A 56936-nucleotide genomic window follows, 5' to 3' on the forward strand; every position below is an offset into this window, starting at 1 on the left:
GTCTTGGGGTCCGAGCCGAGGTCGGGACCGCCGGGAAGCGGCAGCGACGCGACGCCGTTGAACGAGCAGCCCGACAGGGCCGTCACGCCCGCGACGGCGGTGACGCCGAACAGCCGTGCGCGGCGGCCGGCGAGACGTCCCGTCCGGCGCACCCGCCGTGTCGTGCTCATCGGCCACCTCCAGGCAGCAGCGCGGTGATGTCCTTGGGCTTGCTCTGCGGCGCGGCGGCGCCGGTCCTGCTGCCGCCCGGCTTCGCCGACTTGGGCGGGCCCTGCGGGCCGTAGGCGTCCGGCGGGATCGGCACCGGGTCGTAGTGCGTGGTCAGCGCCGTGATCCAGGACAAGTCCAGGTGCAGGCCCGTCAGCGCCTTGCCGATGCCGTTGTACGGCTCGACGAAGTCGAGGCACTCCTTGGCGGGCGTGCCGACGGAGTAGGCCAGCGAGCAGATCCAGTCGGCCAGGTCGTGGAACTGGCGGAAGTTGGCGCGGGTGTGGATGGTGCCGCTGATCGGGTCGTACGCGCGGGCCACGTTGTTGACGGCCAGCGGGCCGGCCGTGAGCACCTCGGCCAGCGCGTCCTTCTCCTTCACCAGCACACCCGTGATCTGGGCGAGCTGCCGGACGTTCACGGCCAGCTCGCTGCGGTTGTCCTTGACGAACCGCTGCACGTTCCGCAGCGTCGGGCCGAGGGTGTTGAGGGCCGCGCTCAGCTCCTCCTTCTCCCCCGCGAGCTGCGCCGACACCTGGTTGAGGTGCCCGCCGAACGACTTGATCTGCTGGTCGTTCGCCTTCATCGCCTCGGTGATGATCCGCAGGTTCTTGATCGTCGCGGCGATGTCGCCCCGGTCGGTGCTCAGCGTGCTGAGCGCCTTGGACGTGTCCTCGATCGTCGCCCTGATGTCGTCGCCCTGCCCCTCCAGGTTGTCGGCGCCGACCTTCAGCAGCCGCGACAGCGACCCGGTGCCGTCCGCGCCCGGCGCGTTGGCGCCCTCCGGGCCGAGGGCCTTGCTGAGGTCGTTCAGGCTGCCGCCGATCTCGTCGACCTCGACGGGCACCGCGGTGCGGCTCGTGGTCAGCGTCGCGCCGTCGGCCAGGACCGCGCCGCTCTTGTAGACGGGAGTGAGCTGGATGTAGCGGTCGGCGACGAGCGTCTGGTTGATGATGACCGCCTGCGCGTTGGCGGGCACCTTGTACTTGGCGTCGTACTTCAGCTCGACCTTCACCGAGTCGCCGACCGGCTCGACGCTGGTGACCTCGCCGACCGGGATGCCGAGGATGCGGACGTCGGCGCCCGGGTACAGGCCGACGGTCTTGGTGAAGTACGCCGTCATGTGACGCTGCTTCTCCCCCTGGAACACCAGCAGGAGCGCCGCGACCAGCGCGGCGACGGCGAGGATCACGCCGCCGAGCCGAAGGACGGCTGCTCCGCCGCGGGGGTGGGAGTTACTCGTGCGCACGGAAACCTGCCTGCTCACGGGAGGAACGGCAACGGGTTGTCGCCGGTGACACCGGTCTGGCCGCCGCCGGACCGGCCGCCCTGCTTGTTGGTCGTGGTCCCGCCGCCGGCCGGGGCGTCCTCGATCGAGGCGGGGATCGGAATGAGGTTCTGGATCCAGGAGTCGAACCAGCGTCCGGTGCCGGCGACGTTGGCGAACTGCCGGGCGAACGGCGCGAGCAGCTGGAGGGTCCGGTCCAGGTTCTTCTGGTTCTTCAGCAGGACCCTGCTGACCTTCTCCAGGTTGTCCAGCATCGGCCGGAGCTGCTTCTCGTTCTCCTTGATGAGGGCGTTCACCTGCTGGGACAGGGTCACGGTCCGGATCAGCAGCTGGTGGATGACCTGGCGCCGCGCCTGCACGGCCTGCAGCACCTTGTCACCGTCCTGGACGAGCTTGGCGAAGTCCTGGTTGCGGTCCGCGAGCAGCTCCGACACGTTCTTGGCCTTGCCGGACAGCTCGTGCAGCTCCTCGTCACGGGACGCGATCGTGTCCGACAGCCGCCGCAGGCCCTGCAGCGACGCCCGGATCTCCTCGGGGGAGTTCTCGAACGTCTGCGACAGCACGTCGAACGACTTGGCGACCTGCTGCACGTCGATCGCGCCGACCCGCCGGCTCAGCTCGCTGATCGCCGGCACGACCTCGAACGGGACGTGGGTCCGCTCGACCGGGATGGTGCGGCCGAGCTCGCCCTTGCCGCGCGGGATGAGCTCCAGGTAGTGCGAGCCCAGCACCGTCTTGATCTTGATGCTGGCCTCGGTGCGGTCGCCGAGCTCCACCCCGTCGTCGGTCCGGAACGTGACCTTGACGCGGTCGCCGTCCAGTTCCAGTCCGGTGACCTTGCCGACCTTGACGCCCGCGATGCGGACCTCCTCGTCGGCCCTCAGCCCCGCCGCCTCCTTGAACGAGGCGGTGCGGGTGGTGCCGCCGGAGACGAACGGGATGTTCTGAAGGTTCATCGCCACCAGCACCAGCACGATGATGATCGCGAAGCCGGCGAGGCCGATCGGAACCGGGTTGCGTTCGCGGAACGAGACCCTCATCTACTTGCACCTCGCGTTCTCGTTCACGATCGCCGGGGTCTGGTAGACCGGTCCGCCCGGCAGCCGCACCCGCGCGTCGAGACCGCAGATGTACATGTTGAACCAGGACCCGTAGGAGGAGATGTTCACCAGCCCCTCCAGCCGCTCCGGGCTCCGCTTCAGGCCCTTGTCGATGTGGCCCTTGTTCGCGTTGAGCGTCCCGGCGAGCTTGCGCAGGCCGGCGATGTCGTTGCGGATGCCGGGACGGGCGTCGGCGAGCAGGTCCTGTGTGGTGCCGGTCAGATCGTTGATCGCCGCGACCGAGTCGAAGATCGCCGCGCGGTCGGCGGACACCCCGCTGACGAACCCGCGCAGGTCCAGGATCAGCTGGTTCACCTCGGTGTGCCGCTCGTCGATGGTGCCGAGGACGGCGTTCAGATTGTCGATCACCCGGCCGATGACCTTGTCGCGGTCGGCGAGAGTGTTGGTCAGCGACGCGACGTGCGCCAGCAGGCTGTTGATCGTGCCGCCCTCGCCCTGCAGCACCTTGATGATCTGCAGCGCGAGCGTGTTGACGTCCTTGGGCTCCAGCGCGCTGAACAGCGGCCGGAAGCCGTTGAACAGGGTCGTCAGGTCGAGTGCGGGTTTGGTCTGCGCGATCGGGATCGTGTCGCCGGGGTCCAGGTAGTTGTTGGCCTGGCCGGCGCCGTCGGCCAGCGCGAGGTACCGCTGGCCCATCAGGTTGCGGTAGCGGATGTGCGCCTGCGTGGAGGACGGCAGCCCCGCCTTGAAGGCGCCGCCCTCCTCGACGCTGAACGTCACCTCGGCCTGGTGCCCCTTGTACAGCTTGATGTCCTCGATCTGGCCGACGCGGACACCGGCGACGCGGACGTCGTCGTTCTCCAGCAGCCCGGTCACGTCCGAGAAGATCGCCTTGTAGCTGTCGGTGTTCTTGAAGCGCACGTTCGCGATCGTCATCGCCAGCACACCGGTCGCCACCGAGGTGATGACCACGAAGGTCAGCAGCTTGATCGCCGCGCTCGTCGTCTTCACTTGATCGTCACCACCGATCCGTTGCCGAGCAGCGGTCCGAACATCAGCGACGACACATCGGAGACCTGGTCGGCGGGGGTCCGCGTCATCGGCCCGACGACATTCTTGATCTTTTCCTTCTCGCTCATCGAACCCGGGTCGACGAAGACGTTCGACAGGGCCCGGCCGCGGCCGCCGCCGGCGTTCGCGGGGTCGGGGTCCTTCCACCACAGGTCGTCCTGCGTGCCGTCGAGCGCCAGGTAGTCCGGGAACGGAACCTTCGGGTTCGGCAGGTTGTAGCAGCGCGGGTTGCGCTGGTCCTTCACCTCGGGGAGGTCCAGCGGATGCTTGAAGCCCGGACGCGGCTTGACGATCTCGACCGTCAGGTTGAAGGTCTTGGACCCGTTGCCGCCGGCCACCCGCTCGGCCTCCGGCGCGAGCTTCATCAGGCCGGCCAGCACGCACGGCATCGTCGGCGAGTACCGGGCGACCACGCTCAGCACGTCGCGGTTCGCGATGTTGAAACCGATGATCTTCGGCCCGTTGTGCCGCATGAACACGTCGCCGTCCTGCGCCAGCGCGGTCGTCGCCGGGATCAGCCGCTCGATCGTCGCCGTCTTGTCGGTGATCGTCCGGCTGGTCACGTTGAGGTTCCGCAGTGTCTGCAGCAGGTCCGGCGCCGCGGCGTTGTAGATGTCGGACACGTCCGCGAGGCCGTGCAGGTCGTGCACCAGCGTGCCGAGCTGCGGGTTGATCTTCCGCAGCAGCTCATCCGCCTGCTCCAGGTTCTGCCCGATCTGGTCGCCGCGGCCCTGCAGCGCCGTGGCGAGGGCGTTCAGCGTCGCGTTCAGCTCCGCCGGCTTCACCGCCTGCAGCAGCGGCAGCAGGTCGTTCAGCAGCTTGTCGATCTCGACGGCCGCCCGCGAGCGGTCCTGCGGGATGACGGCTCCCTCGGCCAGCCCCAGCGGGCCCGCCTGCGCCGGGATGTGCAGGTCCACGTACTTCTCGCCGAACAGCGTCTTCGGCAGCAGCCGCGCCTGCACGTTCCGCGGGATCAGCTCCGCCTTGTCCGGGTCGAGCGCGAGGTGCAGCGTCGCGCCCTCCGCCGTGGCGTCGGCGCCGCGCACCTCCCCGACGATCAGGCCGCGCACCTTCACGTCCGAGTGCGACAGCAGCTGCAGCCCCGCGCGCTCGGTCTTCACCGTCACCTCGGTCACCGGGGTGAACGACTTGTTGAACAGCGCCACGGTGAGGGCCAGCAGCAGGACGATCACCAGGAGCATCGTCATCCCGAGGACCCGGAACCGAATACGTTCGCTCATGGCGCCGTCACCCCGCGATCCGGACGGTCGTATCGGTGCCCCAGATCGCCATGCCGAGCATCAGGTCCGCCACGTTGATCACGACGATGCTGGTGCGCACGGCGCGGCCCACCGCGACGCCGACGCCCGCGGGGCCGCCGCTCGCGTGGTAGCCGTAGTAGCAGTGGATCAGCATCACCAGCACCGAGAATATGATCACTTTGCCGAACGACCACAAGATGTCGTTCGGTGGTAGGAACAGATGGAAATAGTGGTCGTAGGTGCCGGTCGACTGCCCGTAGAACACGGTCACGATCACCCGCGTCGCGCCGTACGAGGCGAGCAGGCCCACGATGTACAGCGGGATGACCGCGATCATCCCGGCCAGCATCCGGGTCGTCACCAGGAACGGCATCGACGGGACGGCCATGACCTCCAGCGCGTCGATCTCGTCGGAGATCCGCATCGCGCCGAGCTGGGCGGTGAACCCGCAGCCGACCGTCGCCGACAGCGCCAGCGCCGACACCAGCGGCGCGATCTCGCGGGTGTTGAAGTAGGACGCGACGAACCCGGTGAACGCGGCCGTGCCGATCTGGTTCAGCGACTCGTAGCCCTGCAGGCCGACCTGGCTGCCGGTGAAGAACGTCATGAAGCCGACGATCACCACCGAGCCGCCGATCACGGCGAGGCCGCCGGTGCCGAGGCTCACCTCGGCCAGCAGCCGCAGCACCTCGGTGCGGTACCGGCGCAGCACCCGGAACGTCCACGCGAACGCGCGGGCGTAGAAGGACATCTGGTGCCCGAAGTCGTCCAGCCGCTGCAGGGGGGCGTTCACCACCCGGGTGACGGTCTTTCCCGTCTTTCCTGGGGCCGCCATCACATGCCCTTCGACGGGACGAACTGGAAGTACAGCGCGGAGATCAGGAAGTTCTCCAGGAAGAGCAGCATGAAGGTGATGACGACGGTCTGGTTGACCGCATCACCCACGCCCTTCGGGCCGCCCTTGGCGTTCAACCCCTTGTAGGCGGCGACCAGGCCGGCGGTGATGCCGAACACGAACGCCTTGAACTCGGCCTGCAGCAGGTCGGGCAGCTGCGCGATCGCGTTGAAGGACGCCAGGTAGGCGCCGGGGGTGCCGTCCTGCAGCATGACGTTGAAGAAGTAGCCGCCCATCAGGCCGACCACCGAGACCAGCCCGTTCAGGAACAGCGCGACGAAGGCGCAGGCGAGCATCCGCGGCACGACGAGGCGGTGCAGGGGGTTGATGCCCAGGACCTCCATCGCGTCGATCTCCTCGCGGATCTTGCGGGAGCCGATGTCGGCGCACATCGCCGACCCGGCGGCGCCCGCGACCAGCAGCGAGGTGACCAGCGGGCTGGCCTCCCGGACGATCGCGACGACCGCGGTCGCACCGGTGTAGGACTGCGCGCCGAGCTGCCGGATGAGCCCGCCGACCTGCAGCGACAGGATTCCGCCGAACGGGATGGCGACCAGCATGGTGGGAACAACGGTGACGCTGACGATGAACCAGGCCTGCTGGACGAACTCGCGCCACTGGAAGGGCCACTTGAACATCGCGCGGAACGTGTCCAGGCACAGGGCGAAGAACCGGCCCGGTTCCTTGATCGCGATGTTGGCGGCGCCGTCCCCGATCTTCCGGAGCGTCACGGAAGAGCCTCCGCCCTTCCCCTCCCCTCCCTGGTCCGCGCCGATACCAGGAGTGGACATCAGTACCCTGCACCCGCCCCATGCTGTCCAGGCGGCGGGTTGCCCGGGAAGTGACCGCCGGGGCCACCGGGGGGCATGCCGCCCTGCGGCCCGGGCGGGGGGCCGCCCGCGGGCGCCATCGACGCCACGTACCGCGGCCACTCCTGCACCCAGTTGCGGCCCAGGTCGTCGATGAACGAGCCGGGCGGCGGGGTGACGCCGTGCGCGGCGCACCAGGCGCCGGGGGCGTGCTGCCCCACGCGGACCCGGCCGTCGCTGGTCATCAGCTGCGGCGGGATCGGCGGCAGCTTGCCGGGGTCGTGGCCCTGTTTGGCCTCGGCCTCCAGCTCGGAGACGTCCTTCTCCTCCGACATCCCGATCGGGCCGATCTTGCGCGCGTTGAGGAACTGCCGGACGACCGGCTCCTCGCTGGACAGCAGCATCTCGCGCGGACCGAACATCACCAGCTCGCGGCGGAACAGCAGGCCGATGTTGTCCGGAACGGTCCGGGCGGTGTTGATGTCGTGGGTGACGATCAGGAACGTCGCGCCGATCTCGGCGTTCAGGTCGACGATCGTCTGGTTCAGGTAGGACGTGCGGACCGGGTCCAGGCCGGAGTCCGGCTCGTCCACCAGGAGGATCTCGGGGTCGAGGACGAGTGCGCGGGCCAGGCCGGCGCGCTTCTTCATCCCGCCGGAGATCTCCCCGGGCAGCTTCTTCTCCGCGCCGAGCAGCCCGACCAGGTCGAGCTTCTCCATCACGATCCGCTTGATCTCGGACTCGGACTTCTTGGTGTGCTCGCGCAGCGGGAAGGCGACGTTGTCGTAGATGTTCATCGACCCGAAGAGGGCGCCGTCCTGGAACAGCACACCGAACAGCTTGCGGGTGTCGTAGAGCTGCGCTTCAGGAAGGTAGGGCAGGTCCCGGTCGCCGACCCAGATGTGGCCGCGGTCCGGCTTGAGCAGGCCGACCAGCGACTTCAGGAAGACCGACTTACCGGTGCCGGAGGGGCCCAGGAGAACGGAGATCTCTCCTGCGGGCAGTGTCAGGGATACGTCCTGCCAGATGGTCTGACGGCCGAAGGACTTGGTCAGGCCCTCGACTCTGATCTCGACGCCCACTCGTCACCTTTCGTCCAGGCCGGGGGAATCCCGAACCAATGAGCGAGTAGCACTCAGGCTCTTTCTCTCGTCACACCGTGTGTCCGCCCTCTTACTACCGCCGGGTAGCCGTGACGGGTGCCACTACCGTAGCGGCACCCCGTCCAAATGGAAGGGGTTCCGCCCCAGATCAGCGGCTAAATGCGACGTCGTAAGACAATCGTTACTTACAACGCCTATGAGACTAGTGGTCCAAGAACCAGAGCCTCAAGCGGGGCATGCTGTTCGCCGGTGACCGGACGTCTCCGTCGCGACCACCGGGACAAGGCGGCCCTGTGGGGCCACAGCGTCAGGACGGGACGCTACGCCGCGCTCCGAGAACCACACAACCCGCACGGGCACACGGTTTCCCACAGGCGTTTATCACTCCTGCACAGGAAACCGGCGGCCTGCGACCCGCCCATTCATCCCGGGCGACAAGAGCCCTTTCGAGGGCCCGGCGACCACGGTGGAGACGCCCGGAGGAACCCGCGCGAACCCCGGAACGCGAAGAGGCGGCCGCCCCACCGAAGGGTGGAACGACCGCCTCCCGAGAGCGGTGGAGCCGCGCGGGCTCCCCGGCTCTGAAGCGACCTACTTGACGGTGACCGTCGCGCCGGCCTTCTCCAGGGCCTCCTTGGCCTTGTCGGCCGTCTCCTTGTTGACCTTCTCCAGCAGCGCCTTCGGCGCGCCGTCGACCAGGTCCTTGGCCTCCTTGAGGCCGAGGCTCGTCAGCGCGCGAACCTCCTTGATGACCTGGATCTTCTTGTCGCCGGCGCCCTCCAGGACGACGTCGAACTCTTCCTGCGCGGCGGCCTCCTCGGCGGCCGGGGCACCCGGGGCCGCGCCCGGGGCGGCGACCGCGACGGGGGCGGCGGCCTTGACGTCGAAGACCTCCTCGAACTGCTTCACGAAGTCCGAGAGCTCAAGAAGGGTCATCTCCTTGAAGGCGTCGAGCAGGTCGTCGGTGCTGAGCTTCGCCATGATCATTCCTCCGCTATGGCTTGAAAACTGGGGATTTACGGAACCGCGGGTGCCTACTCGGCGGATGCCTCGGCAGCCGGCGCCTCGGCGGTCTCGGCGGTCTCGCCACCGGCCTCGCGCTTGGCGCGCAGCGCCTCGGCGAGCTGAGCCGCCTGCGTCGGCAGAGCGTTGAAGAGCGCGGCCGCGTTGGACAGCGAGCCCTTCATCGCGCCGGCGAGCTTCGCGAGGAGCACCTCGCGCGACTCGAGGTCGGCGAGCTTGGTGACCTCCGCGGCGCTCATCGCCCGGCCGTCGATGAACCCGCCCTTGATCACCAGAGGCGGGTTGTTCTTGGCGAAGTCACGCAGGCCCTTGGCGGCCTCGACCACGTCGCCCCGGACGAACGCGATGGCCGACGGGCCTTCGAGCAGATCATGGAACTGCTCGTCGACACCGGCCTCGTTCGCGGCGCGCTTGGTCAGCGTGTTCTTCACGACGCGAAACCGTGCGGTCTCGCCAAGGGTGCCGCGCAGTTCACTGACCTGCGCGACGGTCAGCCCGCGGTACTCGGTCAGCACGGCGCCGTTGGAGCTCTGGAACTCGTCCTTGAGCTCGGCGATCGCCGCGTCCTTATCGGCCCTGGCCATCCGGCCTCCTTCCGATCACCTGGGTGGATACGACCCTCGCCCGTCCGTGGGACGGGTCCCGATCGACCAAAAAACGCCCCGGCGCAGGCGCACGGGGCGTCCAGGCAAGGCACGGAGGCCATGCTGAAGCTCTCGTATCACCTGCGCAGGCCGCCCGAGTGAATCGGGTCCTTCGGTCACCTCGGCATGAGGTGACGACCGGCGGTCTTCGGCACAGAACAGAGTACGTGCATGCGGTTCGACTTAACAAATCGGCGGAACGCACGAGGGACCGCGCCGCCGGTCGCGGCGCGGTCCCTCGTCAGGTTCTCGTCCCGTTGTCGCCCGTCAGCTCCCGCCGCCGCCGAGCGCGTTCAGCATCTCGCTGAAGTCGGTGACCTGGCCCGCCGGCGGCGCCGTGATGTCCACCGGCTTACCGAAGTCGTGGTACGTGATCGTCATGTCCGTGTTCAAGGAGTCGACCCGGCCGGTCTTCTCCGCGGTCTTGTCCAGCACCTGCGCGGCCGACAGCTTCAGGTTCTTGCCGGCCTCGTCCACCTTGGTCCCGGCCTCCCCGAGGCAGCCGGTCAACGAGAGGGCGAGGCCGGTGGCCAGCGCGACGCCCGTGGCGAAACGACGGATCATCGTGGGGGGGGTCTCCTTGGTCTGCTAGTGCCGGCCCCGGCATTGGGTGCTTCCGGGCAGTGGGGCCGATCACCAGATCAGACGCTCAGGAGACCCTTAAGCCGTGTCCGGCGGTGTCCTCCCGCGGCGGTCGTGTCCGGAAGGTCAGGTCCCGCCGAGGAACGAACCGAGCGACAGCTGCCCGACCTGGTCGGACGGCGGCGGGTTCACGGTGAACGACTCGCCGTAGTCGCTGTAGATGACGGTCACCGTGCCGCTCTCACCCTGCGAGCCGGACGCCTTCGACACGAGCTTGCGCGGCAGGTTCTCCCCGTCCGTCCACAGATCGAAGTTGATCTTGCCGTTGGCCTGGTCCTTCGGGAGCCACGTGCTCACCTTCTCCCGGGCCTGCGCGTCGAGACGGCTCAGCGCGTCCTCGATGGTCACCGTGCCGGTGTAGTGCGTCGTCTGCACACCGTTGATCGTCTCGGTGCCGACCCGGCGGGCGTCCTTGGAGCCGGTGAACATCTTCGTCTGCTCGGCCGGAGCCACCTTCTGCACCTGGTCGACCAGGCCCTTGATGTCGAATCCGGTGCGCTGGGACGCCTCGTTCACATCGATCTTCACCCACGGCTTGCCGCCGCTGACGAACTGGGCGAGCTGCGGGACCTTCGCGTACAGCACGTTGTCGGTGAACACCGCCTGGCCCTTGATGCCCGGGACGCTCTGCCCGCCGCGGCTGACCTCGTCCAGCTTCGCGCTGAACTTCAGCGTCGGGCGCACCTGGAACTGGCCGTCGGCGTGAATCTTGCCGCTGCCGTCCGCTTCGGTGGTCGTCACCGTCAGATCGGCCTTGAAGGTGTCGGCCTCACCGGTCTTCTGGGATGTCTTCACCAGCGCCTCAGCGGCGCTCAGCTGCATGTTCTCCGTGCTTGCCGTACCTCCTCCGCCACATCCGGACAGAAGGAGCGCAGCGCTCACGGCGGTGCCGCCGGCCGCCACCACGAGTCGTCGGTTCATGAGGGTTGAGCCTCCCTAATCGCCCTGCTGGTGCTTCCCAGTGTCTCGGGACACTAACGGCGCTACATCCCCCGGTGGTACGAACAAGCCCCCACCCCATACGACCATAGGGGTAGCCGTGTTCATTGCAGTGCGACGGCCTGGTTAACGCGTCCCGTGGTCAACGATAAGAGGTGAAGGCCATAGTGCCGGTGAGTGTGGCGCCCGAGGCTTGGGCGTTCAAGCCGATCGACGTCGGGCGGGCCTTGCTGTCGGCCCACAGGTCGAGCCCGCAGGTGACGTCGTCCGGTACCCACTTGCGGATCACGGCGGCGGCGTCCTGCGGCAGCAGCGAGAACACGCTGCCCATCAGCGCCTGTGCGGCGAAATGCGTCCTGCCGTTCTCGTCCGGCTCACTCGCGGTCGTGCCGGGCAGCGTCCCGATCATGAAGGTGAACTGCCGGGGGTCGGACTGCGACTGCAGCGCGCCCAACTGCGCCGACGTCAGGGTGGACTGGGTCCACTTCTCACCGTCGTAGCCCTTGAGCGTCCGTCCGCTCACGATCACCTTCTGCGTGACCTTGGTGACCTCGCCGCCCTGCACGGTCTGCGTGACGCCGGTCGCGGTCATCGCGAACGTCGGCCATAGCGTGAACGACGCGGTCTCGGTGGCGCGCTGATAGTCGCCGCTCGACCCGGCCGTCACCTTCATGTTCGTCTTGCGGGTGAAGGCGTGCAGGTTGGGGCCGGGCTGGGGCGGCGCCGTGGGGAGCCCGCTCACGCCGCCTCTCGCGGGCGTGCCCGGAGCGGCCGAACCGTTGCCGGCACCCGCGCCGGACCCCGTGCCCGGCGCCGCGGTGCCGCCGGGGGTCACCAGGCCGGTCGCCGTGCCGTTCGGATTCGCCGGGTCCTGCTGGCCCATCGCCGCGGACGCCGGGACGGAACCGCCGTCCTCGGCGGTCCCGCCGCCGACCTTGACCACCATCATGATCGCCGTGGGCACGACGGCGACGGCGGTGACGACGGAGATGGCGATGGCCCGGTCGGTTCTACGCTTCACGGGACGATTCAACACCACATTTCCCACCGGTAACAAAGATCCCGGGCCTCGATTTGTCCGGATCCGGACGGCGATCTATGTATCCATCGCGTTCGGTGCTATGGGGCCGGGGAAACGGCGGCAGGGCGCCCCCGGTTCAGCGGGGACGCCCTGCGCGGTGACGGTCGTGGTGCTCGATCAGGCCTCTTCGAGCTCCGAAGCCAGGTTGCGGACCGCGTTCGGGTCCACCGGGATGCTCGGGCCCATCGACGTCGTCAGCGACGCCTTCTTGACGTAGCGGCCCTTCGCGGCGGACGGCTTCAGCCGCTGGATCTCCTCGACGGCCGCGGCGTAGTTCTCCACCAGCTGGCGCTGGTCGAAGGACGCCTTGCCGATGATGAAGTGCAGGTTCGCGTGCCGGTCGACACGAAACTCGATCTTGCCGCCCTTGATGTCGGTCACGGCCTTGGCCACGTCCATCGTGACGGTGCCGGTCTTCGGGTTCGGCATCAGGCCGCGCGGGCCGAGCACCCGGCCCAGCCGCCCGACCTTGCCCATCTGGTCCGGCGTCGCCACGACCGCGTCGAAGTCCAGGAAACCGCCCTGGATCCGCTCGATCATGTCGTCGGAGCCGACCAGGTCGGCGCCCGCCGCCTCGGCCTCCTGCGCCTTGGCGCCGACGGCGAAGACCAGCACGCGGGCGGTCTTGCCCGTGCCGTGCGGCAGGTTGACCGTGCCGCGCACCATCTGGTCGGCCTTGCGGGGGTCGACACCCAGCCGCATGGCGACCTCCACGGTCGGGTCGAACTTGACGACCGTGGTCTCCTTGACGAGCTTGACGGCCTCGACCGGGCTGTACAGCCGCTCCCGGTCGATCTTCTCCGCTGCGGCGCGGTAGCTCTTGCTGCGCTTCATTCTCGTTCCTCCAATGGAACTCGTGGTACGGGCCAGCGCCGGCCCTTCCACCGGGTGAGACCTACTTGACGTCGATGCCCATCGACCGCGCGGTACCGGCGACGATCTTCGAGGCGGCCTCGACGTCCTTGGCGTTGAGGTCGGGCATCTTGGTCGTGGCGATCTCGCGGACCTGGTCGGCGGTGATCGAGCCGACCTTGGTCTTGTGCGGCTCGCCGCTGCCCTTCTCGACGCCCGCGGCCTTCAGGATGAGCTGCGCGGCCGGCGGCGTCTTGGTGACGAAGGTGAACGACCGGTCCTCGTAGATGGTGATCTCTACGGGGATGACGTTGCCGCGCTGGGACTCCGTGGCGGCGTTGTACTGCTTGCAGAAGTCCATGATGTTGACGCCGTGCGGACCGAGCGCGGTACCGACCGGCGGCGCCGGCGTCGCGGCCCCAGCCTGCAACTGGACCTTCACCAACGCGGCGATCTTCTTCTTGGGAGGCATGCCTCTCCCTCGTTGTTCCGTTCTGCTGTGGTCCCGACTCCCGGATACCGGGCAACACGGTGGCGGAACATGACCGCCGTGTTGGGACCCTGTAGAACCCGTAACCCCGCGTGCGCGGGGACGGGTCAGATCTTGGAGACCTGGTTGAAGGAGAGCTCCACCGGGGTCTCGCGACCGAAGATCGAGACCAGGACCTTGAGCTTCTGCTGCTCGCCGTTGATCTCGTTGACGGTTGCGGGGAGGGTGGCGAACGGGCCGTCCATGACGGTGACCGACTCGCCGACCTCGAAGTCGACGGTGGCGGGCGCCTTGGCCTGCTCCTTGGTCTTGACGGCGCCTTCCTCCGGCTCGGGGGCCAGCAGGTTGGCGACCTCGTCGAGGCTCAGCGGAGACGGCTTGTTCAGCAGGCCGACGAACCCGGTCACGCCCGGCGTGTTGCGGACCGCGGCCCACGACTCGTCGGTGAGCTCCATCCGGACCAGGATGTAGCCCGGCAGGACCTTCTCGTTGACCTTCTGCCGCTTGCCCTGCTTGATCTCGGTCACCTCGTGCTGAGGGACCTCGATCTGGAAGATGAAGTCCTCCATGTTGAGGGTCTGGGTCCGGGTCTCGATGTTGGTCTTGACCCGGTTCTCGTACCCCGCGTAGGAGTGCACGACGTACCAGTCGCCCGGCTGGAGCCGGAGCTGCATCTTGAACTCGGCGTACGGGTCGGCCGGCGGCTCGGCGGGGGCCTCATCGGCCTCGTCGTCCTGCTCGGCCTCCTCCCCCTCCTCGGCCTGCTCCCCGGCGACGGCCTCGGCGAGATCGCCGGCGTCGGCGGCGGCGTCCGGCTCGGGGCCCTCGCCCTTGAGCTTGGTGTCCGCAGGCTCGCCTTCACCGGCGGCGACGGCCGCCTCGGCCGTCTCGTCGGCGGGCTCGGCCGCCTGGTCTGCCGCAGCAGCCGCAGCGGACTGGGCCTCTTCAACGGCCTCGTCGTAGGGCTGTGAGGGCTCGGACACGGTGACTCTTTCTGTCGGTCTGCGGTAATGGACTTGCGATGGTGCGGCGGTGACTCGCCCAGGTGCCGGGTACGCGGCCTCAGCCGAAGATGGCGTAGACGCCCTGCTGCAGCCCGTAGTCGACGCCGGACACGATCCCGACCATGATCAACACAAAGACCAGGGCGGCGACCGTGTAGGTGATGAGCTCCCGCCGCGTGGGCCAGATGACCTTACGGAGCTCAGCGATGATCTGGCGCACGAAAAGCGCCGGAGTCGTCCGCTTCGGGGACTTCTCCTTCTTGCGCTTACCCTTGGCCTCGGGCTCGTCGCGCTCGTCGGTCTCGGTCGCCATTTGCCGCCGTTCACCTCATAGGTCGTGATCCAACCACCATGTGGTTGCCGCACGGTCCCGTGCCGCGGAGTGCCACAGCACCGCCGTGACGCGGCCGGCACGGGTGCGCGCACCGCACCTCGCAGGGCAGGAGGGACTCGAACCCCCAACCGCCGGTTTTGGAGACCGGAGCTCTACCAATTGAGCCACTGCCCTTCATTCCCCGGTCCACGGGGAACACCCGGCCGCAGGACCGGGATGATGACGTGTCTCAGCTTACGGCCTCTTGCGTCCGTGTGCGGACAGGCTCGTAATACCGGTGACACGCCACTAAGACGGTGAGTCTACGTGGCCGAGGCCCCCGCGTCGAACCGGATGGCCGGAGATATGGCTCGGGCCGTGGACCTGCATCTGTAACGATGGGGACATGAGCATCGACCGTCCTCGCATCTCCAAGCGCATCGCCGCGATATCCGAATCCGCCACGCTGGCCGTCGACGCCAAAGCCAAGGCGCTGAAGGCGGCGGGCCGCCCGGTCATCGGGTTCGGCGCGGGCGAGCCCGACTTCCCCACCCCCGACTACATCGTCGAGGCCGCGGTGACCGCGTGCAGGGTGCCGCGGTTCCACAAGTACACGCCGGCGGGCGGGCTGCCCGAGCTGCGCGCCGCCATCGCCGAGAAGACCGAGCGCGACTCCGGTTACACGGTGGAGGCGGCCCAGGTCCTGGTGACCAACGGCGGCAAGCAGGCGGTGTACGAGGCGTTCGCCGCGCTGCTCGACCCGGGCGACGAGGTGATCGTGCCGACGCCGTACTGGACCACCTACCCCGAGTCGATCAAGCTGGCCGGCGGGGTGCCGGTGGACGTGGTCGCCGACGAGACCACCGGCTACAAGGTGAGCGTCGAGCAGCTGGAGGCGGCCCGCACCGGCCGGACGAAGGTCCTGCTGTTCGTGTCGCCGTCCAACCCGACCGGCGCCGTGTACTCCCGCGCCGAGATCGAGGCGATCGGCCGCTGGGCGGACGGGCACGGCCTGTGGGTCATCACGGACGAGATCTACGAGCACCTGGTGTACGGGGACGCCGAGTTCCACTCGATGCCCGTGGTGGTGCCGGAGCTGGCCGACCGCACGCTCGTCCTGAACGGCGTCGCGAAGACGTACGCGATGACGGGCTGGCGGGTGGGCTGGATGGTCGGCCCGGCGGACGTGGTGAAGGCCGCCGCCAACATGCAGTCGCACGCGACGTCCAACGTGGCGAACGTGTCGCAGGCGGCGGCGCTCGCCGCCGTGACCGGTGACCTGTCGGCCGTCGCGCAGATGCGCAAGTCCTTCGACCGGCGCCGCAAGACGATCGTGCGGATGCTGAACGAGATCCCGGGCGTGGTGTGCCCCGAGCCGGAGGGCGCGTTCTACGCCTACCCGTCGGTGAAGGCGCTGCTGGGCAAGGAGATCCGCGGGAAGCGTCCGGGGACGTCGGTGGAGCTCGCGTCGCTGATCCTGGAGGAGGCGGAGGTCGCGCTGGTGCCGGGTGAGGCGTTCGGCACGCCGGGCTACTTCCGTCTCTCGTACGCCCTGGGCGACGACGACCTCGTCGAGGGCGTCTCGCGTGTCGCGAAGCTGCTCGCCGAGGCGGTCTGATCCGCTCCGCTGACACGGAACCGGCCCCGGGCGCGCACTGGTCCGGGGCCGGTTCCGTGCGGAACGGGCTACCGCCTCCGCCGTCCCGTTCCTCTCACGGGCGCACACCCTCCGCGATGCGCATGAGCTGTTTCTCGACCGATCCGCCGCCCGACACGGTCACCCCGACGCCGGGTCTGGCCAGCCACGAGATCTGACGTCCGGAGCCGGGTCGGTCGCCGGTGAGCGCGGGAAGCCCGCGCACGGTCGTGCGGCCGGGAATGCCGGGGGTCTTCATCAGGTCCTGCGGGCCGGCGAGGCCGCGTTCCTTCACCAGGGCGATCTCCAGCCAGCCGGTGCTCCCCCGCCACTTGCACGTCGTCGTCTCGCGCTCGGCGTCGGCCGTCACGGCGCACGGGCCGGTGGCGGTGAGGCCGTCCGGGACGTAGGTGATCCAGCGCGGCAGGTCGTCCAGGGCCCCGCCTGTGCCGGGCTTCTCCGGGTTCACCGGCGACCCGCCCGATGACGGGTGCGCCTCCGGTTTCCCCGAGGTTCCCGCCCCGGGCCCCTCCTTGGCTGACGGGGACTGGGAGGGGCCTGGGGCGGGAGGCCGTTCCGACTGCCGGTGCTCCGAAACGCCGCCGGTGGGGCGGGTGGTCTCGGGGTTGCCGGCGGGTGTGGCCTGGAACGACTGATAGGTGGGCACCAGGGCGAGCGCGGCGACCGAGGCCGCCGCGACCCCGGCGGCGGCGTGGATCCGGGCCTTCCTGCGCCGGTGGCGGCGTTTGACGTCCGTGACGAGCGACGGCGACGCGGTCGCCTCGGCCACCTGCTCGGCCATGGCCTGCCGCAGTTCACTCTCCAGGTCCATCGCTCATCTCCCCAGTGGAGCCAGGTTCGTGTCGAGGCGTTCCCGGAGTCTGGCGAGTCCCCGGGACGCCTGGCTCTTGACCGTTCCGACCGAACAGCCGAGAGCCTGAGCCGTCTCCGCCTCCGACAGGTCCTCCCAGAAGCGCAGGACCAGTACCGCCCGCTGTCGCGGGCCGAGCTTGCGCAGCTCGTCCATGAGCGTCCCCCTCAGCTCGACGGCGTGGTTCGGCGAGACGGCCGGCGTCTCCGGGAGCCGCGCCATATGGATCTCCCGCAGCACCTTCCAGCGCCGGGACCGGCTGATCACGAGATTGACCAGGATGCGGCGGACGTAGGGCTCGGGATCGCTGTCGGTCTCCAGCCGCCCCCAGTGCCGATAGGCCTTCTCCAGCGCGGTCTGCAGGATGTCCTCGGCGTCCTGCCGGGCCCCGCACATCAGCGCCGCGGTGCGCAGCAGGGCATCGCCGCGTGCCGCCACGAACTCCACGAACGACTCGTCGTCTCGACGCCCCACTGTGCTCCATCCCGGGCTAGAGCAAATCCGGCTCGTCTTTTCTTGGGGGTGGGCGGCTCCGCGCCGAGCCGCCCACCCGTGTCCCCTGTCGGGACCGCTTTACCGGGCCGGGCCTACTGGGCCTGGCGCAGCGCGGCGGTCACGTCCTTCAGGCCGCCCGCGGCGACCGGGTTGCCGTTGACGAACAGCGAGTAGCCGTTCGGGTCGAACAGCAGCACCCCGTCACCGCCGGGGCCCATCCAGCCGGCCGCCCCGTACAGGGTGATCGGCGTGCCGCCCTCGGGCAGGTTCAACGCCTGCCGGAGCTGATTCTGGGTCATGCCGGCGGGTGTCTTCAGCGTTTCGACGGTGATCCACCGGCCGGCCTTGTTCGCCCACTTCTGCGTGACGGCGCAGACGTTCTTCTCGCGCAGGTCGGCGGAACTGGGGACGGTCGAGACGTGGCGCAGGCCCTTGGTCAGCATGACGGCCTTCTCGACAGGGCCGCCGACCTTCACCGCGGGCGCCAGCTTGCTGCAGTCGAGCTTGGGGGCGGCGGGCAGGCCGGGCGCGCCGGGAACGCGGGCGGTCGGCTTGGTCGCCGGGGCGTCCGCCGGCAGGTCCTTGGTGGACGGCGCGCAGGTCGGCAGGTCCGCCGGCATCTTCGACTTGGCGTCCGGGACCTCGACGTCCGGGGTCTTGACGCCGGGGACTTCGGCGTCGGGCAGGCCGGTCTTCGGCAGCTCCGGCTTGGGCAGGTCCGTCTTGGGCACGTCGGTCTTCGGCAGGTCCTTGGCCGGGACGTCCACCTTCGGCACGTCCTTGGTGACCGGGTTCTGCTCCAGCTGCTTCTGGACCTGCTTCTTCGCTCCGGTCTCCGGGAGCCCGGCCTTCGGCAGGCAGGTCGGGGCGGCGCTGGGCACGGCGTCCTGGATCTTGCGCTCCACCGCGGGGGCCTTGGCGCCGTTGGACTGGAGGCCCGCCTCCTGGTGGGAGCCGGTCATAGCCCACGTCGCGCCGCCGCCCACGGCCACGGTGCCGATGGTGGACGCCGCGATCAGAGCGGCCTTCAGCGTGATCATCGTGTATCCCTTCTGCCCAGCTTCGTCTCTTGCGGGGGGTGCCGGTTTCTCTCTGGCGCCCCTCGTATACGCACGGTGCCGGGAAGGGGTTGCACGCGATTCCAAAGTTTTTTCGGATGCCCATGGGCGGGGATGGCCGTGGCGTGTCATACGAGGTAGTCCGGTGTGGTGATCCTGGCCCGCCGGGGGTTCGGCGGCGACGATGATCCGGCAGCATTGGCGTATGGAGGCCCGTACCGTGTCAGCTCGTCCGGCCCACGACCGTTCCCCGCCGGACCACCGGGAGCACGCCGGCATCGCCCGCGGCTCCGCCCGTCCGGACGTGGCCCTGCTCCCCAAGGCGCATCTGCATCTGCACTTCACCGGGTCGATGCGGCATTCCACGCTCGTCGAGCTCGCGGGCAGGCACGGCGTGCACCTGCCGGACGCCCTCGTCGAGGACTGGCCGCCCCGCCTGCAGGCGACCGACGAACGGGGATGGTTCCGGTTCCAGCGCCTCTACGACATCGCCCGTTCGGTGCTGCAGACGCCCGACGACCTGCGCCGCCTGCTGCGTGAGACGGCCGAGGACGAGGCGGCGGAGGGGTCGGGCTGGCTGGAGATCCAGGTCGACCCGAGCGGCTACGCGTCGAGGTTCGGCGGGCTGACCCCGACGGTCGAACTGGTGCTGGACGCGGCGCGCGACGCGTCGCAGGCCACCGGCGTCGGCATCGGCCTGGTCATCGCGGCGAACCGGACGCGGCACCCGCTGGACGCCAAGACCCTCGCGCGGCTGGCCGTCCGGTACGCGGGCGAGGGCGTCGTCGGGTTCGGGCTGTCCAACGACGAGCGGCGGGGCCGCGCCTACGACTTCGAGGGCGCGTTCCGGATCGCCAAGCGCGGCGGGCTGCTGTCGACCCCGCACGGCGGTGAGCTGCTCGGCCCGGCCAGCGTCCGGGAGTGCCTCGACACGCTGAGCGCCGACCGGATCGGGCACGGGGTGCGCGCCGTGGAGGACGCGCGGCTCCTGTCGCAGATCATCGACCGGGGCGTGACGCTGGAGGTCTGCCCGGCGTCGAACGTAGGCCTCGGGGTGGCGGCGACTGCGTCGGACGTCCCGGTGCGGCGGCTGTACGAGGCGGGCGCGTCCATCGCGCTGGGCGCGGACGACCCGCTGCTGTTCGGGTCGCGGCTGGCCGTCCAGTACGACATCGTCCGGGACGACCACGGTTTCTCCGACGCGGAGCTGGCGGAGCTGGCGCGGCAGTCGATCAGGGCTTCGGCGGCCCCGGACGATGTGCGGGGCCGGCTGCTGGCGGGCATCGACGCCTGGTCGGCGGGCTGAGTCCCGTCACCGGACAAGACCGGGGCCGTGGTCGGGGCCGTGGTCGCCTGTGCGCCACATCCCGCGGCGTTCCAGGTGGGCCACCAGGAGTTCACCGGCCCGCACGATGTGGTCGCGCATCTCCGCGCCCGCCGTCCGCGCGTCGCCGTCGCGCAGCGCGGCCAGGATGCGCTCGTGGTCGTGGACCGCGAGGCGGGGCCAGTCGGCGAGCCTCCCGTACAGGCCGCGCGGGACGTACCGCGCGGCCGTCCCGAGCGACCAGGCCAGCTTCGCCGAGTCGGCGGCCAGGTTGATCTCCCGGTGGAAGCGGTGGTTGTGCTCCTCCATCAGGTCGGGTCTCCGGGCCGCGTCGGCACGTTCCAAAGCGTGCTGTAGCCCGTCCAGTTCGCGGAGGATCTCGGGGCCGATCCGCGGGGTGGCCCGCGTGGCCAGTTCGGCGGCGATGCCCGCCTGCACCCAGAACAGGTCCTGGACGTCGCGTTTCGACAGCGGCGCGACGACGAACCCGCGTCTCGGTTCCAGGACGACGAACCCCTCGCTGCGCAGCGACTTCAGCGCCTCCCGGACGGGGGTGACGCTGATGCCGAAGTCCATGGCCAGCCGTTCGAGCCGCAGATAGTCGCCGGGGCGGACCCGGCCGTCCATGATCAGCTCGCGGATGCGGGCGGCGGCCTCGTCGCTCAACTGGAGGCGCATGCCGAGCGCGTGCCGGGGTGGGGGTGGGGGCGCGGGTGCGGGTAGGGCCACGGTCGTACTCCCGTCCGGGCCCTTCCGCGGCCGAGCCCCGCGGGCATCAAGGGCCTTAACCTCATGGTTCCCGCCCGGCGGCCGTTTCAGCCGTTCGGGCGCTCAGCCGGTGATGCCCTCCGCCAGCAGCAGGACGCCGAAGATCGCGAACCCGGCGGCGGCGCCGTACTTGATGACCCGCTCGGGAAGCCTGCGTCCGAGGATCTGGCCGACGACGATGGCGAGCGCGTCGGCGGCGACCATGCCGATCGTCGAACCGGCCCACACGCCCGTCAGCGCCAGGAGACCGCCCTGGTCGGCGGCGAGGGTGACGGTGGCGAGCATCGTCTTGTCGCCCAGTTCGGCCAGGAAGAAGGCCCCGCCGACGGCGAGGATCGCCGAGCCCGTGGCGCGCCGTGCCCGGTCGCGTTCGTCGTCGTCGAGTTCGTCGCCGCGCAGCGTCCACAGCGCGAAGCCGAGGAACGCCACACCGGCGAGGATCGAGATCGGGCCGGTCGGGAGCGCCGCGCCGAGAGCCGCGCCGAGGGCCACGCTCGCCAGGTGGACGATCGCGGTCGCGGCCGTGATGCCGATCAGCACGTGCAGCGCCCGGAACCGGGTGGCGAAGGTCATGGCCATGAGCTGGCTCTTGTCGCCCAGTTCGGCGACGAAGATCACGACCAGGCTGATGAGGAAGGCGGACACCGGTTCCCTCTCGCTCGGATGCCGGGCGAAGGGCGGGGGCTTTGCGGCGCTCGACCTCGGCCCGGCGATGATGAGCGTTCTCATCCGGCCGGTCGCCGCCGCCTGCTCGGGTGCGGAGACCGAGGATGAGAATGCTCGGTTGCCAGGCCGAAGGTCTCGTCCGCCTCATCGGGTTGAGGCCCGCGTGACCGGGCGCCGCCGGCGGCGCCAGTATGTCGATCACGCGATTGGGACTACTCCCCCTCGACGCCATCGACACTAGCAAGCCCGGTCAAGGCGCCCTTTCAGAGGGCCACACCGGCTCAGAGGGCACACCGGCTCAGAGGGTCACGCCGATGAGGACCGGCTCGTTGACCAGCTCGACGCCGAACGCGTCGCGGACGCCGCCGCGGACCTCGCGGGCCAGCGCGAGCAGGTCGGCGGTGCGGGCGCCGCCCGGGTTCGTGAGCGCCAGCGTGTGCTTGGTGGAGATCCGCGCGGGGCCGACGGCGTGCCCTTTGGTGAAGCCGGCGCGGTCGATCAGCCAGGCGGCGGACGTCTTGACCCGGTCGCCGGTCTCCGGATAGCGCGGGAACGCGGCGTCCGGGCCGAGCCGGTCGGCGACGCGGCGTTCCAGCTCGGTGAGCTGGCCGGGTTCGAGGATCGGGTTGGTGAAGAACGACCCGGCGCTGCGGGTGTCGGGGTCGGCGGCGTCCAGGACCATGCCCTTGCCGCGCCGCAGTTCGAGGACGGCGTCGCGCGCCTCTTTCAGCGTCACCCGGTCGCCCGGCCGGACGCCGAGCTTCTTCGCCAGCTCGGCGTAGTCGACCGGCTGCGACTCCTCGGCCTCGTGCAGCGCGTACGTCACGTCCAGGACGACGTACCGGTCGTTGCCTTTGAACACGCTGTGCCGGTAGGTGAACCGGCAGGCGTCGCGGTCGAGCGTGACGACGGCGCGGGCGTCCCGGTCATAGGCGCGGACCTCGACGATCGTCTCGCTGACGTCCTGGCCGTAGGCGCCGACGTTCTGGATCGGGGTCGCGCCGACGCGCCCCGGGATGCCGGACAGGCACTCCACACCGGCGAGTCCGTCGGCGACGCAGCGGGCGACGAACGGGTCCCAGTCCTCACCGGCCTGGACCCGGACGAGGACCTTGTCGCCCTCGACGGCGGTGCGTTCGGTGCCGCGGGTGCCGACGTGCACGACGGTGCCGGGGAACCCGTCGTCGGAGACCACCAGGTTGCTGCCGCCGCCGAGAACGAGGACGGGTTCGCCCTCGCCGTCGGCCTTGCGGATCGCGGTGACCAGCTCCGCCTCGGTCGTCGCCTCGACGAAGCGGCGGGCGGGGCCGCCCAGCCGCAGCGTGGTGTATCCCGCCAGGTTCACCTCTTCAGCGAACACCGCCACGTCGTGTCCCCTCCCGTACGTGCCCGGTCACACCTGTCGGCCGGTGCCCGGCGTCCGTGCGCACCGGCCGGGGCGTCCCGGCCGGTGCGTCGCCTCGGCGCGGTTCAGGCGAGCTTGACGACCGCCTTGGCGCGCGTGAGCACCTTCTGGTCGGCGGACTTGGCGGTGAGCGCGACGACGACCTTGTTGTCGTCGAGCTTCTCCTCCACCTTGCCGCTGATCTCCAGGGTCGCGCCGCCCACGTCGGGGACGACGACCGGTGAGGAGAACCGTACCCCGTAGTCCACCACGGCGCCCGGGTCGCCGACCCAGTCGGTGACGAACCGGCCGCCCTGCGCCATCGTGTACATGCCGTGCGCGATGACGTCCGGCAGGCCGACGGCCTTCGCGGTGGACTCGCGCCAGTGGATGGGGTTGAAGTCGCCGGACGCGCCCGCGTACATGACGAGGTTCGCGCGGTCGACCGCGTACGTCTGCACGGGGATCTCGGTGCCGACCTCGACGTCGGCGTAGTTCACCTTCGCGGTCATCAGGCCCCCCGCTCCACGATCGTGTTGTAGGTCTTGCAGATCAGTTCGCCCTCGATGGTCTTGACGTCCGTCTCGATGACCATCTTCTCGTTGTTGCCGATCGACTTGATCTCGGTGACCGTCGAGGTGCAGGCCACGACGTCGCCGGCGCGGATCGGGCGGGTGTACTCGAACCGCTGCTCGCCGTGCACGACCATCGCGTAGTTCAGCCCGAGGTCGGGGTCGGCGAGCGCGGGGTTGCCGAGGGAGACGACGATCGGGAAGGTCGGCGGCGCGATGATGTCGGGGTGCCCGGCCGCCTTCGCCGCCTCCTGGTCGCGGTAGACCGGGTTGCGGTCGCCGATCGCGTCCGCGAACTCGCGGATCTTCACCCGGCTGACCTCGTACGGCTCGGTGGGCGGGAAGCTCCGCCCGATGAAATCACGGTTGAGTGCCATGCAATCCCGTCCCTCCAGGTCGAACAGGGTGTCGGTGCCCGGGTGCCGCCTGGGCACCCGCCGGTTCCGTCTCGGACGGACGCTAACAGAACGACGTTCAGCCCGCCCTCGCGGGTCTCACTGGCGAGGACGGGCTGATCACGTTAGGGCAAGCGTGCGGAGAAGCAGCCGTTTCACGGGCCTCGGCGGCGCGCTCAACTGCGGGTTTCCCGGTGCGGACGGTGGGTCCTGGCCCCGTGCGGAAGCGCAGCGGGCAGTACTTCTCCGTCCGGGCGTTGCTAGCGGGTTTCCCGGTGCGGACGGTGGGTCCGGCAGTTGGGGCAGTACTTCTTGATCTCCAGGCGGTCCGGGTCGTTGCGCCGGTTCTTCCGCGTGATGTAGTTGCGGTGCTTGCACTCCTGGCAGGCCAGCGTGATCTTCGGCCGGACGTCGGTGGCAGCCACGATGGAGTGCCTTTCTGAGCTGGGGACATTGGACTTCGGACCTCGGCCGCCCGGGGAGGACGACCGGCGATTCGACCCAGCCTGCTCACCCCCGGTGCGGAGGTGAGAGACATGGGTGGTAGCGAGGGCCGGACTTGAACCGGCGACACAGCGATTATGAGCCGCTTGCTCTGCCTGACTGAGCTACCCCGCCGCGATGGTCGGTGTGGACCGGAATGCAAGGATACCGGATGCTCACCGAGCCCTGGAAACACGATAACCCGGATCATGATCGGGGAATCGGCTCCGAAGGCCCCGCCGGACCGTCCCCCAGGTCGACGGGTGCGCCGATGACCTGCGAAACGTCCTACTGGGACCGATGGGACGCTACCACAGCGCCCTGAATGGAGCGAATCAGATATCCGCCGCCGGCGCCCGGCCCGTGGTGGGCTTACCCGTGGTGGGCCAGCCCGTGGTGGGCGGGCCCGGCGACGACGAAGGCCGCCCCGGTCCTGCCGGGACGGCCTCTGAAACTGCTGAGCCCCTTTACGGAATCGAACCGTAGACCTTCTCCTTACCATGGAGACGCTCTGCCGACTGAGCTAAAGGGGCCTGCGTCGTTCGCGCAGTGAAACCATACACGGAGTCGGGGGCACTTGCGAACTCGTTAAGGCGCTGCGTTGTGGGCTTGGAGCGCGCCCGCCCGGTGTGGTGCGACCCACGCCGGGCGGACGGTTTCGTCGCTGGTCAGCGCAGTAGGTTGCGGGCGATGACGAGTTGCTGGATCTGGCTCGTGCCCTCGTAGATGCGGAACAGCCTGACGTCCCGGTAGAAGCGTTCGACGGCGACGCCGCGCATGTAGCCCATGCCGCCGTAGACCTGCACGGCACGGTCGGCGACGCGTCCGACCATTTCGGAGCAGAAGTACTTGGCGCAGGACGGTCCGAGCTTGGTGTCCTCGCCCGCGTCGTAGGCGCGGGCCGCCTCCAGGACCATCGAGCGTCCCGCGTACAACTCCGCCTGCGAGTCGGCGATGAGCCCTTGGATGAGCTGGTGTTCGCCGATGGTCTTGCCGCCCTGGCTGCGTTCCTTCGCGTACGCGACGGTCTCGTCCAGGATTCTCTGGGCGAGACCCACGCAGACGGCGGCGATGCTGACGCGCCCGTGGGCGAGGGACGCCATGGCGGTGCGGAAGCCGGTTCCCTCCGTCCCGACCATGTTGCCGGCGGGGACGCGCACGCCGTCGAAGAAGACCTCGGCGGTGTGGGCGCCGCGCTGGCCCATCTTGTGGTCGGACGGTCCGATCTTGAGGCCGCCGGCGCCCTTCTCGACGAGGAACGTGGAGATTCCCCGGGAGCCGGCGCCGCCCGTCCTGGCGAAGACCATGAAGACGTCGGCCTCGGGGGCGTTGGTGATGAACCGCTTCGCGCCGTTGATCACGTAGTCGTCGCCGTCGCGGGCCGCGGTCGTGGTGAGGGTGCTGGGATCGGAGCCGGCCTCGGCCTCGGTGAGCGCGAAGGCGCCGACGACCTCGCCGGACGCGAGCTTCGGCAGCCAGGTGTCGCGCTGCGCGTCCGTCCCGGCGTTGACGAGGACCTGCCCGGCGATGCCGTTGCTGGTGCCGAACATGGAGCGGAACGCGGGGCTGGCGTAGCCGATCTCGAAGACCAGCCGCACCTCCTCGCTCACCGAGAGCCCGAGGCCGCCGTACTGCTCGGGCAGCGCGTACCCGAACAGGCCCATGTCCCGGGACGTGCGCCGCAGCGCCTCCGGTATCTCGTCGGTCTCCTCGATCTCCTCCTCGCGGGGGATCACCTGGTCGCGGACGAAGCTGCGGACGGCCTTGAGCACGTCGGCGAAATCCTGAGACTCCATGCCCTCATTCTAGAATCAGATTCCAGGATGGCGCTGCGTCAAGTCAGAAGCGGACCAGTACCGCGGTGGCGTCGTCGTGGCGCTTGCCACGCGCCCCGGTCGCCGACGCCGACGCCTCCGCCTCCCTGGTCCTTCTCACCAGTTCCCGCGGACCCTCCTCGTCGAGCAGCCGGAGGAGGTCGCCCCACCCCATCCGCCCGAACCGCTCGACCAGCCTGGACGCGCCGTCGCTCAGCACCGCCGCCCGTGTGAGTCCCCTGACCGGCACCTCACCGGTCAGCCCCTCGTAGGCCGCCTCCGGTTTCGTGCTCGCCACCCAGAACCCGCCGGGGCTGTTGCGCGACTTCCGGACGCCCTCCAGCGTGTAGCTGGGAAGGTGATCGACGCGGTCGTCCCGGAAGACCCGCACCTCGCCCACGTCCATCACGATCGGCGAATCGGCCAGGACGAACCACTCCACCGCCTCGCCGCGGCGCCGCAGGAGGGACACCGTCGCGGACGGGCTGTCGGGGTTCTCCAGATCGCACGCCCCGGCGTGGGCCTCCCCCGTCACCTTGATCGCCTCCGCCACGAGGTCGGGCAGCGGCTTGCCGTTCTCCAGCGCCAGCAGTGCCGCGATCCCTCCGCCGAGCCTGCGCACCAGCCATGCCGGGTCGTGCCGGCACCCGCTGTCCACCCCCGCCGGCGCGGTCGCCCCGTCCAGCAGCACGACCCATCCGGGTCCCGCCGCCACGAAGTCCTCGTTCTCCCGCCCCGGGGTGGCCTCACTCACATAACTCACCTGCACAGATGCAGGTTTACCCCTGAATCGCCCAGCCGGTGAGCGATAGACCAAAACCTCACCCCGGTCCACATCGGAGCGCGCGACCTGGGAAGGAACAGGGGCAGGCCGCCGGCGAGGGACCACGGCGCCGGTGGACGTGATCGACTCGAGTGTGGGATCGGACGTCTCAGCTCGAGATCGCCGGTTAACGTTGCATCACGACATTCTCGACATCACGGAAAAAACGCCCGTACGACCACACACACCGGCGAACCCGGCACCAGATGGGAGCATTCACGATGAGCGGCGAGACAGGCGAGATGCTCCTCCCGGACCTGCTGCGCTCACGGCGCGACACCGTGCTCGACCGCTGGGTGCAGCTGGTCATCGAGGGGATACGCGGCCGCGTCACCGAGCGCGAGGTCCGAACGGAGCTGACCGAGCTGTACGGCCTGGTCGAGCGCACCTTCAGCGAGGACGACGACACCGCGGGCGGCGAACTGCGCGCGGCCCTCGCGGAGATCTCCCGCAGCCGGGCCCGCCAGGGCTTCAACCCCACCGAGACCGCGGTCGGCGTGTTCTCGCTCAAGCGGGCCGTCCACGAGCAGCTCGAAGCGTCGGGCGGGGACGGAGCCTACGCCGAGTTCATCGAGTTCTCCGGCTACATCGACGACCTGGGGCTGGCGACCTTCGAGGCGTACGCCAACGCACGCGAGCAGGTCATCACCGACCAGGCCGAGCAGCTGCTGGAGCTGTCCACGCCGGTGGTGAAGCTGTGGGACGGGATCCTCGGGGTACCGCTGGTCGGCACCCTGGACTCGGCCCGTACCCAGGTCGTCATGGAGACGTTGCTGCAGATGCTCGCCGACACGAGCTCGCGGTACGCCGTGATCGACATCACCGGGGTGGCGGCGGTCGACACCGAGGTCGCCCAGCACCTGCTGAAGACGGTGATGGCGGCACGGCTGATGGGCGCCGAGTGCATCATCTCGGGCATCCGGCCACAGATCGCGCACACGATCGCGGCGCTCGGCATCGAGTTCGGTGACATCGTCACCAAGGCGACCCTGGCCGACGCGCTCGGCCACGCGCTGCGGGGCAGCGGCCTGCGCGTCCTCAGCGGGACGGACGCGTGATGGATCAGGTGCCGATCCTCAAGCTCGGGCGGTTCCTGCTGGTGTCGATCCAGATCGACCTGGAGGATCAGACCGTCCTCAGGCTGCAGGAGGAGCTCGCCGAGGAGATCGTCCGGACCGGAGCCCGCGGTGTGATCATCGATATCTCCGCGGTCGACATCGTCGACTCGTACATAGGCCGGACGTTCTCCACCATCGCCTCGATGTCGCGGCTGATGGACGCCGCGACGGTAGTGGTCGGGATGCGTCCCGCCGTCGCGATCACGCTGGTGGAGCTGGGGCTGTCCCTGAACGGCGTCCGCACCGCCCTGGACCTGGACCAGGGGATGCGGCTGCTCGAGGCGTCGCTGGACGGCCGGTGACCACCCCGCCCGCCGGCGAGATCCCCATCGCCTCCAACGACGACGTGGTCCGCGTACGGCGGATGGTCCGCACGGCGGCCTCCGCGGCCGGGTTGTCCCTGGTCGACCAGACCAAGATCGTCACCGCGGCCAGTGAGCTGGCCCGCAACACGCTGGTGCACGGCGCGGGCGGCTCGGCACGCATCGAGCAGGCCGTCGGCCCCCGCGGCCAGACCGGTCTCCGCATCGTCTTCACCGACGAAGGGCCCGGCATCGCCGACATGGAACGGGCCATGACCGAGGGCTGGAGCACCGGGGACGGCCTGGGGCTCGGCCTGCCCGGCGCCCGCCGGCTCGCGGACGAGTTCGAACTGGAGTCCCGGCCCGGTGAGGGCACGACGGTGGTGTTGATCAAATGGATCCGCTGACCGCCGCCTGGACGGCCAGCCCCACCGCGGACGAGTCGCGGTGGTTCCGGGCGGAGGAGGACAGCGCCGCCGCCGGCGCGCGGCGGGAGATCACCGCGCTCGCCAGGCGGCTCGGGTTCGCCGGGGAACGGCTCGGCCAGGTCCAGCTCGCGGCCACGGAGGCCGCCACGAACCTCGTCAAGCACGCCGAGCGGGGCGAGATGCTGGTGCGGATCGTCCGGAGCGGGACGTCCGCCGCCCTGGAGATCGTCAGCATCGACCACGGCCCCGGCATCGCCGACCTGACCCGCTCGCGCCTCGGCGGGTACTCGACCACCGGGACGCTGGGCCTCGGGCTCGGTTCGATCGAGCGGCTCGCCGACAGCAGCGGCCTGTCTTCGCTGCCCGGGGTCGGGACCACGCTGTTCGCCCGGTTCCGGCAGCCGGACGCGGTCCGCGGGGCGGCCCGGCGGCCCGAGCCCGAGCCGGCGTTCGCCGGGCTGACCCGTCCGATGGACGGCGAGCGGGAGTGCGGCGATGCCTACGCGGCGACCGCGGCGGACGGCACCGTGTACGCGATGCTCTGCGACGGCCTCGGGCACGGCCCGCTGGCGGCACGCGCCGCGCAGGAGGCCGTGCGCGCGCTGCGCGACACCGCGCTGCCCGCGCGCCCCGCCGAGATACTCGGGCACGTCCACCACCGGCTGCGTCCGACCCGGGGCGCCGCCGTCGCCGTCGCGGTGATCGAACCGGACGCCGGCCGGGTGCGTTTCGCCGGCCTCGGCAACATCGCCGGGTGGATCCTCCAGCCGGACCGCCGGACCGGAATGATCTCGGTGCCCGGCATCGCCGGCACGCACACCCGCTTCCGGGAGCAGGTCTACGAACTGCCGCCGGGGGCGGCCGTGGTGATGCACTCCGACGGCCTGACCAGCCGGTGGGACGCCGCCGGCCTGTCCACCCTGGCCGGCCGCGACCCGATCCTGACCGCGGCGACCGTGCTCCGCGACGCCGGGGTGCGCCATGACGACCGCTGCGTGCTCGCGGTGACCACGTCCGAGGCGGGGTGAGCCCCGTGCGCGACGCCCTGGTGCACATCGAGATCGCCGACGTGGCGGGCGTCTTCGCCGTCCGGCAGGCCGGCCGCCAGGTCGCGGCGGCGCTGCACCTCGCCGCCCACGACCAGGTCAGGGTCGCCACCGCGCTCAGCGAACTCGCCCGGGAGCTGTTCACCCGTTTCGGCACGGTCTCGGCCGCGTTCCTGCTGGACCGGGACGGGAACCCCGACCTTGTGATCGAGTTCGGCTTCGCGCCGCCGCCCCCCGGCACGGACATCGGCGGGGAAGGCGTCTCCGCCGCCGCCCGTCTCATGGATCTGGTCGAGGAGGACGGCGGAGGAGACCTCTTCCACGTCCGGGCCCGCAAGAGCCTGCCGGCGACCTTCGCCGACATCACCGGCGCCGAACTGGAGGAGCTGCGGACCCGGCTCTGGCGGCTGCAACCCGTCACGGCGCTGGAGGAGCTGCACACGCAGAACGCCGGGCTGATCGAGGCGCTTGAGGAAGCCCGGCGGCAACGCGAGGAGCTCCGGTACCTCAACGCCGAGCTGGAGGAGACCAACCACGGTGTGATGGCGCTCTACGCGGAGCTTTCCGAGGAGCTGGACAAGACCAACCGCGGAGTCGTGGCGCTGTACGCGGATCTGGATGAGAAGAGCGACCAGCTCCGCGAGGCCGGCGAGACCAAGAACCGGTTCTGGGCGTCCATCAGCCACGAGCTGCGCACCCCCGTCAACTCGATCATCGGCCTCGCCCGGCTGCTGCTCGATCCGGCCGCGGAGCCCCTCAGCGAAGAGCAGCGGCGCCAGATCTCACTGATCGACGACACCGCCAAGACCCTGCTCGACATGGTGAACGAGCTGCTGGACATGGCCAAGGCCGAGCGGGGCCACCTGGAGCCGCAGCCGTCCACGGTGAACACGCGCGCACTGGTGGACCAGCTGTCCGCGCTCATGGCGCCCATGGCGGAACGGGCCGGCCCGACGCTGACCGTGGACACGGCCGGCGCCCCGCCCGTCCTGGTCACCGACGAGGTGTTGCTGACACGGCTGCTGCGCAACCTGGTGGGGAACGGGTTGAAGTTCACCGAGGCGGGCGAGGTGCGGCTGACCGTCCGGTCCACGCCGCACCATGTGGAGTTCGTCGTGACCGACACCGGCAGGGGCATCCCGACCGCCGAACTGGAACGGGTCTTCGAGGAGTTCTACCAGGTGCCCGGGTACAGGACAGAGGGGACGGGGCTCGGCCTCCCCTACTCCCGGCGCCTCGCGCGGCTGCTCGGCGGTGAGCTCACCCTGGACAGCATCGTCGGCGAAGGCACGACGGCCACGCTGCGGCTGCCGCTGGAACGCCTCCCGGCGGAACCCGGCCACGACGGCGAGGCCGATGGCGGACGCGGCGATGCCCCGCCCTCCGGGCCCGGGCCGGGCGGCCGCGGCGCCGAGCAGGAAAGGGAACCGCAGGCAGGGGAGGACCGATGACGGACGTGGAGCCTTGCACCACGCTGGTCGTCGACGACAACGACACCAAGCGGTACATCATCGGCAGCTGGCTGCGGCGTGCGGGGCACACCGTCGTGGACGCCACCACCGCCGCGGAGGCCTGGGAGCGGCTCGCCGAACACGACGTGAACCTGATCGTTCTGGACGTCAAGCTGCCGGACGTGAGCGGCATCGAGGTGAGCGCGCAGCTCAAGGCGGACCCGGAGACCTCGTCCCTGCCCGTCATCCAGATCTCGGCCTGGGCCGTGAAGTCCATCGACCGCACGCGCGGGCTGCGGCACGGCGCCGACGCCTACCTGACCGACCCGATCGACCCGGAGGAGTTCCTCGCGACGGTCGAGTCGGTCCTGCGCTACTCCCGGGCGCGGATACGGGCCGAGCGGATGGCCGAGCGGATGGCCGCGTTCACCCGCACGTCCCTCGCCATCAACGCCGCCGACACCTTCGAGGAGCTCACGATGGTCGCCGCGCGCGGCGCCTTCGAGATCTTCGGGGAGCCCGCGTCCGTTCTCGTTCTGCCCCCGGACGGCCGTCCCCGGCGGGCGGTCAACCTGGACGGCCGTACCGAGCAGCGCCCGACCCCGGCCGGGGTGTTCGACCAGCTGCCCGACCTGGTGCAACTCGGCGACGAGTCCGGAACCGGTCTCGCCCTCGTGACGGCGGGGCGGTGGAAGTCCGTGCTGCCCGACGCGGTCGCCCACGGTGACGTCGCCGTCGTGATGTCGCGTTCCAAACGCGCCGCCCCGCCGGTCTGCATCGGCATCGAGGCCCGCGGCGAGCCGGACGACGTGGACCTCATCGTGCTGCGCCAGCTCGGGCAGGCGCTCGCGCTGGCGATGGGTGCGCTGCGATCCATCACCGAGCAGCGCCTGATCTCGCTGACGCTGCAGCGCAGCCTGCTCCCGTCGGTGCACCCGTCCATTCCCGGCTGGACGTTCTCGGTCCGCTACGAGCCCGCCAGCGAGCAGGCCGAGGTGGGCGGCGACTTCTACGAGGTCCTCGACCGCGGCGACCACGTACTGGTCGCCATCGGCGACGTGCAGGGACATTCGCTGTACGCGGCCACGGTGATGGCGGAGATCCGGCACGCGCTGCGCGCCTTCGCCGGCGAAGGCCACGACGCCGTCACGATCCTCCGGCTCCTGAACGGCGTCATGCTGCGCTACCACGACGACCAGACCGCCACGATGTGCCTGATGACCCTGGACCCGCGCACCGGGGCCGTGCAGGTCGCCAGCTCAGGTCACCTCGCGCCGCTGTTCATCAACGACGGTCGGGCCCACTACGGCGCGGGCGGCGGGGTGCTGCTCGGCTTCCCCGCCGACCGGGTGGCGATCGAGGAGACCGAGGTTCCGCCGGGCGGCACGGTGGTGCTGATCACCGATGGGCTGATCGAGGACCGCGGCATCCCCCTGTCCGACAATCTGGAACGGCTGCGCGCCATCGCCGTCCCCGTCGACGACGACCTGGAGACGTTCAGCGACCGCCTCATCTCCGAGTTCGGCCACCGCGAGGACGACGTCGCCCTCATCGTCCTGCGCCGCTCCCCCTGAGCACGTCGATCCCGGCCTTCCCCGTCGCATGACGGGACGCGTCTCTATGGGTGCGCACGACGCCTGCGCGTCCAGGTTCGGACAGGCTGAGAGCTGTCCCAGCAGCGGCTGCGCTGGAAGCGCGGCGCTCTGGAGAACCTCCTGGACTACGGCTGGACGCCGATCACCCGCCCCTACTGGGGACGGCAACTGCTCTCGCCCGCGCCTTCTGGCAGGCGGCCTGGCGCAAAGAAAGGAAATGGTAGGTCGTCTACAACACCCCTCCCATCGGCGGCGTCGCCGCGGGCTTCGGCGGTGCGGCCGCGGCCTCGCCGTGGCTCGTGCTCCAGGCCGTCTGGATCGGCCTGGCCCTGTTCACCCTGGTCTCCGCCGGCCTGGCCGTGAAGCGCATCCTCCCCGCCCGCAGGGGCTGACACCCCTCCTGAACCGGCCCCTGACGGATTCAAACTCCTTCAGGGGCCGTTTCAAGAGCGGAAGGGGTGCGGGTCACCGCTCAGCGCGGCCGTCGAGGACCCAGGCGACGACCCTCGTCTCGGAATCCGCGGTGACCAGCGCGCGACCGTCGGGTGTGAATGCCGCCGCGAGCAGTTCCGCACTCTCCATGCCCGAGGGGAGGTCGCGGACGAGGATGTCGTCATTCGCGCCGAGGTGGGTCACGGTCGTCCCGGCGTGATCCAGCAGGGCAGCGCCCCTGATCGGGATGGTCGCCGCGAACACGATCTCACCCGTTGCGGCCTCGGCCACGACAAGACGTTCGGCGGGGGCTTCCACGGGCTCGGGTACCCAGGGGCTACCGCCCACCGCGGCGACCCGGCGGCCGTCGCCGCTGAACGTGACCGAGGTGAACAGGCCGCTGGGGCGGCCATCCTCCGATCGGCGCGGTTCCGGTGGGTTCCCCCAGGCGGCGTCGGATCCGGCGGACCAAACCTCGGCCATGTCGTCGGTCCGCCAGACGATCACCCTCATGTCGGTCGAGGCGGCGACCGCGTGAATGCCCGAGGGGAAGTCGGGCTGGTCATCGGTGTCGACCTCAGGACCCTCGTAGGCATCGGGATCATCCAGCCAGTCCGGGTCGACGTAGAGAACCTGGTGGTCGGGCACGTCGTCATCCGTCATGATCGTGATATTCGCGTAGTCCACGGGTCCGGCTCATGTATTCCGAAGGCCGGTTCGACGATGCGAAAGTTGCGTATTGCACCGGCCACATGCCATTTCTGCCTCTCCCCTGGTGAGACGTCAGATCAGGGGATCACGTCGGCCGTGATCGTTGTGGAGCCCTTGCGGCAGGTGGAGGCACGGCCGCTGGCGCTGGACTGTGCGGCGCTGTTGCTGGCACAGCGCCAGCCGCTGACGGTGGCCACACCCGCGGAGCCCTGCTTGGCCGTGCCCGGCGCGAAGTAGGCGCGGAAGACGGTCAGCACCGTCGCGCACGTCGTCCGGCCACTGAGAACACCGGCCGCGAGAAGCTCACCGTTGGCCGCCTTGACCTCTCCGCAATGCGTTCGCGGTCCGACCGTCTTCGGCCTGGTCCGTGCAGGCTTCGGTGAATCGGCGGAGACGGACGGCGCGGTGGCCGTCGGGGCGGGCGGAGCAGAGGACGCGGTGGCGGGAGCCGTCGGGGCGGACGAAGCGGGCGGAGCCGAGGACGAGGGGACGGCCTGGGGCTTCGCCTCGCCCTGGCACGCGGCCAGAGTGAGAGCCAGCACGGTCAAGGCTGCGACAGAATGTGGACGCACGAGAACTCCGGGGGCTGGATTCAAGATCGACAGATTTTTGCACGCGGGCGGAAGGCCGTGACGCTCCCCCATGCCTGATTCGCTCGGTCGGCCCCTTACGGCACAACTTCGTGAGCCCGCCGGTCGACGTCCGGGACGCCGCTCCTGGGCCTGCCGAACCGCCCAACGGTTCCGTGCGCATGCGGGGAGGTTCCCGCTTCGCGCTCGCCCAGCCGACTTCGCCAGAACGCCGTACCACCTCGATGCGAACCATCGGCGATCATGGACTTTTGACGCCCTGCCGAGGTCGTGACGTGTGGCGCTGGCAGATCGCGCAAGCCTCTGTGCGCTGCTGTTGCTGTACTTCTCTGCTGTACAGCACGGACTGCTGAGCTGGGCAGGGGCTGCATGGTGGGCGTTGCCCGAACCGCTTGCGGCGGTAACCGGGTCGCGGGAAACTCCATGGTTGTGACTGTGCCCCCGCCCTGGGTTGACGACCTGTTCCCGTTTCCCACGCCGCCCGCGCTCGCCAAGCTGGTCGACATCGCCTGGGAGCACGCCTTCATCGACGAAGACATGTACGACGAGGGCCTCCTGATAACCCACTACGACTTCATGTTCGACCTGGAAGCCGCTCCCGGCGCACCCGACGGCTGGAAAACCGCGGAAGTGCGACAGGACCACGTGCCGCATGTGCCCTTGTGGGCCACACCCGAGTTGATGCAGTTCGGCCACCTGGGCACCGGCACCTGCGTCGGATGGGTCGTGCCCGCCCCGGAACTGCACGGGACCGATCATCCCGTCGCCCTCTTCGGCCAGGAGCCCGGCGCGCGCATCATCGGCAGGGACACCCGCGCCGGTCTGGAGTGGATGCTCTCGCTCGGCCTCCGCAAACAGAACCTCCGAGACGACGACCGCTCCCTCATCGCCCGCCTCGCCGTCGAACTCGACATCCAACCCGCCCCGGAACACGGCATCAACCCAGACGGTTCCGACGCGGTCGTGCCCCTTGAATTCGAGGTCCCGGCCGGGTGGAAACACGAGCCCGACGTGAACGGGTCCGGAGTCGGCGTGCTGGCCCCCGCCGACGCGTTCACCGACCGCAGCTACGTGTACTCCGGCGGGGGGCTGGAAGAGATCCTCGCCCACGCCGACCGACTGCTGGACGCGGGATTCCCGGCAACCGCCCTGCTAGAGCTCACCGACGCGTTCCATGACGACCACGACCGGTTCGCCTACCTGCACCCCCTCTGGGCCCGCGCCTACCGAGACCTCGGCCGCCCGCAACTCGCGGCTCGACTCGAAACGATGCTCCCGATGTATCAACGTCTCCCACGCTGAAGACTTCGGTTAGCGGCTCCCGGTGGACGGACGGCGGCAAAGCGCGCGACAGGCAGCCTCCCAAGCATCGGGCGCCCGGCGAGACCCAGCCCGTGCCGATCCATCCGGAACTCGTCACGCTGCTGCGCCACCACATCAAGGAGTTCGGCATTCCGGCCGGGGGCCGGCTGTTCGTCGGGCCGCGCGGCGGGATCATGACCGACCGGACATACCTCGGCGCCTGGCAAGGCCCGCGAGAAGGCGCTGAGCGAGTGGGAAGCGGCCTCGCCGCCGGCAAGACGCCGTACGACCTCCGGCACGCGGCCGTGTCGACCTGCTTCGGCGCCGGCGTACCTCCGCCCAGGTGGCCGAGTGGGCGGGGCACAGCGTGGCCGTCCCTCCTCCACGTCTACGCCAAGTGCGTTGCCGGTCAGGAGGAGGATGCTAAGCGCCGGATCAGTGAAGCGACCAGGCCGAAGACGCCTTAGAACTTCGGCACGTATTCGGCACAGCCACCCGTAGGACGCCGTTAACGATCAGAGACAGCCGGACACAACGAGAACAGCCCCCGGCCGGGTCATGCCTGGTCAGGGGCTGTTATAGCTGGTGTGGCGGGTCCAGGATTCGAACCTGGGTAGGCTAAGCCGACGGATTTACAGTCCGCTCCCATTGGCCACTCGGGCAACCCGCCGTGGCGTCGCTTGCGCGACGGCACTGGAAAGAATAGCGGACCGTGGGAGTGGGTGTGACATCGAGGTGGACGGTCGTGATCGGGGGAGTCGCTACGCTCTCTGATCAAGAAGCTGCTGCTGAGGGGATGTGTGTGGCATGGCTGATTCCTCGTTCGACATCGTCAGCAAGCTCGACCGGCAAGAGGTCGACAACGCGCTGAACCAGGCCGCCAAGGAGGTGGCCAACCGGTTCGACTTCCGGAACGTGGACGCGGGGATCAAGTGGTCGGGTGAGTCGATCGAGATCCAGGCGAACACGGAGGAGCGGGCGAACGCGGTACTCGATGTGCTGAAGGACAAGCTCGTGAAGCGGGGGATCTCGCTGAAGGCGATCGACGCGGGTGAGCCGAAGCTGTCGGGGAAGGTGCACAAGCTGGGCGTGGGCCTCAAGGAGGGCATCGCCCAAGACGACGCGAAGAAGATCGGAAAGATCATCCGGGATGAGGGGCCAAAGGGTGTCAAGGCCCAGATCCAGGGGGACGAGCTGCGGGTCAGCTCGAAGAAGAAGGACGATCTCCAGGACGTGATCACGCTGCTCAAGGGCAAGGACCTTGATGTGGCGCTGCAGTTCGTCAACTACCGGTAGTCACGTTGGGAGCGCGCCGGCCCCATCCCCCGCAGAAGGGGCCGGCGCGTTCGGTGTTATGACGCGGCGGCTTCCGGAATGGTTCAGTCGGATTCGTCCAAGGTGCGAGCGAGGGTGGACAGGTCGGTGCTCTAGCGGCGGCCGGCCATGCGTTCCAGGCGGGCGATCCGGTCGGCGACCGGGGGGTGGGTGGAGAACAGCCTGCCGATTCCGGCGCCGGCGAACGGGTTGGCGATCATCAGGGAGCTGGTGGTGGCGAGTTCGGGGTCCTGGGGCAGCGGCATCGTGCGGGTGCCGACATCGATCTTGCGGAGGGCGGAGGCGAGGGCGAGCGGGTCGCCGGTGAGGAGGGCGCCGGCGGCGTCGGCGGAGTACTCGCGGGTGCGGCTGATCGCCATCTGCACGACGGCGGCGGCGACGGGGCCGAGGACGAGCAGCATGAGGGCGCCGAGGAGGCCGGGGCCGTCGTCGTCCTCGGAGCGGCCGCCCGGGATGAAGATCGCCAGGTAGGACAGGTACGTGATGACGGTGGCGATGGCGGCGGCGACGGACGAGATGAGAATGTCGCGGTTGTAGACGTGGGACAGTTCGTGGCCGAGGACGGCGCGTAGTTCCCGTTCGTCCAGCATCTGCAGGATGCCGCGGGTGCAGCAGACGGCGGCGTTGCGGGGGCTGCGTCCGGTGGCGAACGCGTTGGGCTGGCGCGTTTCGGAGACGTACAGGCGCGGCATGGGCTGGTGCGCCGAGGTCGCGAGTTCGCGGACGAGCCGGTAGAGCCGGGGTGCCTCGACCTCGCTGACCGGGTGGGCGCGCATGGAGCGCAGCGCGATCCGGTCGCTGAACACGTAGGCGACTCCGTTGGTGCCGAGCGCGATGACAAGCGCGATCGTCAGCCCGGTGCCGCCGCCGATGACGTAACCGGCGGCGAGCATCAATGCCGACAGCGTGGCGATCAGCGCTGCGGTCTTGACGCCGTTGAACTGCACTTCCGTTGCCTCCCCGTCGACTCCGGCATGAACATCAACGGTTTGACCTGGGTGAACGTTCCCGCTCAGGTGGCCTGAGTCACCGTCTGCAGGACGATCTGCGGGGCGGCCGACAGCACCAGGGCGCCGGCGGCGGTGGCGGTGATGGCGGCGCGGACGGGCAGGCCGGGCGCGGCGTCGTAGGACGGCCCGGGTGCGGGCGTGAACAGCCGCGCCGCCCACATGAGGTAGTAGTACAGGCCGATCACCGTGTTGATCGCCATGACGACGGCGAGCCAGGTGACGCCGCCCGCGACGGTGGCGCGGAACACGACGACCTTGGCGAACAGGCCCATGACGCCCGGGGGCAGGCCGGCGAGGCAGATGAGGAAGAAGGCGAGGGCGGTGGCGACGGCCGGGCTGCGGCGGGCGAGGCCGCGGTAGTCGTCGAGAGTGTCCCAGGACGGGCTGAGCCGGCCGGGGGCGCGGCGGCGGAAGCCGATCACGACGGCGAACGCGCCGAGGTTCATGACGGCGTAGAGGGCGACGTACGCGGTGGTCGCGGCGGCGGCTTCGGGGAGCCGGTTCGCGCCGACGGCGAGGGGCGCGAGCATGTACCCGGACTGGGCGACCGACGACCAGGCCAGCAACCGGATCGCGGTCCGCTGCCGGAGGGCGACGAGGTTGCCGAGCGTCATCGTGATCGCGGCCAGGACGGCGATGACCGGGCCCCACACGTGCCCGTACGCGGGGAGCCCGACGGCGAGGACGATGACCAGCCCGGCGAACCCGGCGGCCTTGGAGACGACGGACAGGAACGCCGCGACGGGCAGCGGGGAGCCCTGGTAGACGTCCGGTGCCCAGAAGTGGAACGGGACGGCGGCGACCTTGAACGCGAACCCGGCGAGGACGAGGACGGACCCGGCGGCGGCGACCGGGTCGAGGTCCGCGGGGAGGTCCGACAGGGCGGGGGCGATGCGGTCGAGGTGCATGGCGCCGGTCGCGCCGTACAGGAGGCTGACCCCGAACAGCATGAGCGCGGTGGAGACGACGGAGACGAGGAACAGTTTCAGCGCTGCCTCGGACGCCGTCCCGTCGTAGCGGCGCAGGGCGGTGAGCGCGAACACCGGCAGGGAGAGGGTCTCCAGCGCGACGACGAGGAGGACGAGGTCGCGGGCGGCGACGAGGGTCAGGGCGCCGATGACGGCGGCGAGCAGCAGGAAGTGGTACTCGCCGGCGGGCATCTCGGAGTCGGTGATCTCCTGGAGGGAGAGCAGGACGACGACCACGGCGGCGCCGAGGACGATCCCCTGGAACAGGAGCGTGAAGTCGTCGGCGACGTAGGAGCAGGAGGCGGGGCCGTCGCCGCGCAGGCGGTCCGGGAGGCAGAACGTGGTGCGGCGGTCGCCGGCGGCGAGCGCGATGACGGCGATGAGCGCGGCGGCGAGGGAGCCGCCGCTGAGCAGCCCCAGGAGGCGGCGGGGCGCGTCGAAGGCGTCGGCGAGCAGCAGCCCGATCGCGGCGATGGCGAGGATCAGCGGCGGTGCGACCGCCGCGTAGTCGATGCTCTGGATCATCAGCCGCCTCCGAACAGGGCGCGGACGGGTCCGGTGGTCACGTCCAGCAGGGTCTTCGGCCACAGGCCGACCAGGAGCGTGAGCGCGATCAGCGGCGCCCACGCGGCGTACTCCTGCAGGGAGACCGCCGCGGCAGGGCGGCGCGCCACGGCGGCGCCGTCGGCCGGGCCGTGGGTGATCTTCGAGAGCATGCGCAGGAAGTAGGCGGCGGTGAGCGCCGCGCCGAGCGCCGCGACGGCCATGAACGTGACGAACGTCTCGCGCGGCAGGCCGGCGTGCGGCCGGTACGCGCCGAGCAGCGCGAGCATCTCGCCCCAGAAGCCGGCGAGCCCCGGCAGCCCGAGCGAGGCGACGGACGCGAACGTGAGGATCGACGCGAGGCGGGGGGACGTGCCGAGCATCCCGCCGCCGAGGGCGTCCATGTCGGTGGTGCCCCAGCGTTCCTTGACCGCCCCGGCGAGGAAGAACAGCAGGCTGGTGATCAGGCCGTGGGCGATGTTGCCGAACAGCGCGGCGTTGACGCCGACGGGGGTGAGGGTCGCGATGCCGAGCAGCACGAAGCCCATGTGCCCGACGGACGAGTACGCGATCATCCGTTTGAGGTCGCGCTGGGCGAGGCAGGCGAGCGCGCCGTAGATGATGCCGATGACGGCGAGGAGGCCGAGCCACGGCGCCCAGAACTCCGCGCCTTCGGGGGCAAGCGGCAATGCCACGCGGATGAGGCCGTAGGTGCCCATCTTCAGCAGCACCCCGGCGAGCAGGACGGATCCGACGGTCGGGGCCTCGGTGTGCGCGTCGGGCAGCCAGGTGTGCAGCGGCCACATCGGTGCCTTCACCGCGAAACCGATGCCCATCAGGGCGAACGCCGTGATCTGGATGCCGCGCGTCAGGCCGGACCCGTGCCGGGCGGCCAGTTCGGTCATGTCGAGGGTGCCCGCGGTGGCGCCGACGAGGAGCATCCCGGCGAGGAGGAGCCCGGAGCCGAGCAGCGTGTAGAGGATGAACTTGTAGGCGGCGGCGCGGCGTCCCGTCCCGCCCCACAGCATGATCACCACGTACATGGGGATCAGGACGGTCTCGAAGAACACGAAGAACAGCACGAGGTCGAGGGCGGTGAACGTGCCGAGCATCCCGATTTCGAGGACGAGCAGGAGCGCGGTGAGCAGCCGGATCCGGCCGCCTTCCGGCGGGTGCCGCAGCGTGTAGAGGAAGCACAGGAACGTCAGCAGCGCGGTCAGCACGACCAGCGGCAGCGAGATCCCGTCGACGCCGAGGTGGAACCGCAGCCCGATCGCGGACGCCCATTCCCGGTCGGTTTCGAGCTGCATCCGGGACGTGGCGCCGAAGTCGAAGGCGGTCATCGCGGAGATCGCCACGAGCAGCGTCGCGCCGGACACCGCGGTCCCGAAGGCGCGGACTGCGAGGTCGGTGCGCAGGAACCGGTTCGCCGGGACGAGCATCGTCAGCGCCCCGAGCAGCGGGATCGCCATCATCAGCACGAAGATCAAAGGAAGATCACCACCCCGGCCACGATGACGACGACGCCGGCGAGGAGGCCGGTCAGGTACGACTGCGCGTTGCCGTTCTGCGGGACGCGGAGGATCCCGGCGAGGCGCCGCGCACCGCGTCCGGTCCCGATGACGGCGGCGTCCACGCCCGCCTTGTCGAACGCGACGACGTGACGCGCCAGCGCCTTGACGGGCCGGACGACGGCGATCGCGTACAGCTCGTCCACGAAGAAGGCGCGCGCGAACACGCGACGTGCCGGGCCGAGCGCGCGCGCAGGATCCAGTGCCGGGTCACGGTTCCACACCAGGAAGGCCACCCCCGCCCCGACCACCAGCAGCAAGACGCCCAGCAGCGACGCGCCCGGGTGCGGACGCAGTTCGGAGGCGCCGAGCCCGAAGAAGCCGAGGATCGCGGCTGGCACGGCCAGGGACGCGACCGTCCACGACATGAGACGCGACGGGTCCCGGATCTCGTAGGTGCCGCGCGGCTCGCCGAAGAAGGTCATCAACCACGTGCGCATCGCATAGGCCGCCGTCAGCGCGACCGTGACCAGCAGCCCGAGATAGACCAGCCACGCGATGCCGATGGGCACGTCGACGGTGTGGGCGGCGCTCGGCGCGGGGAAGGGGGCCGACTCGCCGCCGTGCAGCGCCGAATGCTGGGCGGCTTCGATGATGGAGTCCTTGCTGAACCAGCCGCTGAACGGCGGGACGCCCGCGAGCGCCGCCAGACCGGCCGTCATCGACAGGAACGTGATCGGCATGCCGCGCCGGAGCCCGCCGTAGTGCGCCAGCATGGTCGACCCCGCCGTCACGATGACGCATCCGGCGGCGAGGAACAGCAGCGCCTTGAACGCGCCGTGCGTGAGCAGGTGGAAGACCGCCGCGGACTTCGCGCCGACCGCGAGCCCGGCGGCCATCACGGCGAGCTGGCTGATCGTCGAGTATGCGAGCACGCGTTTCAGGTCGTCCTGGGCGAGCGCCGCGCACGCGGAGCCGATCATGGAGACGACCGCGATGACGCCGAGGACGGCGAGCGCGCTCGGGGCCGCGACGAACACCCCGTACAGGCGGGCGACGACGTACACGCCCGCCGCGACCATCGTGGCCGCGTGGATCAGCGCGCTGATCGGCGTGGGGCCCGCCATCGCGTCCGGCAGCCAGGTGTGCAGCGGGAACTGCGCGCTCTTGCCGGCGACGCCGGCGAGCAGCAGCAGCGCCGCCGCCGTGACGGTCGCGCCGGGCAGATCCGGCGCGGACGCGACGATCGCGGAGATGTCGAACGTCCCGGCGCCGGCGCCGAGGACGATCACGCCGATCAGGAAGCCGACGTCGCCGAGCCGCGTGACGAGGAACGCCTTGACCGCCGCCCGCGAGTTCGCCCGGTCCTCCCAGTGGTGGCCGATCAGGAAGTACGAGCAGATGCCCATGACCTCCCAGCCCGCGTACAGGACGAGAAGGTCGCCGGCGTAGACGACCAGCAGCATCGCGGCCGTGAAGAGGGAGATGAACGCGGCGTAGGAGGAGTACCGGCGGTCCCCGTCGCCATGGGCGCCGTCCATGTAGGCGATCGAGTACACCTGGACGGCGAGCGCCACGCAGCAGACCATGAGCGCGATGACGGCGGACAGCCCGTCCACCTGCAGCCCGACCCGGATCGGCACCGAACCGGTGTCGATCAGCGTGCGCATGCCCGTCCGCTCGCCGGGGTCGCGCCACACGGCGAACGCGACGATCGCCGAGAGGACGAACGACACCGCGATCGGCGCGCACGCGATGAGCGCGGGCCCGTTGCGGAGCGGCGCCGGCCGGGAGCCGGGGCGTGCGCCGAGCAGGCGCGTCAGGGACGGGCCGAACAGCATCCCGGCGAACGCGGCGAGGAACGGCAGCAGCGCCACCAGCGAGGCGAGCCAGATCACGGGGCGGCCTCCTCGACCGCCCCGGCCCGCTCCGCCTTGCCGGGCGCGGCTTCCTCAGGCGCGGCGCCAGGTTCGGCCGGGCTCGTTTCGCGCTCCGACAGGGCGCGGAGCCGGTCGACGTCGACGCTCTGCCGGTTCCGGAACACCAGCAGGACGATCGCCAGGCCCAGCCCGATCTCCGCCGCCGCGATCACGATGGTGAACAGCGTGAGGACCTGCCCGCCGTGCAGGCGGTCCCGGTACCAGACGTCGAACGTGACGAGGTTCAGGTTCACCGCGTTCAGCATCAGCTCGACCGACATCAGGACGAGGATCGCGTTGCGGCGGGCCAGCACCCCGTACACGCCGACGGAGAACAGCAGCGCGGCGACGATCGTCGGGTAGGCGAGATGCATCAGATCCCGTCCTCCTTGGCGTCCGCCTGGTCCGCCCCGTCCCGGTCCCGCGCCCCGGGCTCAGGACGTACGCGGATGTCCGAACGCGACAGGACGATCGCGCCGACCAGGGACGCCAGCAGCAGCACCGACAGGATCTCGAACGGCAGCACCCACGTCTGGAACACGCTCGCGCCGAGCGCCTCCGCCGATCCGCCGCCCTCGCGCAGCGGCATGCGCTCGTCGCCGAACCCCATGACCATCACCGTCACGAGGACGGCCGCGGTGGCGACGGCGACGGCCGCCGCGGCCCACCGGTTGCCGGAGTCCAGGTCGGCGGACTCCCCGATCGGCGCCCGGGTCAGCATGATCCCGAACAGCAGCAGCACGACGATCGCGCCGACGTAGATCAGCACCTGCACCCAGGCGACGAACTCCGCGGTGAGGACCAGGTAGCCGCCGGCGAGCGCACCGAACGACACCACCAGCCACAGCGCCGCGTGGACGAGCCGCCGCGTCGTCACCACCAGGACCGCGGACCCGACGGCGACGACGCCGAGCAGCGTGAACACGATCTCCTGGCCGCTCATGCGCCCGGCCCCGGCGGTGTGCGCGAGGTGCGGGCCGCCCGCTCCGCCGCCTTCTCCGCCGCGCCCACTTCCTTCGGCGGCTCCGCGGACGGGTCGTGGGCCTGCGGCGGCGGAACCGTCCACATCCACTCCCGGAGCCGCTCCTTTTCGTGCGTCAGTTCCGCGATGTCGTACTCGGCGTACTCGAACTCGGGCGTCCAGAACAGCGCGTCGAACGGGCAGACCTCGATGCAGATGCCGCAGTACATGCACAGCGCGAAATCGATGGCGAACCGGTCGAGGACGTTGCGGGTCCGGGGGCGTCCGCCGCCCTCGGCAGGGAGGGTCTCCTTGTGCGAGTCGATGTAGATGCACCAGTCGGGGCATTCACGGGCGCACAGCATGCAGACCGTGCAGTTCTCCTCGAAGAGCGCGATGACGCCCCTGCTGCGCGGGGGCAGGTCAGGTTGCACTTCGGGGTATTGACGCGTTATGGAACGCCGCGTCATCGTTCGCAACGTGACCGCCAGCCCCTTGGCCAGCCCGCCTCCTGGTAGCCGTCCCACGCGCCCCATGATTGCGTACGAACGCCGCCGGGGGAACGCAGCGGGCTCCGTATCCGTCCTACAGGGTGTGGACCGCGAGGTCGGCGGCATGGTCGACGGCACGTTCGCCGGCAAGGAGGGCATGTGAATCATCACGGTGATCGCCCTTACGGTTCCGAGCCCGGCCGCCATCAGGGCCCCCAGACCGGCCACCCGGCGGGCGGCGGCACGTCCGGCGGGAACGGGCCCGGCGCCTACCCGCCCGGTGTCCAGGCGCCCGGCCCCCACACGCCCTCACCGCGGACGTACGGGCCGCCCGGCTGGCGCCCCGCGTACCCCGGTCCCCCGGTTCCGCCCGTCCCCGCCCCGCCGCCGCCCGTCCCGCCGCCGCCCCTCCCTGTGGCGGAGACAACACGCGGCGTCCTGTGGGCGGTCGTGCCGTTCGTCACCCTCGGCTACGGGACGCCGTTCTCGTTCCTCTACGCGGCCATCCGGCGCGGGTCATGGGGCCTCGGCGCCACCGCCGCCGGATACGGCGCTGGCACCGCCGCCGTCGTGTCCATGCTGCAGGTCGGCAACCCGGTCTTCGCCGTTCTCGGCACGTTCATGGCGATCTTGCTGTGGATCGCGGGCACCGGGCACGCGTTCGCCGTCCGGTCGTCCGTGTTCCCCCGCGAGGTCCCGCGCAACCGCCGCAACCAGTACGCCATCGAGGTCGCCAAGTACCGGCGGACGCTGCGCGAGGAGGCCCGCACGCTCGCCGCCGAGGACCCGGCGCTCGCCCGCGAGTTGCGCATCGGCCGTCCCGACGTGCCCCGCACCTATGACGACGGCGGTCTCGTGGACGTCAACCACGCGTCGCCGGAGATCCTCGCCGCACTGCCCGGCATGACGCCCGCGATGGTGGAGCGCGTCGTCAGCCGCCGCGGCGAGCAGGGCGGCTTCATGTCCGCCGAGGAGATGGCGGTGGACGCCGACATCCCGCCGGACGCCCTCCCGCAGATGGCCGAATACACGATCTTCCTGACCTGACGCCGTCCTACAGCGCGACCTTGAGGACGCCCGTCAGCGCGAGCTGCGCCAGCGACAGCGGGACGAGCCAGGCCCAGGCGAGCTTCTGCAGCTGGTCCTCGCGCATCCGCGGGTAGCTGACCCGCAGCCAGATGACGCAGAACGCCAGTGCGCCCACCTTGAGCAGCGTCCAGAGCCAGCCCAGCTCCGTGTCGAGGAACGGGCCCTTCCAGCCGCCCAGGAACAGCACGGTCGTCAGCGCGCACAGCACCACGATCCCGGCGTACTCGGCCAGGAGGAACAGCGCGAACCGCAGCCCGCCGTACTCCGTGTACGGGCCGAAGATGATCTCGGAGTCGGCGACCGGCATGTCGAAGGGCGGACGGCGCAGTTCGGCGAGTCCCGCGACGAAGAACACCACGCCGCCGACCGCCTGCCAGGGCAGCCACCACCAGCGCCACTCCTCCGCGATGCCCGTCAGCGACAGCGTTCCCGCCGCCATCGCCACCGACGACGCCGCGAACACCATCGGCAGCTCGTAGGACATCAGCTGCGCGGCGACCCGCATCCCGCCGAGCAGCGAGTACTTGTTCGCGCTCGCCCAGCCCGCCATGATCGCGCCGATCACTCCGACGCCCATCACCGCGAGCGCGAAGAAGATCCCGGGCCCGAGGTCGAGCGCGACCTGCCCGTCCGGCCCGACCGGGATCACCAGCAGGACCAGCAGGTACGGGACGAGCGCCACGCCGGGGGCGAGCTTGAACACCCACCGGTCGGCGTCGCGCGGGACCACGTCCTCCTTCTGCGCGAACTTCACGCCGTCCGCGACGAGCTGCGCCCAACCGTGGAAGGCGCCCGCGTACATGGGTCCGAGACGGCCCTGCATGTGCGCCATCACCTTGTGCTCGGCCTGGCCCACCAGCAGCGGGAGCAGCGCGAACGCGGCGGCGACCAGCGCCAGCTTGACGACGATCTCAAGCATCGGGGCCCCGCCCTTCCGGGGGGCGCCGCCCAGGCCCCCGTGAGGGGCCGCTTGGGCGCTCCTCGCTCCCCCGGCGCTCCGCCGCGGCCGCCCAAGCGCCCTCGTCCGGTACCCCGGGCGGGCGGACGCGGCGGCGGCTGGGCGCGCCGTGGCCCGACTCGCCCGGTTCCTTGGCGCCCGGCCAGGGCTTCGCGACGCGGGAGGCGAGCACGAAGTCCTTGCGGAGCGGATGCCCCTCGAACCCGTCCGGCAGCAGCAGCGGAACCAGGTTCGGGTGGCCCTCGAAGAGGATGCCGAACATCTCCGACGTTTCCCGCTCGTGCCACTCGGCTCCCCGGTACACGCCCGTGGCCGTCGCCAGGACGGGGGCCCGCCTCGGGACGCGGGTGCGGACCAGCAGGTGGTGGCGGCGTTCCAGGGAGTACACGTGGACGACGACGGCGAAGCCCTCGTCCAGTTCGTCCACGCCGGTCAGCCAGTCGAAGTACCCGCAGGACAGCTCGTCGCGCGCGAACGTCAGCGCGTCCACCCAGTGCTCCGGCGGCACTCCGACGGCGAGGCCGCCGAACGTCTCCTCGGTGCTGATCTCGTCGCCGTAGCGGGCCGTCCAGGCGTCCGCCAGTTCCCGGCCGCCCGCCGGTTCACCGCTCACCGGTCGCGTCCGATCTCGTCGTCGTGCCCGTCGTCGGTCAGACCCGGGATGATCGACGGATCGTGGTCGCCTCGCCGACGCCCGCGGGACGGTGCGGGGTCCTCGGGCGCGGGGTCCTCGTGTGCGAGCTCGTCGCCGACGGCCGGCGCGGGGCGCGTGGCGTCGTCGTCGCCGGCCGTCGGGACGGGGCGCGTGGGCTCCTCGTCCTCGACGGCCGGGACCGGCAGCGTCACATCGTCGGCCGCATGGACGACGGGCGGCTCCCCGACCACCGGGACGGGACGCGTCTCGTCCTCCGGCCCCGCCTCGTGAACCGTCCCGGCGGCCGCGGCGTCCTCCTCGGGACGGCCGTCCTCGTCCGCCGGGTCCATCCAGTCGTCGAGCATCTCGTCCTCGTCCAGCGGGGGCGGCGGCTGGAGGGGGCGGCGCAGGACCGTCGCCGTCAGCGGGCGCGGCGGGGGCGGCGGCGTCAGCGGCTCCGCGCCGCTGTAGCGCTCACCGAGCGACTCGGCGGCGATCTTCTCCTGCAGGTGGACGATGCCGTGCAGCAGCGCCTCGGGACGGGGCGGGCAGCCGGGGACGTAGACGTCCACCGGGATGATCTGGTCGACGCCCTTCGTCACGCAGTAGGAGTCCCAGTACGGCCCGCCGCAGTTGGAGCAGGCACCGAACGAGATGACGTACTTCGGCTCGGGCATCTGCTCGTACAGGCGGCGCACCGCGGGCGCCATCTTGTCGCTGACCGTGCCCGAGACGACCATGAGGTCGGCCTGCCGGGGGCCGGGCGCGAACGGGATGACGCCGAGCCGCATGAAGTCGTGCCGGGCCATCGACGTCGCGATGAACTCGATGGCGCAGCAGGCCAGGCCGAAGTTGAAGACCCACAGCGAGTAGCGGCGGCCCCAGTTGAGCACGAACTTGATCGGCTTGGGAGCGAGCCGCGACAGCGGCCCGACGCTCGGCGGCGGTAGATCGATAGTGCCCACGGGAGCATTGTTACAGCCCCGCGGGATCTGGCCAGGGGCCCGGCCGCGCGATCGGGCCCGGTTCCGCCCCCGGACCCGGGACGGTCAGACCCAGGACAGGACGCCCTTCTTGCCCGCGTACGCGAGCCCGGTCGCGAGGAACGCCAGGAAGACGAACATCTCGCCGAGCGTCGTGGCACCATAACCGGGGGCGGAGAAGATCGTTGCCCAGGGGAACAGGAATACGGCGTCCACGGCGAACACGACATAGAGGTAGGCGAAGACGTAGTAGCGCACGTGCGAGTGCGCCCAGCCCTCACCGACGGGGTCGACGCCGCACTCGTAGGTGGTCAGTTTCTCTGCGGTGGGGCGGTTCGGACGAAGCATCCGGTTGGCGGCGAGCCCACCGCCGACGATCCCGGCACCCACGAGGAGCAGTACGACCACGACGACGTATGTGTCGAAATAGTTATGCACCAAATCCTCCTCGCGCGCGTCTCATCCAGTATCCCCCTACCAGGGACCCGGAGAACTGTGACCTTGTACCTCCACCCCGGAGGCTCACAATGTCATGGTTTTACTGCACACTAGGCTTGGCATTGAGGTCAGTTTGACCTGGAAGGACGTGACCAGATGAGCAACCCCCCGCCTCCTCCGGGCTGGGAATCCCCGGGCGGCGCGTCCTGGCCGCCTCCGCCGCCGCCCGCAGGCCCGGGCGGGCCTGGGCCCGGCCCCGGCATGCCAGGGCCCCCCGGGCCGCCCCCGCCCGGCGGTTTCGGCGGCCCCGGAACGCCTCCCCCCTTCTTCCCGCCGCCGCCCGGCGCCCCCATGGGTCCCGGCATGCCCCCGCCGAAGCGCGGCGGCGGCGGCGCGGTGATCGCGGCGATTCTCGGCGGCGGCCTCGTCGTCCTGCTGATCATCGGCGTGGTCGTCTTCGTGGTGACCGTCGGCGGCGGCAAGTCGCCGGACGAGAAGCTGACGGCCGCGGCCGCCGACCTTTCCTCGTCGGACGCGGTCGAGCTGGACGGCACCTTCGGCGGCGCCGGGTCTCTGCAGGGTGAGCTGAACGTCACGAAGGGCGGGCGCGCGACCGGGCCCGTCACCTGGAACGGCTCCCGGGTCACCATGCTCTCGGCCGACGGCAAGCTGTTCGTGAAGGCCGACAAGTCCTACTGGGAGCGGGAGATCTCGGGCGACGACCCGTTCTTCCTCAAGAGCGGCGAGCAGTGGGGCCGGCTTGACCACGACGAGCTCAACATCGACTTCAAGCGGTACCTGACCCCGTCGGCGCTGGCGAGCAAGGTGCGCTCGGCGCGCACGTCGAGCGTCAAGCCCCTCGAGACCACCTGGCAGGGCAAGAAGGCACTGAAGTTCAGCACCTTCTCCTCCACGATCTACATCACCGACGAGGACGACGCGGAACTGCTGCGCTACGAGTCGACCACCCCGCGCGTCCGCGTGAACGTCAAGCCGCAGAGCTCGTCGTCGTCCATCATCTCGGACATGCGCACGAGCATGGGCGAGCTGAAGGAGTCCTTCAACGCCTCCGCCCAGCCGCGGGTCAGCGAGTGGAAGAAGGGCGGCTGCAACAGCGACTCCGGCTGCACGGTCGAGGCCAAGATCCGCCCGCCGTACGACGTGGAGAAGCCCGTCACGATCGACGTGCGGTTCCGGCTCACCGCCGGCTCGCTGAGCGGCAAGGACCTCGGCAACTGCACGGCCACCATCACGATCACCGGCTCGACCCCGCAGTGGGCGAGCTGCCGGGTCACCAGCAGCGCGTGGACGCGATGGGCCGACGACACCGGCGGCACGTTCTACAAGCACGCCGACTACAAGGTGATCGGCGCCACGGAAGAAGAGGTCCAGGCGCTGCAGAACGGGCTCGAAAGCGAGTGAGGCCGCAGGTGAGGCGCCCCGCGCGCTGATCCGGCCGCCACCGGGTGCCCGGCGGCGCTCCCCCGAACATGGGGGAAGCGCCGCCGGGCACCTTTATGCTCTGTGGGGACGCCCCTCAGGGCCCGGCGGCCACCCCCCGCATGGTCTGCAGCCCCGTCGGCATCCCCTGGAGGGCATCACAGTTCCCTTGCTTTGTCCCTGACGGTCGGGCCGAACCCGGCCCCCGAAGTGAGCAGAGTGAGCCCCGAGTGAGCGCTGAACAGGACGAGCCGTCACCGACGGCCTCCTCCCAACCCCCGCCGCAAGACCCGGCGGCGCCTGCCCTTCCGGACGGCACGCCCGCCCCCGCCAGGCCGGTCCGGCCGGACGTCCGGGTCGCGGGCGGGACCGCTCCACCCATCGGTTCGCCACTCCCGCGCCCTCCCGCCGACCCGTTCCCCCAGAACGGCCCCGCGGCTCCCGGTGGTTTCTCCGCACCGGGCGGGCCCGCGGCTCCGGGTGGCCGCCCGGCCGTGGGCGGGTCCGTGCCGTCGGGCGGTCCTGCGGCTCCGGGCGGGGTCGTGGCTCCGGGGAGGGGCGGGCGGCAGGGAGCGCCGGGTAAGTGGCGGCTGGCCCTGGTCGCGGGTGGGGCCGCGGCGGTCGTGGTGGCCGTGGGCGCCATGGCGGCCGTCGCGTTCACCGGTGACAGTGAGACGCCCAAGAAGCGGACCAAGCCGACCGCGGCCGCCGCACCGCCGGCGTGGACGATCGAGGCCGGGCGGCAGCTCACGTCGGGGACGGGACTGCGGTACGACGGGACCATGACCGTCGGCGGCACGCCCGTCCAGGCGCATCTGCGGGTCACCCCGTCGGGTCTGGCGACCGGCACGCTGACGGCGGGCCTGCTGAAGGCGGACGTCATCGCGGTCGGCGGTGACACCTATCTCAAGGCGGGGCCGGAGTTCTGGCGCGACCACGCCGGGGAGATCACGCACCTGGAGTACTACGCGGGCCACTGGTCCAAGGCGCCCGCGTCCATGCCCGGCTTCGACGTGCCGGACGTCCTCGGCCCGGAGTCCATCGCACGGATGCTCGCCGAGGCCCCGGCGGAACCGCCCGAGGAGAAGGTGAACGGCGTCCCCGCGTTCAAGGTCGAGACGCCGAAGGCGGTGTATCTGGTGGCGGCCGCGGCTCCGCACCGGCTGCTGTCGGTGCGCGGCACCGGGCAGAACGCGCCGCGGTTCACGGCCACGCCGGTCGCGGCGCCGGTTGCGCTCTTCAAGGAGCTGCGGCCCCGGGTCGCCAAGCTCGGCGGCGCCGCCGACCCGGGGCTGGGTTTCCGGCCCGGGACGCTGACGTTCAGCAACTGCGACAAGAACACCACGGGCTGCACCGTGAGCGTGCCCGCGACGCTGACCTCCCCGGCGGACGGGGTGCCGGACGGCGCGCGTGCGGCGCTGCGGGCCTCGATCACCTCCCGGGGCGAGCCGCTCGGCTCGTGCACGGCGTCGGATGCGGTGCCGGCCGATCGTGCGCTGGTGCTGCGCTGCACCGTCACGAGCAAGCGGTGGCGCAGCTGGATGCGCAACGCCCTCGACAACCCCGGCTCCTATCCGTACGAGGCGACGGCGCACGTGGTCGGGGAGGCGGTGGACGCCGACGACATCGGCAAGCTGCTCGCCCGGGTCGACCGGGAGCGCAAGGCCGTGGTGAAACGGGCACCGTCGACGCCGGGGCCGTCCACACCGGGGCCGTCCGAATCGGGGGAACCGTCGGTTCACCGGTCGGGACAGCCGGAGGTCGCCACTTCGCAGTCGCCGGAGCGGCCCTGACACGCATGACGAGGGGCGGTGGCCCCGAACGCTATTCGGGATGTCTACACTTCGAGCTGTGAACTCCACGCCGGTGGGGAGCCGCGGCTCCTCGACGAATCCCGCGCGGCTGGTCAGGCGGTTGCACGTCGACCTGTGCCGGCAGCGCAGCAGCCTGTGTTCGGGATGAACTCGGGAACCCGTCCAGGTCGTACCCCCGGATAGGACCTGCCCGAATCCGGGAGAGCCGCGTGAACTCCGCACCGAGGTGATACGTCTTGTGTTACGGGGTTCGCGACCTCCCTGGAAGCGGGACGTCACATGACGGGCGGAGTGGCGGCCGCGGTCCATGCCTCCCATGACCTGCGGCCACCGAAGACCGGACGGCGCCGGGTGTTCCCTGCCCGCGTTCCGGTCGGTCTCGACCCGTCCCCGAGAACACCATCCCACCCCGGACATACCATGAAGGTAAGCCTAAGTAGCATCACGATCCTGGGTGCCTCCCCCAGGACGGGTGCTGCGCGTCGAGGAGGTCTTCCTCTGTGACCAAACAGGTCCAGCAGCTCGACCGCGTCATCATCCGTTTCGCCGGCGACTCCGGCGACGGCATGCAGTTGACCGGCGACCGCTTCACCCAGGAGACGGCGGCGTTCGGCAACGACTTGTCGACGCTGCCGAACTTCCCGGCCGAAATCCGCGCCCCCGCCGGGACCCTCCCCGGCGTGTCCAGTTTCCAGTTGCACTTCGCCGACCACGACATCCTCACCCCGGGCGACGCGCCCAACGTCCTGGTCGCGATGAATCCCGCCGCCCTCAAGGCCAACCTCGGGGATCTCCCCCGCGGGGCGGACCTCATCGTCAACACCGACGAGTTCTCCAAGCGCAACCTCGCCAAGGTCGGCTACGAGACGAACCCCGTCGAGGACGACTCGCTCGCCGAGTTCCGGGTGCACGCGCTGCAGCTCACCTCGATGACGGTGACGGCGCTCGCCGACTTCGACATCTCCAAGAAGGACGCCGAACGCGCGAAGAACATGTTCGCGCTCGGGCTCCTGTCGTGGCTGTACCACCGTCCCACCGAGGGGACGGTCTCCTTCCTGGAACGCAAGTTCGCCTCCAAGCCCGAGATCATGAAGGCGAACATCGCGGCGTTCCAGGCGGGCTGGAGCTACGGCGAGACGACCGAGGCGTTCTCGACGCAGTACGAGATCAAGCCGGCCGAGCACGAGCCGGGCCTCTACCGCAACATCACCGGGAACCTCGCGCTGGCCTACGGGCTGGTCGCCGCGGGCGTGCAGAGCGGGCTGCCGATCTTCCTCGGCTCGTACCCGATCACCCCGGCGTCCGACATCCTGCACGAGATCTCCAAGCACAAGAAGTTCGGCGTCCGCACGTTCCAGGCCGAGGACGAGATCGCCGCGGTCGGCGCGGCGCTCGGCGCCTCGTTCGGCGGATCCCTCGGCGTCACCACGACGTCCGGTCCGGGCATCGCGCTGAAGAGCGAGACGATCGGGCTGGGTGTCGCGACCGAGCTTCCGCTGCTGGTCATCGACGTGCAGCGGGCCGGTCCCTCGACCGGCCTGCCGACCAAGACCGAGCAGGCCGACCTGCTGCAGGCCATGCACGGCCGCAACGGCGAGGCGCCCGTCCCGATCGTCGCGCCGCAGTCCCCGTCGGACTGCTTCGACGCGGCGATCGAGGCGGCCCGGATCGCGGTGAAGTACCGCACGCCGGTGATCCTGCTGTCGGACGGCTACCTCGCCAACGGCTCCGAACCGTGGCGGCTGCCGGACGTGTCGGCGCTGCCGGTGATCGAACCGAACTTCGCGGCCCCGTCGCAGGACGACTTCCAGCCGTTCGCACGTGACGCGGACACCCTCGCCCGCCCGTGGGCGGTCCCGGGGACGCCGGGTCTGGAGCACCGGATCGGCGGTCTGGAGAAGGCCGACGGCTCCGGCAACATCTCCTACGACCCGGCCAACCACGACAAGATGACCCGGCTCCGGCAGGCCAAGGTCGACGGGATCGCGAACGACATCGAGCCGCTGGCGGTGGACGACCCGTCCGGCAGCGCCCGGGTGCTCGTGCTGGGCTGGGGCGGCACCTACGGCGCGATCTCCGCCGCCGTCCGCCTCGTCCGCGCGGAGGGCAAGCAGATCGCGCAGGCGCATCTGCGGCATCTCAACCCGTTCCCGGCGAACCTGCCGGAGGTCCTGCGCTCCTACGACAAGGTCATCGTCCCGGAGATCAACCTCGGCCAGCTCGCGCTGCTGCTGCGCGGCCGGCTGCTCATCGACGTGATCGGCTACAACCAGGTCCGCGGTCTGCCCTTCAAGGCCGAGGAGCTCCAGGGCGTCATCCAGGATGTGATCGACAGTGAGTGACAACGGAGCCGTCGGGAACGGCGCCAACGGGAACGGCGCCGTGAACGGCAACGGCGGCGCGTCCAACGGGAACGGCCGGTCGCTGCTCTCCCTCGTCCCGAAGACGGACGAGAAGCAGACGATGAAGGACTTCAAGACCGACCAGGAGGTGCGCTGGTGCCCCGGGTGCGGTGACTACGCGATCCTCGCGGCCGTCCAGTCCTTCCTGCCGGAGCTCGGGCTGCGCCGGGAGAACATCACGTTCATCTCCGGCATCGGGTGCTCGTCGCGGTTCCCGTACTACTTGAACACCTACGGGTTCCACTCGATCCACGGTCGTGCGCCGGCGATCGCGACGGGCCTCGCCACGTCCCGCCCGGACCTGTCGGTGTGGGTGGTGACCGGGGACGGCGACGCGCTGTCCATCGGCGGCAACCACCTGATCCACGCGCTGCGCCGCAACGTCAACCTGAAGATCCTGCTGTTCAACAACCGGATCTACGGGCTGACCAAGGGCCAGTACTCGCCGACGTCCGAACTCGGCAAGATCACCAAGTCGACGCCGATGGGGTCGCTGGACGCGCCGTTCAACCCGCTGTCGCTGGCGATCGGCGCGGAGGGGACGTTCGTCGCCCGGACGATCGACTCCGACCGCAAGCACCTGCAGTCGGTGCTGCGGGCGGCGGCGCAGCACCGCGGCACCGCGCTCGTCGAGATCTACCAGAACTGCAACATCTTCAACGACAACGCGTTCGAGCCGCTGAAGGACGCGTCGGTCCGCGACGACGTCACCGTCCGGCTGGAGCACGGAGAGCCGATCGTGTTCGGCGCGGACCGCTCCAAGGGTCTGCGCCGCAACGCGGCCGGGTCGTTCGAGGTCGTGAACGTCGCGGACGTGGGCGTTTCGGAGATCGCCGTGCACGACGCGCACCACCCGGACCCGTCACAGGCGTTCGCGCTGTCGCGGCTGGACCAGCCGGCGTTCGAGCACACCCCGATCGGCATCTTCCGCGACGTCGACCGGCCGTCCTACGACGAGCTGATGCGGGCCCAGCTCGACGAGGCCGTCGAATCCCAGGGCAAGGGGGATCTGGCGGCGCTGCTCGGCAGCGGCGACACCTGGCGCATCGACTGACGCACGTCCCCGCAGGCCCGGTCCCGGTTCGTCCGGGGCCGGGCTTTTTCGCGCATCGAAACCCGGCGAACTTTGAAACCCGGGGAACGGGGCACGGTTCATCACATGGTGAGCACCCGGGGAGATCCCTAGGCCGAATTCGGCCGGGACACGGTGCGGTACCGCGTCTCATGCTGAAAGACTGCTGAGTAGATCATGGAGCCGGGAGGGTGACGATGCGGGTCATTTCGCGCCGCAGCAAGAGTCGTCGGCAGGATGAGGACCCCGCGCGCACCGACTCACCCCGCGACCCGTCCGGCGCCTCCGAGGCCCCGCAGACCCCAGAGCCTCCGGCGTCCCCGTCCACCCCCGATACCGGGCTGAAACGGCCCCCGCCCACCCTCGAACCGCCCCTCTCCGAACAGCCGCCTCCGGCCGCCGAGGAGGGGGAGCCGGACCCGGACGGGGAACGCGGCGCCGATCCGGCGAAGGCGCTCGGGCAGGAGGGCTTCCGGGACGGGACGTCGCGCGGGCCCGAGGCGACCACGGCGGTGCTGCCGGCGGTCGCGGGCTCGGAGGCCGCGCAACGCCGGCGGGCGCGGGCGGCCGAGCGGCAGCGCATGGCGGCGGAGGTGAAGCGGAGCCGCGCCGCGCGGCGGCGGGGCGTGCCGTACCGGGACGTGAGTCCCGCGGGCAGGGCCGCCGACCAGCACCGTTCGTCGATGCTGGTCATGGTGCTCACACTGGGGCTGCTGATCGCCGCGGTGGCGGTGACCGGCGCGATGATCGCGTCGTCCATGCGGACGCAGCCGGTGACGCTCGCCTCGCCCCTGCACATCTATCCCGTCACGCAGACGACGCCCGGGCAGTGCCCGACGGGAACGCAGGGCATCACGGGACAGACCGGGTCGGGCCCGGCCTGCTACCGGATGGCCCAGGGGATCGCCATCCACAAGGTCGCCGACCTGCGCGTCCAGAAGTCGCGGGTGAAGCCGGGCGGCTATGACGTGGCGGTCACACTGCGGCCGGTCGACCGGGACGCGTTCGCCGAACTGACGCGGGCGACGGTCGGCCGCGACCTGGCCTTCGTCGTGAAGAACCGCATCGTCACGCTTCCCCGCGTCGACATGGCGATCCTGGATGGGAAGGTCGTCGTGACCGGCCCGCCCGACCGCACCTCGGCGACCAGGCTCGTCCGGGAACTGAAGGGCCGCTGACCGCTCACAGCGGCCCGACGGCGACGTCCTTCACCGGGTTCTCCCCCGGGCCGCCGGTGTTTCCGGTACCGCGGGTGTCGGTGCCGCGGGTGTCGGTGCCGCCGGCGTTTCCGTGGCCGCCGGTGCCGGCGCGTGCCGCCTTGCCGCGGTTCGCCGATCCGCGCAGCGGCAGTTCCTTCAGCGCGAGGACCGCGGCGAATCCGAGCAGCGCCACCGGGATGCCGACCAGGAAGACGGTCTCG

At 70.4% G+C, this 56936-nt stretch carries 57 protein-coding genes, 4 tRNA genes and 2 pseudogenes (2 of these 63 cut by a window edge); 17 read left to right on the forward strand and 46 right to left on the reverse strand.

Annotation, left to right across the window (positions count from 1 at the left end; all coding sequences use genetic code 11):
• The 18 genes from ACGFK0_RS16455 to ACGFK0_RS16540 all read right to left on the reverse strand — a co-directional run.
• Positions 1–170: the 5' portion of an MCE family protein gene (locus tag ACGFK0_RS16455; protein ID WP_392905522.1), read on the reverse strand. 1153 nt of this gene lie to the left of the window's left edge; 170 of the gene's 1323 nt are visible here — the first part of the coding sequence; its start codon is at positions 168–170; its stop codon lies beyond the left edge, outside the window.
• Positions 167–1456, reverse strand: coding sequence for an MCE family protein (locus ACGFK0_RS16460; protein WP_392905524.1), 1290 nt, complete (start codon positions 1454–1456; stop codon positions 167–169). The genes ACGFK0_RS16455 and ACGFK0_RS16460 overlap by 4 nt, the downstream gene beginning before the upstream one ends.
• Positions 1457–1470: 14 nt before the next feature.
• Positions 1471–2535, reverse strand: a complete 1065-nt coding sequence (locus ACGFK0_RS16465) for an MCE family protein (RefSeq protein WP_392905527.1) — start codon at positions 2533–2535, stop codon at positions 1471–1473.
• On the reverse strand, positions 2536–3567 hold the full coding sequence (locus tag ACGFK0_RS16470) for an MCE family protein (RefSeq protein ID WP_392905529.1): 1032 nt from the start codon (positions 3565–3567) through the stop codon (positions 2536–2538). It abuts the gene before it with no gap.
• Positions 3564–4868 (reverse strand): MCE family protein, encoded by a 1305-nt coding sequence (locus ACGFK0_RS16475; RefSeq protein ID WP_392905532.1) that lies wholly within the window; start codon positions 4866–4868, stop codon positions 3564–3566. The genes ACGFK0_RS16470 and ACGFK0_RS16475 overlap by 4 nt, the downstream gene beginning before the upstream one ends.
• Before the next feature lie 7 nt (positions 4869–4875).
• Positions 4876–5724, reverse strand: a complete 849-nt coding sequence (locus ACGFK0_RS16480; protein ID WP_392905534.1) for an MlaE family ABC transporter permease — start codon at positions 5722–5724, stop codon at positions 4876–4878.
• The gene (locus tag ACGFK0_RS16485; protein WP_392905977.1) at positions 5724–6422 is read right to left on the reverse strand and encodes an MlaE family ABC transporter permease; all 699 of its coding nucleotides are present in this window, start codon (positions 6420–6422) and stop codon (positions 5724–5726) included. The genes ACGFK0_RS16480 and ACGFK0_RS16485 overlap by 1 nt, the downstream gene beginning before the upstream one ends.
• Before the next feature lie 152 nt (positions 6423–6574).
• Positions 6575–7675, reverse strand: coding sequence for an ABC transporter ATP-binding protein (locus ACGFK0_RS16490; protein WP_392905535.1), 1101 nt, complete (start codon positions 7673–7675; stop codon positions 6575–6577).
• 612 nt (positions 7676–8287) lie between these two features.
• A complete protein-coding gene (gene rplL / locus ACGFK0_RS16495) occupies positions 8288–8677 on the reverse strand; it encodes a 50S ribosomal protein L7/L12 (protein ID WP_392905537.1) in 390 nt (129 codons plus the stop codon).
• Between the two features lie 53 nt (positions 8678–8730).
• Complete coding sequence (rplJ, locus tag ACGFK0_RS16500) at positions 8731–9303, reverse strand: 50S ribosomal protein L10 (protein ID WP_392905540.1); 573 nt, start codon at positions 9301–9303, stop codon at positions 8731–8733.
• Positions 9304–9630: 327 nt separating this feature from the next.
• Positions 9631–9927 carry a hypothetical protein gene (locus ACGFK0_RS16505; protein ID WP_392905542.1) on the reverse strand — a complete coding sequence of 99 codons (297 nt, stop codon included), beginning with the start codon at positions 9925–9927 and terminating at the stop codon, positions 9631–9633.
• Positions 9928–10071: 144 nt separating this feature from the next.
• A complete protein-coding gene (locus ACGFK0_RS16510) occupies positions 10072–10800 on the reverse strand; it encodes a hypothetical protein (RefSeq protein WP_392905545.1) in 729 nt (242 codons plus the stop codon).
• Positions 10801–11086: 286 nt separating this feature from the next.
• Entirely contained in the window at positions 11087–11965 is an 879-nt protein-coding gene (locus tag ACGFK0_RS16515) for a hypothetical protein (protein WP_392905548.1), read from the reverse strand.
• A 177-nt stretch (positions 11966–12142) separates the two neighbouring features.
• Positions 12143–12859, reverse strand: a complete 717-nt coding sequence (rplA, locus tag ACGFK0_RS16520; protein WP_392905551.1) for a 50S ribosomal protein L1 — start codon at positions 12857–12859, stop codon at positions 12143–12145.
• Between the two features lie 61 nt (positions 12860–12920).
• Positions 12921–13349, reverse strand: a complete 429-nt coding sequence (gene rplK / locus ACGFK0_RS16525; RefSeq protein WP_392905553.1) for a 50S ribosomal protein L11 — start codon at positions 13347–13349, stop codon at positions 12921–12923.
• A gap of 125 nt (positions 13350–13474) precedes the next feature.
• A complete protein-coding gene (gene nusG, locus ACGFK0_RS16530) occupies positions 13475–14350 on the reverse strand; it encodes a transcription termination/antitermination protein NusG (protein ID WP_392905556.1) in 876 nt (291 codons plus the stop codon).
• Between the two features lie 79 nt (positions 14351–14429).
• Positions 14430–14684: a preprotein translocase subunit SecE gene (secE, locus tag ACGFK0_RS16535; RefSeq protein WP_392905558.1), complete on the reverse strand. Its 255-nt coding sequence runs from the start codon at positions 14682–14684 to the stop codon at positions 14430–14432.
• Between the two features lie 122 nt (positions 14685–14806).
• Positions 14807–14879, reverse strand: a tRNA-Trp gene (locus ACGFK0_RS16540).
• A gap of 211 nt (positions 14880–15090) precedes the next feature.
• Between ACGFK0_RS16540 and ACGFK0_RS16545 the strand changes: the two genes are divergently transcribed.
• Complete coding sequence (locus tag ACGFK0_RS16545; protein WP_392905560.1) at positions 15091–16302, forward strand: pyridoxal phosphate-dependent aminotransferase; 1212 nt, start codon at positions 15091–15093, stop codon at positions 16300–16302.
• A gap of 94 nt (positions 16303–16396) precedes the next feature.
• Here ACGFK0_RS16545 and ACGFK0_RS16550 read toward each other — a convergent pair whose 3' ends face one another.
• From ACGFK0_RS16550 to ACGFK0_RS16560, 3 genes are all read right to left on the reverse strand, one after another.
• On the reverse strand, positions 16397–17152 hold the full coding sequence (locus tag ACGFK0_RS16550; RefSeq protein WP_392905562.1) for a hypothetical protein: 756 nt from the start codon (positions 17150–17152) through the stop codon (positions 16397–16399).
• A 3-nt stretch (positions 17153–17155) separates the two neighbouring features.
• The gene (locus ACGFK0_RS16555) at positions 17156–17665 is read right to left on the reverse strand and encodes a SigE family RNA polymerase sigma factor (protein ID WP_392905564.1); all 510 of its coding nucleotides are present in this window, start codon (positions 17663–17665) and stop codon (positions 17156–17158) included.
• Positions 17666–17778: 113 nt separating this feature from the next.
• Entirely contained in the window at positions 17779–18726 is a 948-nt protein-coding gene (locus ACGFK0_RS16560; RefSeq protein ID WP_392905566.1) for a hypothetical protein, read from the reverse strand.
• A gap of 238 nt (positions 18727–18964) precedes the next feature.
• Between ACGFK0_RS16560 and ACGFK0_RS16565 the strand changes: the two genes are divergently transcribed.
• On the forward strand, positions 18965–20050 hold the full coding sequence (locus ACGFK0_RS16565; RefSeq protein WP_392905568.1) for an adenosine deaminase: 1086 nt from the start codon (positions 18965–18967) through the stop codon (positions 20048–20050).
• Between the two features lie 6 nt (positions 20051–20056).
• Here ACGFK0_RS16565 and ACGFK0_RS16570 read toward each other — a convergent pair whose 3' ends face one another.
• From ACGFK0_RS16570 to ACGFK0_RS16615, 10 genes are all read right to left on the reverse strand, one after another.
• Positions 20057–20797, reverse strand: coding sequence for a GntR family transcriptional regulator (locus ACGFK0_RS16570; protein ID WP_392905571.1), 741 nt, complete (start codon positions 20795–20797; stop codon positions 20057–20059).
• Between the two features lie 102 nt (positions 20798–20899).
• On the reverse strand, positions 20900–21481 hold the full coding sequence (locus ACGFK0_RS16575; protein WP_392905574.1) for a TMEM165/GDT1 family protein: 582 nt from the start codon (positions 21479–21481) through the stop codon (positions 20900–20902).
• 319 nt (positions 21482–21800) lie between these two features.
• The gene (locus ACGFK0_RS16580) at positions 21801–22868 is read right to left on the reverse strand and encodes a UDP-N-acetylmuramate dehydrogenase (RefSeq protein ID WP_392905576.1); all 1068 of its coding nucleotides are present in this window, start codon (positions 22866–22868) and stop codon (positions 21801–21803) included.
• Between the two features lie 104 nt (positions 22869–22972).
• Positions 22973–23398 (reverse strand): MaoC/PaaZ C-terminal domain-containing protein, encoded by a 426-nt coding sequence (locus ACGFK0_RS16585; protein WP_392905578.1) that lies wholly within the window; start codon positions 23396–23398, stop codon positions 22973–22975.
• Positions 23398–23835, reverse strand: coding sequence for a MaoC family dehydratase N-terminal domain-containing protein (locus ACGFK0_RS16590; RefSeq protein ID WP_392905580.1), 438 nt, complete (start codon positions 23833–23835; stop codon positions 23398–23400). Before ACGFK0_RS16590 ends, ACGFK0_RS16585 begins: the two co-directional genes overlap by 1 nt.
• A gap of 278 nt (positions 23836–24113) precedes the next feature.
• Positions 24114–24278 carry a 50S ribosomal protein L33 gene (rpmG, locus tag ACGFK0_RS16595; protein WP_026404241.1) on the reverse strand — a complete coding sequence of 55 codons (165 nt, stop codon included), beginning with the start codon at positions 24276–24278 and terminating at the stop codon, positions 24114–24116.
• Between the two features lie 116 nt (positions 24279–24394).
• A tRNA-Met gene (locus tag ACGFK0_RS16600) sits at positions 24395–24471 on the reverse strand.
• Positions 24472–24796: 325 nt separating this feature from the next.
• Positions 24797–24869: transfer RNA gene (locus tag ACGFK0_RS16605), tRNA-Thr, on the reverse strand.
• A gap of 135 nt (positions 24870–25004) precedes the next feature.
• The gene (locus ACGFK0_RS16610) at positions 25005–26132 is read right to left on the reverse strand and encodes an acyl-CoA dehydrogenase family protein (protein ID WP_392905582.1); all 1128 of its coding nucleotides are present in this window, start codon (positions 26130–26132) and stop codon (positions 25005–25007) included.
• A 43-nt stretch (positions 26133–26175) separates the two neighbouring features.
• Positions 26176–26904: a hypothetical protein gene (locus ACGFK0_RS16615; protein WP_392905584.1), complete on the reverse strand. Its 729-nt coding sequence runs from the start codon at positions 26902–26904 to the stop codon at positions 26176–26178.
• Between the two features lie 290 nt (positions 26905–27194).
• Between ACGFK0_RS16615 and ACGFK0_RS16620 the strand changes: the two genes are divergently transcribed.
• The 6 genes from ACGFK0_RS16620 to ACGFK0_RS16645 are packed head-to-tail and all read left to right on the forward strand — an operon-like array spanning position 27195 to position 32892.
• The gene (locus tag ACGFK0_RS16620) at positions 27195–28031 is read left to right on the forward strand and encodes an STAS domain-containing protein (RefSeq protein WP_392905586.1); all 837 of its coding nucleotides are present in this window, start codon (positions 27195–27197) and stop codon (positions 28029–28031) included.
• Positions 28031–28393 carry an STAS domain-containing protein gene (locus tag ACGFK0_RS16625; protein WP_392905588.1) on the forward strand — a complete coding sequence of 121 codons (363 nt, stop codon included), beginning with the start codon at positions 28031–28033 and terminating at the stop codon, positions 28391–28393. Before ACGFK0_RS16620 ends, ACGFK0_RS16625 begins: the two co-directional genes overlap by 1 nt.
• Complete coding sequence (locus ACGFK0_RS16630) at positions 28390–28800, forward strand: ATP-binding protein (RefSeq protein WP_392905591.1); 411 nt, start codon at positions 28390–28392, stop codon at positions 28798–28800. Before ACGFK0_RS16625 ends, ACGFK0_RS16630 begins: the two co-directional genes overlap by 4 nt.
• The gene (locus ACGFK0_RS16635; RefSeq protein WP_392905593.1) at positions 28788–29849 is read left to right on the forward strand and encodes an ATP-binding protein; all 1062 of its coding nucleotides are present in this window, start codon (positions 28788–28790) and stop codon (positions 29847–29849) included. Before ACGFK0_RS16630 ends, ACGFK0_RS16635 begins: the two co-directional genes overlap by 13 nt.
• Positions 29850–29854: 5 nt before the next feature.
• On the forward strand, positions 29855–31318 hold the full coding sequence (locus tag ACGFK0_RS16640) for a sensor histidine kinase (RefSeq protein ID WP_392905595.1): 1464 nt from the start codon (positions 29855–29857) through the stop codon (positions 31316–31318).
• A complete protein-coding gene (locus ACGFK0_RS16645) occupies positions 31315–32892 on the forward strand; it encodes a SpoIIE family protein phosphatase (protein WP_392905597.1) in 1578 nt (525 codons plus the stop codon). Before ACGFK0_RS16640 ends, ACGFK0_RS16645 begins: the two co-directional genes overlap by 4 nt.
• A gap of 486 nt (positions 32893–33378) precedes the next feature.
• Here the strand turns inward: ACGFK0_RS16645 and ACGFK0_RS16650 are convergent, their stop codons facing one another.
• On the reverse strand, positions 33379–34008 hold the full coding sequence (locus ACGFK0_RS16650) for a hypothetical protein (protein WP_392905598.1): 630 nt from the start codon (positions 34006–34008) through the stop codon (positions 33379–33381).
• A gap of 125 nt (positions 34009–34133) precedes the next feature.
• On the reverse strand, positions 34134–34604 hold the full coding sequence (locus tag ACGFK0_RS16655) for a hypothetical protein (protein WP_392905602.1): 471 nt from the start codon (positions 34602–34604) through the stop codon (positions 34134–34136).
• A gap of 471 nt (positions 34605–35075) precedes the next feature.
• Between ACGFK0_RS16655 and ACGFK0_RS16660 the strand changes: the two genes are divergently transcribed.
• Entirely contained in the window at positions 35076–35948 is an 873-nt protein-coding gene (locus tag ACGFK0_RS16660; RefSeq protein ID WP_392905604.1) for a hypothetical protein, read from the forward strand.
• Positions 35949–36040: 92 nt separating this feature from the next.
• Complete coding sequence (locus ACGFK0_RS16665) at positions 36041–36415, forward strand: hypothetical protein (RefSeq protein ID WP_392905607.1); 375 nt, start codon at positions 36041–36043, stop codon at positions 36413–36415.
• A gap of 121 nt (positions 36416–36536) precedes the next feature.
• Here ACGFK0_RS16665 and ACGFK0_RS16670 read toward each other — a convergent pair.
• A tRNA-Tyr gene (locus tag ACGFK0_RS16670) sits at positions 36537–36618 on the reverse strand.
• 137 nt (positions 36619–36755) lie between these two features.
• Between ACGFK0_RS16670 and ACGFK0_RS16675 the strand changes: the two genes are divergently transcribed.
• A complete protein-coding gene (locus ACGFK0_RS16675) occupies positions 36756–37244 on the forward strand; it encodes a YajQ family cyclic di-GMP-binding protein (RefSeq protein WP_392905610.1) in 489 nt (162 codons plus the stop codon).
• Between the two features lie 131 nt (positions 37245–37375).
• Here the strand turns inward: ACGFK0_RS16675 and htpX are convergent, their stop codons facing one another.
• The 7 genes and pseudogenes from htpX to ACGFK0_RS16710 form a co-directional block, all read right to left on the reverse strand.
• Complete coding sequence (gene htpX, locus ACGFK0_RS16680) at positions 37376–38230, reverse strand: zinc metalloprotease HtpX (RefSeq protein ID WP_392905613.1); 855 nt, start codon at positions 38228–38230, stop codon at positions 37376–37378.
• 65 nt (positions 38231–38295) lie between these two features.
• Entirely contained in the window at positions 38296–39786 is a 1491-nt protein-coding gene (locus ACGFK0_RS16685; RefSeq protein ID WP_392905616.1) for an NADH-quinone oxidoreductase subunit N, read from the reverse strand.
• A complete protein-coding gene (locus ACGFK0_RS16690) occupies positions 39786–41285 on the reverse strand; it encodes a NuoM family protein (RefSeq protein ID WP_392905978.1) in 1500 nt (499 codons plus the stop codon). The genes ACGFK0_RS16685 and ACGFK0_RS16690 overlap by 1 nt, the downstream gene beginning before the upstream one ends.
• Before the next feature lie 5 nt (positions 41286–41290).
• Complete coding sequence (locus ACGFK0_RS16695) at positions 41291–43213, reverse strand: NADH-quinone oxidoreductase subunit L (protein ID WP_392905618.1); 1923 nt, start codon at positions 43211–43213, stop codon at positions 41291–41293.
• 98 nt (positions 43214–43311) lie between these two features.
• Positions 43312–43608 (reverse strand): annotated as a pseudogene (gene nuoK / locus ACGFK0_RS16700) (NADH-quinone oxidoreductase subunit NuoK); the annotation flags it as partial.
• A complete protein-coding gene (locus ACGFK0_RS16705; protein ID WP_392905621.1) occupies positions 43608–44177 on the reverse strand; it encodes an NADH-quinone oxidoreductase subunit J in 570 nt (189 codons plus the stop codon). The pseudogene nuoK and the gene ACGFK0_RS16705, both read right to left, overlap by 1 nt.
• On the reverse strand, positions 44174–44629 hold the full coding sequence (locus ACGFK0_RS16710; protein ID WP_392905624.1) for a 4Fe-4S binding protein: 456 nt from the start codon (positions 44627–44629) through the stop codon (positions 44174–44176). Before ACGFK0_RS16710 ends, ACGFK0_RS16705 begins: the two co-directional genes overlap by 4 nt.
• Before the next feature lie 216 nt (positions 44630–44845).
• Here ACGFK0_RS16710 and ACGFK0_RS16715 point away from each other — a divergent pair, with 216 nt between their 5' ends.
• Positions 44846–45733 (forward strand): ComEA family DNA-binding protein, encoded by an 888-nt coding sequence (locus tag ACGFK0_RS16715; RefSeq protein WP_392905626.1) that lies wholly within the window; start codon positions 44846–44848, stop codon positions 45731–45733.
• A 7-nt stretch (positions 45734–45740) separates the two neighbouring features.
• Here ACGFK0_RS16715 and ACGFK0_RS16720 read toward each other — a convergent pair whose 3' ends face one another.
• The 4 genes and pseudogenes from ACGFK0_RS16720 to ACGFK0_RS16735 all read right to left on the reverse strand — a co-directional run bounded on the left by ACGFK0_RS16720 (position 45741) and on the right by ACGFK0_RS16735 (position 48788).
• Complete coding sequence (locus tag ACGFK0_RS16720) at positions 45741–46694, reverse strand: NADH-quinone oxidoreductase subunit H (protein WP_392905628.1); 954 nt, start codon at positions 46692–46694, stop codon at positions 45741–45743.
• Positions 46687–47346, reverse strand: coding sequence for an NADH-quinone oxidoreductase subunit C (locus tag ACGFK0_RS16725; RefSeq protein ID WP_392905630.1), 660 nt, complete (start codon positions 47344–47346; stop codon positions 46687–46689). Before ACGFK0_RS16725 ends, ACGFK0_RS16720 begins: the two co-directional genes overlap by 8 nt.
• A 515-nt stretch (positions 47347–47861) precedes the next feature.
• A pseudogene (locus ACGFK0_RS16730) lies at positions 47862–48293 on the reverse strand (NADH-quinone oxidoreductase subunit B); the annotation flags it as partial.
• Between the two features lie 123 nt (positions 48294–48416).
• The gene (locus ACGFK0_RS16735) at positions 48417–48788 is read right to left on the reverse strand and encodes an NADH-quinone oxidoreductase subunit A (protein ID WP_392905632.1); all 372 of its coding nucleotides are present in this window, start codon (positions 48786–48788) and stop codon (positions 48417–48419) included.
• 363 nt (positions 48789–49151) lie between these two features.
• On the opposite strand from ACGFK0_RS16735, the gene ACGFK0_RS16740 reads away from it, so the two are divergent.
• The 5 genes from ACGFK0_RS16740 (at position 49152) to ACGFK0_RS16760 (ending at position 56694) form a co-directional block, all read left to right on the forward strand.
• Positions 49152–50210 carry a hypothetical protein gene (locus ACGFK0_RS16740; protein WP_392905635.1) on the forward strand — a complete coding sequence of 353 codons (1059 nt, stop codon included), beginning with the start codon at positions 49152–49154 and terminating at the stop codon, positions 50208–50210.
• 560 nt (positions 50211–50770) lie between these two features.
• Positions 50771–52021, forward strand: coding sequence for a hypothetical protein (locus ACGFK0_RS16745; protein WP_392905637.1), 1251 nt, complete (start codon positions 50771–50773; stop codon positions 52019–52021).
• 521 nt (positions 52022–52542) lie between these two features.
• Positions 52543–54384 carry a 2-oxoacid:acceptor oxidoreductase subunit alpha gene (locus ACGFK0_RS16750; RefSeq protein ID WP_392905640.1) on the forward strand — a complete coding sequence of 614 codons (1842 nt, stop codon included), beginning with the start codon at positions 52543–52545 and terminating at the stop codon, positions 54382–54384.
• A 40-nt stretch (positions 54385–54424) separates the two neighbouring features.
• Positions 54425–55498 carry a 2-oxoacid:ferredoxin oxidoreductase subunit beta gene (locus ACGFK0_RS16755; protein ID WP_392905980.1) on the forward strand — a complete coding sequence of 358 codons (1074 nt, stop codon included), beginning with the start codon at positions 54425–54427 and terminating at the stop codon, positions 55496–55498.
• 215 nt (positions 55499–55713) lie between these two features.
• Positions 55714–56694 (forward strand): hypothetical protein, encoded by a 981-nt coding sequence (locus ACGFK0_RS16760; RefSeq protein WP_392905642.1) that lies wholly within the window; start codon positions 55714–55716, stop codon positions 56692–56694.
• 4 nt (positions 56695–56698) lie between these two features.
• On the opposite strand, the gene ACGFK0_RS16765 is transcribed toward ACGFK0_RS16760, so the two are convergent.
• A protein-coding gene (locus ACGFK0_RS16765) for an MDR family MFS transporter (RefSeq protein WP_392905644.1) crosses the window boundary here: on the reverse strand, positions 56699–56936 show its final stretch. 1511 nt of this gene lie beyond the right edge of the window; only the last 238 of its 1749 coding nucleotides appear in the window; the start codon falls outside the window, past its right edge; it ends in the stop codon at positions 56699–56701.

Origin of the sequence: Spirillospora sp. NPDC048823 (assembly GCF_043198445.1) — a bacterium.
Classification (GTDB): Bacteria; Actinomycetota; Actinomycetes; order Streptosporangiales; family Streptosporangiaceae; genus Spirillospora.

Excerpts from the sequence above, each read along its gene's own strand:
- ACGFK0_RS16465 (WP_392905527.1), bottom strand. The coding sequence starts at position 2,535 with ATGAGGGTCTCGTTCCGCGAACGCAACCCGGTTCCGATCGGCCTCGCC.
- ACGFK0_RS16475 (WP_392905532.1), bottom strand. The coding sequence starts at position 4,868 with ATGAGCGAACGTATTCGGTTCCGGGTCCTCGGGATGACGATGCTCCTG.
- ACGFK0_RS16480 (WP_392905534.1), bottom strand. The coding sequence starts at position 5,724 with ATGGCGGCCCCAGGAAAGACGGGAAAGACCGTCACCCGGGTGGTGAAC.
- ACGFK0_RS16485 (WP_392905977.1), bottom strand. The coding sequence starts at position 6,422 with ATGTTCAAGTGGCCCTTCCAGTGGCGCGAGTTCGTCCAGCAGGCCTGG.
- rplL (WP_392905537.1), bottom strand. The coding sequence starts at position 8,677 with ATGGCGAAGCTCAGCACCGACGACCTGCTCGACGCCTTCAAGGAGATG.
- rplJ (WP_392905540.1), bottom strand. The coding sequence starts at position 9,303 with ATGGCCAGGGCCGATAAGGACGCGGCGATCGCCGAGCTCAAGGACGAG.
- ACGFK0_RS16505 (WP_392905542.1), bottom strand. The coding sequence starts at position 9,927 with ATGATCCGTCGTTTCGCCACGGGCGTCGCGCTGGCCACCGGCCTCGCC.
- rplA (WP_392905551.1), bottom strand. The coding sequence starts at position 12,859 with ATGAAGCGCAGCAAGAGCTACCGCGCCGCAGCGGAGAAGATCGACCGG.
- rplK (WP_392905553.1), bottom strand. The coding sequence starts at position 13,349 with ATGCCTCCCAAGAAGAAGATCGCCGCGTTGGTGAAGGTCCAGTTGCAG.
- secE (WP_392905558.1), bottom strand. The coding sequence starts at position 14,684 with ATGGCGACCGAGACCGACGAGCGCGACGAGCCCGAGGCCAAGGGTAAG.
- ACGFK0_RS16545 (WP_392905560.1), top strand. The coding sequence starts at position 15,091 with ATGAGCATCGACCGTCCTCGCATCTCCAAGCGCATCGCCGCGATATCC.
- ACGFK0_RS16550 (WP_392905562.1), bottom strand. The coding sequence starts at position 17,152 with ATGGACCTGGAGAGTGAACTGCGGCAGGCCATGGCCGAGCAGGTGGCC.
- ACGFK0_RS16560 (WP_392905566.1), bottom strand. The coding sequence starts at position 18,726 with ATGATCACGCTGAAGGCCGCTCTGATCGCGGCGTCCACCATCGGCACC.
- ACGFK0_RS16585 (WP_392905578.1), bottom strand. The coding sequence starts at position 23,398 with ATGACCGCGAAGGTGAACTACGCCGACGTCGAGGTCGGCACCGAGATC.
- ACGFK0_RS16590 (WP_392905580.1), bottom strand. The coding sequence starts at position 23,835 with ATGGCACTCAACCGTGATTTCATCGGGCGGAGCTTCCCGCCCACCGAG.
- ACGFK0_RS16610 (WP_392905582.1), bottom strand. The coding sequence starts at position 26,132 with ATGGAGTCTCAGGATTTCGCCGACGTGCTCAAGGCCGTCCGCAGCTTC.
- ACGFK0_RS16620 (WP_392905586.1), top strand. The coding sequence starts at position 27,195 with ATGAGCGGCGAGACAGGCGAGATGCTCCTCCCGGACCTGCTGCGCTCA.
- ACGFK0_RS16625 (WP_392905588.1), top strand. The coding sequence starts at position 28,031 with ATGGATCAGGTGCCGATCCTCAAGCTCGGGCGGTTCCTGCTGGTGTCG.
- ACGFK0_RS16635 (WP_392905593.1), top strand. The coding sequence starts at position 28,788 with ATGGATCCGCTGACCGCCGCCTGGACGGCCAGCCCCACCGCGGACGAG.
- ACGFK0_RS16645 (WP_392905597.1), top strand. The coding sequence starts at position 31,315 with ATGACGGACGTGGAGCCTTGCACCACGCTGGTCGTCGACGACAACGAC.
- ACGFK0_RS16650 (WP_392905598.1), bottom strand. The coding sequence starts at position 34,008 with ATGACGGATGACGACGTGCCCGACCACCAGGTTCTCTACGTCGACCCG.
- ACGFK0_RS16675 (WP_392905610.1), top strand. The coding sequence starts at position 36,756 with ATGGCTGATTCCTCGTTCGACATCGTCAGCAAGCTCGACCGGCAAGAG.
- ACGFK0_RS16685 (WP_392905616.1), bottom strand. The coding sequence starts at position 39,786 with ATGATCCAGAGCATCGACTACGCGGCGGTCGCACCGCCGCTGATCCTC.
- ACGFK0_RS16705 (WP_392905621.1), bottom strand. The coding sequence starts at position 44,177 with ATGAGCGGCCAGGAGATCGTGTTCACGCTGCTCGGCGTCGTCGCCGTC.
- ACGFK0_RS16720 (WP_392905628.1), bottom strand. The coding sequence starts at position 46,694 with ATGCTTGAGATCGTCGTCAAGCTGGCGCTGGTCGCCGCCGCGTTCGCG.
- ACGFK0_RS16740 (WP_392905635.1), top strand. The coding sequence starts at position 49,152 with ATGCCCCCGCCGAAGCGCGGCGGCGGCGGCGCGGTGATCGCGGCGATT.
- ACGFK0_RS16760 (WP_392905642.1), top strand. The coding sequence starts at position 55,714 with ATGCGGGTCATTTCGCGCCGCAGCAAGAGTCGTCGGCAGGATGAGGAC.